The sequence below is a fragment of the Bradyrhizobium sp. PSBB068 genome, assembly GCA_016839165.1.
Classification (GTDB): Bacteria; Pseudomonadota; Alphaproteobacteria; order Rhizobiales; family Xanthobacteraceae; genus Bradyrhizobium.
On the sequence record CP069300.1, the window covers coordinates 1,248,874 to 1,306,041 of the forward strand.

General features: G+C 64.5%; 52 protein-coding genes and 1 pseudogene (2 of these 53 cut by a window edge). 37 read left to right on the forward strand and 16 right to left on the reverse strand.

Features of this window, described 5'->3' with window-relative positions; all coding sequences use genetic code 11:
- Positions 1-334, reverse strand: the 5' portion of a protein-coding gene (locus tag JQ507_05935) for a rhodanese-related sulfurtransferase (GenBank protein QRI71049.1). The gene continues 419 nt to the left of window position 1, outside the view; only the first 334 of its 753 coding nucleotides appear in the window; it begins with the start codon at positions 332-334; its stop codon lies beyond the left edge, outside the window.
- A 171-nt stretch (positions 335-505) separates the two neighbouring features.
- Here JQ507_05935 and ggt point away from each other — a divergent pair, with 171 nt between their 5' ends.
- The 3 genes from ggt to JQ507_05950 are packed head-to-tail and all read left to right on the forward strand — an operon-like array spanning position 506 to position 3,604.
- Positions 506-2,092 carry a gamma-glutamyltransferase gene (ggt, locus tag JQ507_05940; GenBank protein QRI71050.1) on the forward strand — a complete coding sequence of 529 codons (1,587 nt, stop codon included), beginning with the start codon at positions 506-508 and terminating at the stop codon, positions 2,090-2,092.
- A gap of 35 nt (positions 2,093-2,127) precedes the next feature.
- Entirely contained in the window at positions 2,128-2,586 is a 459-nt protein-coding gene (locus JQ507_05945; protein QRI71051.1) for an FKBP-type peptidyl-prolyl cis-trans isomerase, read from the forward strand.
- 28 nt (positions 2,587-2,614) lie between these two features.
- On the forward strand, positions 2,615-3,604 hold the full coding sequence (locus tag JQ507_05950; GenBank protein QRI71052.1) for a D-2-hydroxyacid dehydrogenase family protein: 990 nt from the start codon (positions 2,615-2,617) through the stop codon (positions 3,602-3,604).
- A 67-nt stretch (positions 3,605-3,671) separates the two neighbouring features.
- On the opposite strand, the gene JQ507_05955 is transcribed toward JQ507_05950, so the two are convergent.
- A complete protein-coding gene (locus tag JQ507_05955) occupies positions 3,672-3,887 on the reverse strand; it encodes a CsbD family protein (GenBank protein QRI71053.1) in 216 nt (71 codons plus the stop codon).
- Positions 3,888-4,027: 140 nt separating this feature from the next.
- Between JQ507_05955 and JQ507_05960 the strand changes: the two genes are divergently transcribed.
- Together JQ507_05960 and JQ507_05965 are read left to right on the forward strand one after the other, a co-directional pair.
- Entirely contained in the window at positions 4,028-4,558 is a 531-nt protein-coding gene (locus tag JQ507_05960) for a cupin domain-containing protein (GenBank protein QRI71054.1), read from the forward strand.
- 55 nt (positions 4,559-4,613) lie between these two features.
- Positions 4,614-5,351 carry an enoyl-CoA hydratase/isomerase family protein gene (locus JQ507_05965; GenBank protein QRI71055.1) on the forward strand — a complete coding sequence of 246 codons (738 nt, stop codon included), beginning with the start codon at positions 4,614-4,616 and terminating at the stop codon, positions 5,349-5,351.
- Positions 5,352-5,476: 125 nt separating this feature from the next.
- On the opposite strand, the gene JQ507_05970 is transcribed toward JQ507_05965, so the two are convergent.
- From JQ507_05970 to JQ507_05980, 3 genes and pseudogenes are all read right to left on the reverse strand, one after another.
- Entirely contained in the window at positions 5,477-7,003 is a 1,527-nt protein-coding gene (locus tag JQ507_05970; GenBank protein QRI71056.1) for an amidohydrolase family protein, read from the reverse strand.
- 231 nt (positions 7,004-7,234) lie between these two features.
- Positions 7,235-7,768, reverse strand: a pseudogene (locus tag JQ507_05975) (sensor histidine kinase).
- On the reverse strand, positions 7,768-8,439 hold the full coding sequence (locus JQ507_05980) for a response regulator transcription factor (GenBank protein ID QRI71057.1): 672 nt from the start codon (positions 8,437-8,439) through the stop codon (positions 7,768-7,770). Before JQ507_05980 ends, JQ507_05975 begins: the two are co-directional and overlap by 1 nt.
- 722 nt (positions 8,440-9,161) lie before the next feature.
- On the opposite strand from JQ507_05980, the gene JQ507_05985 reads away from it, so the two are divergent.
- The 5 genes from JQ507_05985 (at position 9,162) to JQ507_06005 (ending at position 13,435) form a co-directional block, all read left to right on the forward strand.
- The gene (locus tag JQ507_05985; GenBank protein QRI71058.1) at positions 9,162-10,811 is read left to right on the forward strand and encodes a glycosyltransferase family 39 protein; all 1,650 of its coding nucleotides are present in this window, start codon (positions 9,162-9,164) and stop codon (positions 10,809-10,811) included.
- A 221-nt stretch (positions 10,812-11,032) separates the two neighbouring features.
- Positions 11,033-11,275: a helix-hairpin-helix domain-containing protein gene (locus JQ507_05990; GenBank protein ID QRI71059.1), complete on the forward strand. Its 243-nt coding sequence runs from the start codon at positions 11,033-11,035 to the stop codon at positions 11,273-11,275.
- 175 nt (positions 11,276-11,450) lie between these two features.
- Positions 11,451-11,780 carry a hypothetical protein gene (locus JQ507_05995; GenBank protein QRI71060.1) on the forward strand — a complete coding sequence of 110 codons (330 nt, stop codon included), beginning with the start codon at positions 11,451-11,453 and terminating at the stop codon, positions 11,778-11,780.
- A 190-nt stretch (positions 11,781-11,970) separates the two neighbouring features.
- Positions 11,971-12,822 carry a carotenoid biosynthesis protein gene (locus JQ507_06000; protein QRI71061.1) on the forward strand — a complete coding sequence of 284 codons (852 nt, stop codon included), beginning with the start codon at positions 11,971-11,973 and terminating at the stop codon, positions 12,820-12,822.
- Between the two features lie 247 nt (positions 12,823-13,069).
- Complete coding sequence (locus tag JQ507_06005; protein ID QRI71062.1) at positions 13,070-13,435, forward strand: chemotaxis protein; 366 nt, start codon at positions 13,070-13,072, stop codon at positions 13,433-13,435.
- Positions 13,436-13,495: 60 nt separating this feature from the next.
- On the opposite strand, the gene JQ507_06010 is transcribed toward JQ507_06005, so the two are convergent.
- Both JQ507_06010 and JQ507_06015 read right to left on the reverse strand, forming a co-directional pair.
- A complete protein-coding gene (locus JQ507_06010; protein QRI71063.1) occupies positions 13,496-14,668 on the reverse strand; it encodes a hypothetical protein in 1,173 nt (390 codons plus the stop codon).
- 2 nt (positions 14,669-14,670) lie between these two features.
- Complete coding sequence (locus JQ507_06015) at positions 14,671-15,369, reverse strand: FecR domain-containing protein (GenBank protein QRI71064.1); 699 nt, start codon at positions 15,367-15,369, stop codon at positions 14,671-14,673.
- 248 nt (positions 15,370-15,617) lie between these two features.
- Here JQ507_06015 and JQ507_06020 point away from each other — a divergent pair, with 248 nt between their 5' ends.
- Complete coding sequence (locus tag JQ507_06020; protein ID QRI71065.1) at positions 15,618-16,922, forward strand: phospholipid carrier-dependent glycosyltransferase; 1,305 nt, start codon at positions 15,618-15,620, stop codon at positions 16,920-16,922.
- 60 nt (positions 16,923-16,982) lie between these two features.
- On the opposite strand, the gene JQ507_06025 is transcribed toward JQ507_06020, so the two are convergent.
- Complete coding sequence (locus JQ507_06025; GenBank protein ID QRI71066.1) at positions 16,983-17,615, reverse strand: OmpA family protein; 633 nt, start codon at positions 17,613-17,615, stop codon at positions 16,983-16,985.
- A gap of 157 nt (positions 17,616-17,772) precedes the next feature.
- Between JQ507_06025 and JQ507_06030 the strand changes: the two genes are divergently transcribed.
- The 3 genes from JQ507_06030 to JQ507_06040 all read left to right on the forward strand — a co-directional run bounded on the left by JQ507_06030 (position 17,773) and on the right by JQ507_06040 (position 20,845).
- Complete coding sequence (locus JQ507_06030; GenBank protein QRI71067.1) at positions 17,773-18,015, forward strand: hypothetical protein; 243 nt, start codon at positions 17,773-17,775, stop codon at positions 18,013-18,015.
- A gap of 96 nt (positions 18,016-18,111) precedes the next feature.
- Positions 18,112-19,275, forward strand: a complete 1,164-nt coding sequence (locus tag JQ507_06035; protein QRI71068.1) for a YcaQ family DNA glycosylase — start codon at positions 18,112-18,114, stop codon at positions 19,273-19,275.
- Between the two features lie 244 nt (positions 19,276-19,519).
- Entirely contained in the window at positions 19,520-20,845 is a 1,326-nt protein-coding gene (locus JQ507_06040; protein ID QRI71069.1) for an MFS transporter, read from the forward strand.
- 120 nt (positions 20,846-20,965) lie between these two features.
- On the opposite strand, the gene JQ507_06045 is transcribed toward JQ507_06040, so the two are convergent.
- Positions 20,966-21,238, reverse strand: a complete 273-nt coding sequence (locus JQ507_06045) for a hypothetical protein (GenBank protein QRI73205.1) — start codon at positions 21,236-21,238, stop codon at positions 20,966-20,968.
- 193 nt (positions 21,239-21,431) lie between these two features.
- Between JQ507_06045 and JQ507_06050 the strand changes: the two genes are divergently transcribed.
- The 20 genes from JQ507_06050 to JQ507_06145 all read left to right on the forward strand — a co-directional run bounded on the left by JQ507_06050 (position 21,432) and on the right by JQ507_06145 (position 46,201).
- The gene (locus JQ507_06050) at positions 21,432-22,538 is read left to right on the forward strand and encodes an efflux RND transporter periplasmic adaptor subunit (GenBank protein ID QRI71070.1); all 1,107 of its coding nucleotides are present in this window, start codon (positions 21,432-21,434) and stop codon (positions 22,536-22,538) included.
- A gap of 57 nt (positions 22,539-22,595) precedes the next feature.
- Positions 22,596-25,733: an efflux RND transporter permease subunit gene (locus JQ507_06055; protein ID QRI71071.1), complete on the forward strand. Its 3,138-nt coding sequence runs from the start codon at positions 22,596-22,598 to the stop codon at positions 25,731-25,733.
- A 24-nt stretch (positions 25,734-25,757) separates the two neighbouring features.
- Positions 25,758-26,366 (forward strand): TetR family transcriptional regulator, encoded by a 609-nt coding sequence (locus tag JQ507_06060; protein ID QRI73206.1) that lies wholly within the window; start codon positions 25,758-25,760, stop codon positions 26,364-26,366.
- 130 nt (positions 26,367-26,496) lie between these two features.
- On the forward strand, positions 26,497-27,120 hold the full coding sequence (locus tag JQ507_06065) for a flavin reductase family protein (GenBank protein ID QRI71072.1): 624 nt from the start codon (positions 26,497-26,499) through the stop codon (positions 27,118-27,120).
- 327 nt (positions 27,121-27,447) lie between these two features.
- A complete protein-coding gene (locus JQ507_06070; GenBank protein QRI71073.1) occupies positions 27,448-28,671 on the forward strand; it encodes an SMP-30/gluconolactonase/LRE family protein in 1,224 nt (407 codons plus the stop codon).
- A 317-nt stretch (positions 28,672-28,988) separates the two neighbouring features.
- The gene (locus tag JQ507_06075) at positions 28,989-31,256 is read left to right on the forward strand and encodes an acyl-CoA dehydrogenase (protein ID QRI71074.1); all 2,268 of its coding nucleotides are present in this window, start codon (positions 28,989-28,991) and stop codon (positions 31,254-31,256) included.
- A complete protein-coding gene (locus JQ507_06080; protein ID QRI71075.1) occupies positions 31,256-32,539 on the forward strand; it encodes an acetyl-CoA C-acetyltransferase in 1,284 nt (427 codons plus the stop codon). The genes JQ507_06075 and JQ507_06080 overlap by 1 nt, the downstream gene beginning before the upstream one ends.
- Before the next feature lie 2 nt (positions 32,540-32,541).
- Entirely contained in the window at positions 32,542-34,638 is a 2,097-nt protein-coding gene (locus JQ507_06085) for an enoyl-CoA hydratase/isomerase family protein (protein QRI71076.1), read from the forward strand.
- Between the two features lie 104 nt (positions 34,639-34,742).
- Entirely contained in the window at positions 34,743-35,096 is a 354-nt protein-coding gene (locus JQ507_06090; protein ID QRI73207.1) for an acyl-CoA thioesterase, read from the forward strand.
- Between the two features lie 164 nt (positions 35,097-35,260).
- Positions 35,261-35,455 carry a hypothetical protein gene (locus tag JQ507_06095; GenBank protein QRI71077.1) on the forward strand — a complete coding sequence of 65 codons (195 nt, stop codon included), beginning with the start codon at positions 35,261-35,263 and terminating at the stop codon, positions 35,453-35,455.
- A gap of 81 nt (positions 35,456-35,536) precedes the next feature.
- Positions 35,537-36,211, forward strand: a complete 675-nt coding sequence (locus tag JQ507_06100; GenBank protein ID QRI71078.1) for an HAD-IA family hydrolase — start codon at positions 35,537-35,539, stop codon at positions 36,209-36,211.
- Positions 36,212-36,369: 158 nt separating this feature from the next.
- A complete protein-coding gene (locus JQ507_06105) occupies positions 36,370-37,203 on the forward strand; it encodes a DeoR/GlpR transcriptional regulator (GenBank protein ID QRI71079.1) in 834 nt (277 codons plus the stop codon).
- Positions 37,204-37,507: 304 nt separating this feature from the next.
- On the forward strand, positions 37,508-39,052 hold the full coding sequence (glpD, locus tag JQ507_06110) for a glycerol-3-phosphate dehydrogenase (GenBank protein ID QRI71080.1): 1,545 nt from the start codon (positions 37,508-37,510) through the stop codon (positions 39,050-39,052).
- Entirely contained in the window at positions 39,049-40,137 is a 1,089-nt protein-coding gene (locus tag JQ507_06115) for an ABC transporter ATP-binding protein (GenBank protein ID QRI71081.1), read from the forward strand. Before glpD ends, JQ507_06115 begins: the two co-directional genes overlap by 4 nt.
- Before the next feature lie 12 nt (positions 40,138-40,149).
- Complete coding sequence (locus tag JQ507_06120) at positions 40,150-41,235, forward strand: ABC transporter ATP-binding protein (protein QRI71082.1); 1,086 nt, start codon at positions 40,150-40,152, stop codon at positions 41,233-41,235.
- A complete protein-coding gene (locus JQ507_06125; GenBank protein ID QRI71083.1) occupies positions 41,235-42,137 on the forward strand; it encodes a sugar ABC transporter permease in 903 nt (300 codons plus the stop codon). Before JQ507_06120 ends, JQ507_06125 begins: the two co-directional genes overlap by 1 nt.
- A complete protein-coding gene (locus JQ507_06130; protein ID QRI71084.1) occupies positions 42,137-42,943 on the forward strand; it encodes a carbohydrate ABC transporter permease in 807 nt (268 codons plus the stop codon). The genes JQ507_06125 and JQ507_06130 overlap by 1 nt, the downstream gene beginning before the upstream one ends.
- Before the next feature lie 184 nt (positions 42,944-43,127).
- Positions 43,128-43,454, forward strand: coding sequence for a DUF2160 domain-containing protein (locus JQ507_06135; protein QRI71085.1), 327 nt, complete (start codon positions 43,128-43,130; stop codon positions 43,452-43,454).
- 109 nt (positions 43,455-43,563) lie between these two features.
- Positions 43,564-45,306 (forward strand): carbohydrate ABC transporter substrate-binding protein, encoded by a 1,743-nt coding sequence (locus JQ507_06140; GenBank protein ID QRI73208.1) that lies wholly within the window; start codon positions 43,564-43,566, stop codon positions 45,304-45,306.
- A gap of 184 nt (positions 45,307-45,490) precedes the next feature.
- Positions 45,491-46,201: a hypothetical protein gene (locus JQ507_06145; protein ID QRI71086.1), complete on the forward strand. Its 711-nt coding sequence runs from the start codon at positions 45,491-45,493 to the stop codon at positions 46,199-46,201.
- Here the strand turns inward: JQ507_06145 and JQ507_06150 are convergent.
- Entirely contained in the window at positions 46,190-47,002 is an 813-nt protein-coding gene (locus JQ507_06150) for a tetratricopeptide repeat protein (protein QRI71087.1), read from the reverse strand. The two genes, JQ507_06145 and JQ507_06150, sit on opposite strands and share 12 nt — an antisense overlap.
- Positions 47,003-47,065: 63 nt before the next feature.
- Complete coding sequence (locus tag JQ507_06155) at positions 47,066-48,235, reverse strand: FAD-dependent monooxygenase (protein ID QRI71088.1); 1,170 nt, start codon at positions 48,233-48,235, stop codon at positions 47,066-47,068.
- Positions 48,236-48,353: 118 nt separating this feature from the next.
- Here JQ507_06155 and JQ507_06160 point away from each other — a divergent pair, with 118 nt between their 5' ends.
- Positions 48,354-48,782 carry a MarR family transcriptional regulator gene (locus tag JQ507_06160; GenBank protein QRI73209.1) on the forward strand — a complete coding sequence of 143 codons (429 nt, stop codon included), beginning with the start codon at positions 48,354-48,356 and terminating at the stop codon, positions 48,780-48,782.
- Positions 48,783-49,010: 228 nt separating this feature from the next.
- Here JQ507_06160 and JQ507_06165 read toward each other — a convergent pair whose 3' ends face one another.
- The 4 genes from JQ507_06165 to JQ507_06180 all read right to left on the reverse strand — a co-directional run bounded on the left by JQ507_06165 (position 49,011) and on the right by JQ507_06180 (position 53,205).
- Positions 49,011-50,114 carry an alkene reductase gene (locus JQ507_06165; GenBank protein QRI71089.1) on the reverse strand — a complete coding sequence of 368 codons (1,104 nt, stop codon included), beginning with the start codon at positions 50,112-50,114 and terminating at the stop codon, positions 49,011-49,013.
- A gap of 75 nt (positions 50,115-50,189) precedes the next feature.
- A complete protein-coding gene (locus JQ507_06170) occupies positions 50,190-51,050 on the reverse strand; it encodes an SDR family oxidoreductase (GenBank protein ID QRI71090.1) in 861 nt (286 codons plus the stop codon).
- An 88-nt stretch (positions 51,051-51,138) separates the two neighbouring features.
- Positions 51,139-51,642 (reverse strand): DUF1993 domain-containing protein, encoded by a 504-nt coding sequence (locus tag JQ507_06175; GenBank protein ID QRI71091.1) that lies wholly within the window; start codon positions 51,640-51,642, stop codon positions 51,139-51,141.
- Between the two features lie 354 nt (positions 51,643-51,996).
- Complete coding sequence (locus JQ507_06180; GenBank protein ID QRI73210.1) at positions 51,997-53,205, reverse strand: lytic murein transglycosylase; 1,209 nt, start codon at positions 53,203-53,205, stop codon at positions 51,997-51,999.
- A 335-nt stretch (positions 53,206-53,540) separates the two neighbouring features.
- Here JQ507_06180 and JQ507_06185 point away from each other — a divergent pair, with 335 nt between their 5' ends.
- A complete protein-coding gene (locus JQ507_06185) occupies positions 53,541-55,196 on the forward strand; it encodes a response regulator (protein ID QRI71092.1) in 1,656 nt (551 codons plus the stop codon).
- A gap of 245 nt (positions 55,197-55,441) precedes the next feature.
- Complete coding sequence (htpX, locus tag JQ507_06190; protein QRI71093.1) at positions 55,442-56,374, forward strand: zinc metalloprotease HtpX; 933 nt, start codon at positions 55,442-55,444, stop codon at positions 56,372-56,374.
- A gap of 116 nt (positions 56,375-56,490) precedes the next feature.
- Here the strand turns inward: htpX and JQ507_06195 are convergent, their stop codons facing one another.
- On the reverse strand, positions 56,491-57,168 hold the 3' portion of the coding sequence (locus tag JQ507_06195) for an aldo/keto reductase (GenBank protein QRI71094.1). It continues 273 nt past the right edge of the window; only the last 678 of its 951 coding nucleotides appear in the window; its start codon lies beyond the right edge, outside the window — the gene reads right to left on this strand; its stop codon occupies positions 56,491-56,493.

Here is a 57,168-nt window from a genome sequence, read left to right on the forward strand (position 1 = left end):
CCTGCCGCGTCGGATCGACGGTGGTGTCGCCGAGCGTGACGATCTCCTTCTTCAACCGCACCTTGAGCCGCTGGAACGGCATTTGCGCGGCTTCGGAGAATTTCAGCTCGAGATTGTCGAGACGGCCGCCGAACAGCGGCCCGTGTGCGAGCTCGGCGACGAAGCCGTCGATGCCCTCGTCGCTGCCGGCGACGGTGCCGTTGATGCCCTCGTGCGCGAGCAGCACGCTGCCCTTGAGCTCGAGCTCCGCGCAGAGCGCACGCAGCGGCTCGCGCAAGGCGCGGAAGTCGGGCAGCGCGGCGAATTGGTAGAAGGCGGCGACCTTGAGGGGCATGGCCGGGGTTTATCAGGCGGGCAGTGTCGGCGAAACCCCGCAAAGCCATGCATTATCGGGATAATCCCTCTGGCATGCCAGGCATTGCCCTGCCCGGGATGAATGTGCCATGTACTCGCACCCATCCGCCGCAGCAGTATCAGACCATCACGATCAAGCGAGCTCTCCGTTATGAGGAATTTCCACTTCGCCGGCCGCTCCACGGTCCATGCTCAGAACGCGATGGTCGCAACATCGCACCCGCAGGCGGCGCTTGCGGCGATCGAGGTGATGCGCGAGGGCGGCACGGCCGCTGACGCTGCGGTCGCCGCCTGCGCGCTGCTCGGCGTCATCGAACCGCAATCGACCGGCATCGGCGGCGACTGCTTTGCGCTGATCCAGCCGAAGGGCGAGGGCAAGATCACGGCCTACAATGGCAGCGGCCGGGCGCCGATGGCGGCGACCGCCGACTGGTACCTCGAACGCAAGATCCATTCGGTGCCGCTGACCTCGGCGCATGCCGTCAGCATTCCCGGCTCGATCGACGCCTGGGATGTGATCCTGAGGGATCACGGCAGGTTCGGCTTCGACCGGCTGCTGCAGCCCGCGATCAAGGCCGCCGAAGAAGGCTATGTCGTCGCTCCGCGCATCGCGTTCGACTGGAAGAACGGCTTCGAGAAGCTGAAGAACGGCACCAACACCGAGCGCTATCTGCTGCCGCACGGCAAGCCGGCGGTGGCCGGCGACGTGATCCGCCAGCCCGAGCTCGGCAAGACGCTGCGCGCGATCGCGCAGAATGGCCGCGACGCGTTCTACAGCGGCGAGATCGCCGCCGACATGGTCGACACGCTGCGCGGCATCGGCGGCCTGCATACGTTGGAGGACTTTGCCGCGCACTCGACCGAGACGACCTCGCCGATCGGCACGATGTACAAGGGCTACGACGTCTGGCAGTGCCCGCCGAACGGCCCGGGCATCACCATGCTGGTGATGCTCAACATCCTGTCGCGCTTCGATCTGACACAGTTCAAGCCGCTCAGCATCGAGCGCTTCCACCTCGAGGCGGAGGCCGCACGCATCGCCTACATGATGCGCGAGCAGTATATCGGCGACCCGCAGCACGCGCATGTCGATGTCGCCGGTATCCTGTCGAAGGAATTCGCCGACGAGCACATCAGGAACATCCGGATGGACCGGCTGCTCGAGCTGCCGAACGTCGCGCCGCCGATGAATCCGTCGACCGTCTACATCACGGTGGTCGACAAGGATCGCAACGTCTGCTCCTTCATCAACTCGATCGCGCATTCGTTCGGCTCGGCGATCGTCACCAACAAGACCGGCATCCTGCTGCAGAACCGCGCCGGCGGCTTCCGCATCCAGCCCGGCCATCCGAACTGTATCGCGCCGGGCAAGCGTCCGCTGCACACCATCATCCCGGCGCTGGCCACCAGGAACGGCCGCGCCGTGATGCCGTACGGCGTGATGGGCGGGCAGTATCAGCCGGTCGGCCAGACCCATGTGTTGACCAACATGCTCGACTATGGCTGCGACATCCAGGAAGCGATCGACATGCCGCGCGGCCTGCATTACGAGGGCGTCTATCAGCTCGAGGACAGCGTGCCGGCGGAGATCGTCGAAGGCCTGAAGAAGATCGGCCACAAGACCACCAGCGTGGTCGGGCCGCTCGGCGGCGGGCAGGGGATCTGGATCGATTGGGACAAGGGCACGCTGACCGGCGGCTCCGATCCGCGCAAGGACGGCTGCGCACTCGGCTATTGATCGCGATCGATATCAATCAAGGAAGGACGTCCCGGATGCAATCTTCACGACGCACGATCATCAAGACTGCGTTCGCCGGCCTTGCGGCGGCAGTCTCCACGTCCGTTGCCGGTGGACCGGCAATGGCCCAAACTGCAGGGAAACCCATGACCACAGCTTCAGGCCTTCAGATCATCGACAGCAAGGTCGGCACCGGCGCCTCGCCGAAGCCCGGCCAGACCTGCGTCATGCACTACACCGGCTGGCTCTACGAGAACGGCCAGAAGGGCAAGAAGTTCGACTCCTCGGTCGACCGCAACGAACCGTTCGAGTTTCCGATCGGCCAGGGGCGCGTGATCAAGGGCTGGGACGAGGGCGTCGCCACCATGAAGGTCGGCGGCAAGCGCACGCTGATCATCCCGCCGGATCTCGGCTATGGTGCACGCGGCGCCGGCGGCGTGATCCCGCCGAATGCCACGCTGATGTTCGACGTCGAACTGCTGGGCGTGAAATAGGCGGTACCCGGGAAGAGGAGGCGCAGCGATGAAGATCTCGATCCTCGATGATTATTTCGACACGCTGCGCACCCTCGATTGCTTCCACAAGCTCGACGGCTACGACGTCACGATCTGGAACGACCATGTCCAGGACGTCGATGCGCTCGCCGAGCGGCTGCGCGACACCGACGCACTCGTGCTGATCCGCGAGCGCACCCAGATCCGCACGCCGCTGCTCGAAAGGCTGCCGAAGCTGAGGCTGATCAGCCAGCGCAGCGTCTATCCGCATATCGATATCGATACCTGCACGCGGCTCGGCATCATCGTGTCGTCGAGCCAGCATGCCGATACGCCGTCCTACGCGACTGCTGAATTCACCTGGGGCCTGATCCTCGCCGCGATGCGCGCGATCCCGCAGCAAATGGCGGCGCTGAAGGCAGGCAAGTGGCAGATCGGTGTCGGCCATACCCTGCGCGGCAAGACGCTCGGCATCTATGGCTACGGCCGCATCGGCGCGGTGGTCGCGGGCTACGGCAAGGCGTTCGGCATGAACGTGCTGGTCTGGGCGCGCGAGGCCGCGCTGGCGAAGGCGCGCGCCGACGGCTATGAGACCGCGGCCAGCAAGGCGGATTTCTTCACCCGCTGCGACGTGCTGTCGCTGCACATGCGGCTGGTCGACGCGACGCGCGGCATCGTCAAGGCGGACGATCTCGCGCGGATGAAACAGACCGCGCTGATCGTCAACACCAGCCGCGCGCCGCTGATCGAACCGGGTGCGCTGGTCAATGCGCTGCGCGCCGGCCGGCCCGGCATGGCCGCGATCGACGTCTATGAGAAGGAGCCGCTGCGTGACACGTCGGACCCCTTGCTCAACATGGACAATGTGGTTTGCACGCCGCATCTCGGCTACGTCTCGCGCGACGAATACGAGATTCAGTTCACCGATATCTTCGACCAGATCGTGGCCTATGCGGCCGGCGCGCCGACCAACGTGGTCAATCCCGATGTGCTAACGCATGCGCGTCCGCGCAGCTAATCAATAAGCGGCACGAAAAAGACCGGCCGAATGGGCCGGTCCGCTCGGTACTCGATCGCGCAAGAGATCAAGGCTTGCGGCCCGCCGCGCCGGTCGCCTTGTCGACTGCATCCCTGGCAAGATCCTTGGCGTCGCCCAGCACCTTTTGGCCCCTGCCCTTCGCCTCCTGCAGCGCGCCTTCACCCTGCATTTTTCGGTCTCCAGTGGCTTCGCCGATCTTCTGCTTGACCTTGCCTATCGCCTCGTTGGCGGTACCCTTGATCTTGTCGGTGGTGCTGCTCATCGGTCTCTCCTCTGACTGTATGGAAGCTTCGAGCAGGCAACGCGCGGCGGCGCCGGAACGTTCCCATTTTCTGCTCGCCTGCGCGCCTGCTTTTGGGTAGCGTTCCACGCACGAAAACTTGAGCACCGAAAGCAAGAACGATGACCGGTTCCCACGATCACACCCATTCCCACGATCACTCCCATGATCACCACCATCACGACGACGAGCGCTGGAAGCATGACGGCGTCCGCGTGATCCCCGGCAACCAGCTCGACCCGAACGTGCCGTCGACCGCCGGTATGGACCGCAAGGCCGCCATCAATTTCGCCCGCGTCGGTGCACAGAAATTGTGGGCAGGGACCGTCAGCATCAAGCCGGATGCCAAGACCGGTGCGCATCATCACGGCCATCTCGAAAGCATCATCTATGTCGTGAAGGGCAAGGCGCGGATGCGCTGGGGCGAGAAGCTGCAGTTCACCGCCGAAGCCGGTCCCGGCGATTTCATCTTCGTGCCGCCCTACGTGCCGCACCAGGAGATCAACGCCAGTCCGGACGAGGTGCTGGAATGCGTGCTGGTGCGCTCCGACGGCGAGGCAGTTGCGATCAATCTCGACATTGAGCCGGTCGAGAAGCCGGAGAACGTGCTGTGGGTCGATCCGGTGCACCGGCATCCCGACGAGAAAAAATAACGTCGCGGCGCGGCCCGAGGCGAACGATAATAACAGCAAGATCAGGGAGGCCAGCATGACGCTCGTCCATTACGAGAGCGCGGATTACGTCGCCACCATCACGATGGCTCGCAGCGAAAAGCACAATGCGCTGAACAACGCGCTGTGCAGCGAGTTGCGTGACGCCTGGCTGCGCTTCCGCGACAGCGACGATCGCGTCGCGGTGCTGGCTTCCGCGGAGGAGACGTATTTCTCGGTCGGCGCCGATGTGGCCGATCTTCCCGCCAACATGTGGCACGCGGTTCCTGGCCTCGGCATCGAGCTGGACAAGCCGGTCATCGCGGCGACCTCAGGCTGGGTCGTCGGCGGGGCCTTCGTGCTGGTCCAGATGGCCGATCTATGCGTGGCGTCCGAGACGACGCGCTTCATTTATCCAGAGGGCAAGATCGGCACCACGGCTGGTGGCGTCTCGTCGGTGATGGCGCGGATGCCGCACAAGATCGCCATGGAATTCCTCCTGGTCGGCGAGGAAATGTCGGCGGAGCGCGCCTTCCAGATCGGCTTCGTCAACAAGGTCGCTCCGAAAGGTCAGCATGTCGCGATGGCGCGGCAGATGGCCGCGAAGATCGCCGGCAACGCGCCGCTCGTGGTCCGCGCGTTGAAGAAGCTCGCTCGTGAAGCCATGCCGAAGGGGCCGCTGGAGACCGTCGCCGACGTGCGGCGGCTGCTCGACGAAGTGCGCGACAGCGACGATCTCAAGGAAGGTGTCAAGGCATTCAGCGAGAAGCGGAAGCCGAGGTTCACGGGGAAGTAGATCAGCGCGCTCTCTCCTCGGGGCTCGCGAAGCGAGAGCCCGGAATCCATCCCGCCAAACGATACGTGGCCAAATGGATTCCGGGCTCGACGCTGCGCGTCGCCCCGGAATGACGTGACGATGGGCTACACAAACACCCGGTGGTCGATCACCCCGTTCGGCACCACATAGCCGTAGCGTGTGTTCGACGGCTCGGGGCCGGCCTTCTCATACTGGGCCTTCATCATCGCGAAGCGGTCGCCCTTGAGGTCGAGCATCGCGCGCTTCGGCTGGATGTTGTAGAGCCGGGCGTTGTTGTCGCCGAAGATGGCGGTCTTCACCGGCCCGTCGGCAGGACCGAGCGGCGCATATCCGAACTTCTTCTGCATCATTTCGGGGATCTCGAGCCGCCGCAGGCCCTCGATCTGCCATTGCGGCGCGCCGGTCCACAGCGCATCCGTGCCCCAGACGACATGATCGGCGCCGAGCCCCTTGATCAGGGTGCCCATCAGCGCAGCGCAGACATTGGGCTCGGCGACCAGCGTGGTCGCGAACAACTGCCCGACATCGCCATAGACATTGTTGACGCCATACTGCGCCGGGATGTCGGCGAGATCGGAGGTCCATGCGATCCGGCCGGTGCGCTCGAACTCGGCGAGCGCGACCCGCGGATCGCCGCCGACATGGCGATAGGCCGAGTGATAGATCACGAAATTGAGCTGCGGCCAGTCCTTGGCCGCCTGGCCGACATCGGCAACGTCGGCGAAGCCGCGCAGGTTCGGATATTGCTTCTCGATCCCGGGCGGGAACAGTCCCTTGTGGACGCAGACATTCTTGATGCCCGCCTTCACCATCTTCTCGTAGCCCTTGTAGGCGACCTTCTCATCGTCGAGCCGCCAGGGATAGCGGCTGATCTCCTTGTGGGTGTTGTCGCCGATCGTGTAGCCCTTGCAGGATTCCGGCTTCAAGGCCAGCGCCGCATCGAGCTTGTCGAGCCAGCCGGGTTGCCCCGGCGTGAAGATCGCGTGACAGAACACGCGCCGCGAGCCGGCCTCGTCGTTGATCTTCTTGCGCGCGTCGGCCATCTGCTCGTTGGTCAGGAACCAGTCCTGCTCGATATCCGACGGCGCCGAGGAGATCAGCGCGATCTTGGTGTCGGAATCGAGAAACATCTCCTTCTTGTAGTTGTTGAACTTGAGATCCTCGATGGTTTGCTCGTGATCGTTGAGCTCCTTGTTCCAGCCGGCCTTGCCGACCGACTTGCGCATTTCAACGAAGCCCATGATGCGGGTGTCGTCGCGCAGGAAATGCGTGTGCATGTCCATGATGAACTGGTCCTTCAACCCGTTGGCGCGCTCCTGCGCCATCGCGGGTGTCGCGGCTTCTGCCGGCGTCACGTCGAACAGCTCGCCGTAGACCTGGTTCATCGCGACAAAGGAGGCGGCCATGCCGGCCGCGGTCTGGAAGAATTTGCGGCGGTCGAGACCTTGCTTGCCGCCGAGATCGTCAGCCATCGCCAGCAACCGCGACTCGACCTGGCGCTGTCGCTCGTTCTGCGGGTCGGGATAGAACTCGTTGCTGGCGACGATCTGGGTCGGGATCGGGGTCTGGTATTGGCACAGTTCGGAGGGCATCAAGGCGGCAAGTTCTTCGTCGGTGAGATTGCTGCTCATTCTTTGCTCCCGCTTCTCGCCGGATTTTTCCGGTCGGACCGCGCCGGAGACTAGGACCAAGTGCGTCGATCGTCCGTGCCGATTGCCGCTATCAGCGTTCACAAAATCGTGCGTCGCATTTGCGATCGTGAACCAGCGGCGTCGCGCATCAAGTCGTGTGCGCTGTTATGCTCGGTCGTACCGGATCGTCAAAGAGTCCGGACGCAATGAGACGGGGAGGCGGTTATGATGCATGATGATGGGAAGCGCAACGATCGTCGCGTCGGTGAGCATTCCGGTCGTCAGTTGGCTTGCCGTATAGGCCACGCCGCCGGTTTCGATCCACACCTCACCCGCAGGCGTATTTCTGACCGCGGCCATCTTCTTCAGCTTCGTGGTTTCGCCATCGAACGCGTAGGCGAGGAAACTCGTCCCGTCACGAGACGCCTGAGTCTTCGGTGGACGCCACTTTGGCACCGGGCCGTAGCTGACCTCACCGCTCTTGTCGGACACCACGTACCAGAATGTCGGGAAATTGCGGGTGATCTCGTCCAGCCTCGACGTCGGCTTGAGGGCCAGCTGCCCGGCCTCGTTGCGTATGACGGCTTCCTTCAATGCATCGGCGACGTCGGCCGCCGCCCAGGTGCCGTCATCGTCACCGCCGAACCGGATGAGCAGAGCGGCTGCGCAGATCAGCATGATGGTCGTCACCGCACCGATGAGCGTCGCCGACAGCACCGCAATCGAGCGATGGATGCGCTTGAGCGTTTGCCACTTGAAAGTCATCATTCGCCACTCAACAGATATCCGAGGCCGCGGACTGGTTTGATGACGATCCTGCAGTTGGCCGCGCGCAGGCGTCGGCGCAGCCGCGAAACATGCGCCTCGATCGCGTTTGACTGTATTTCATCGTCAAAATCATAAGCCGCAACTTCAAGCGTCTCCCGCAGGACGACGCGCCCTATTCGCCGAACCATTGCTTCCAGAATCGCCAATTCACGTCGCGGGACGACAATCGGCTGGTGATCGACGCAGACCTCGCGATTGAGGACGTCGTAGCTCAGATTGCCGATGCGAACGATCGCCCCTCGATCCAGAAAGAGACGCCGGAGCACGGCCTTTGCGCGCGCAACCAGCTCGATCGGTTCGAACGGCTTGGCCACGTAATCATCCGCCCCTTCGTCGAGGGCGCGCGCAATATCGATGGGATCGTCGAGCGCCGTCAGCACGATGGTTGCCGGGCTCGGCTTCTGTTGCTTCAGGTCGCGCAGCAAGGCCAGGCCATCGCCGTCCGGCAGGCCGCGGTCGATCACGACGAGTTCGAAACTGCGGACAGCGACCGCCGCTCGGCCTTCCTCGAGGGTTGTGACCATATCGGACGAGCCGAAGGCCGTTCCCAGAGTATCCCGCAGCCATGGCCCAAGCTGAGGGTCATCCTCCACGACCAGAACTCGCACCGCATTCTCCCAAGCATGAGACACGGCTTCTACCATTACGGACAGATTACAATAAGATTACGTCCGCCCGGGAAAGTGCGATATTTCTTCGCAATACACTGACGTAATTGGTCTTTTCTTGGTGATTCCATCAGCTTTCTCGAATGGCGGGAGGGATGAGATCGCCGCCCGACGGGGGGTGCCTGAGAGGCACGTCGGGGGGCGCCGAAGCTCCATCGACGGTTCGGCTTCCTCGTCAGCGCTGGACTTCAGATGGCTGCCAGGTCGTCTCGTGCCTTGGTCCGTCACCTGTACGCGTGAGCAGCAGCGCTTCGACGCGCTCGACGCGCAAGGCTGGCATCGCGGCCGTATGCTCATCGGCAGGAGCGGGCCGGAATCCCGCAACCGCTGCACCGGCACATGCGCAGCCGATCGCCGAAGCGTCAATGACTGTTGTGGCTACCTTTGCCATGCAATCGGCGTCGGCTCCGGGCACCAAGCGCTCCTAAGCCAATCAGCGTCATGACCATCATGATGGCGAGTCGTCTCATGGATGTCTCCTCGATGGGATTTCTCCGCTAGAGGCATCGATCAACGTTACCGGCAAATGACAGCCACGAGCGTTTGCGGCGGCACCTTGGAGAAATGAGCCGAGCCACGTCAGGCTACCGTAATGCTAGCTGTGAAGAGCATGTCGATGGAAGTCGCCGACACGGCGCTCGCGATATGAAAACGAAGACTGCATGCCGGTAGATTTTGCTTTGTCGGCGATGGCCAAGCGGTCGGATCGCTGCCCGGCGTATTGGCGCCGCCCGTTCAATCGGTGGCTCGAAGGGGTCGAAGCAGGGTGGTCGGTCCCGCTGCTGCTCGCCTGCTTCGTCGGCATCTGGACGGTGTATCTGGCAGTGGCCTATCACGGCGCGGGCCTGCATCCCGACGTGCTGGAGACCTGGACTTATGGCAGGCATTTCGCGTGGGGGTATCCCAAGCACCCACCCTTGATGGGCTGGGTGACCGGTGCGTGGACTGCGGTGTTTCCGCTGACCGACTGGTCGTTACAGTTGATGGCGATGACGAATGCAGCGTTGGCGTTGTGGTTCGTCGATTTGATTGCAAGAAGGTTTGTCAGCGGACACAAGCGCCTGCTCGTGCTGCTCCTGCTCATGCTGACCCCGGCATACCAGTTTCATGCTCAGCGCTTCAATGCGAACGCCGTGTTGCTCGCTGTCTGGCCCCTTGCCACCTACTGTTTCCTCCGCGCCTTCGAAACAAGGGCCCCGCTCTGGGCGGTTGCCGCAGGTCTGACGGCTGCGCTTGCAATGTTGGGCAAGTACTATTCCATCTTTCTGGTGGCGAGCTTCGCGCTGTCGGCAATGATCCACCCGTCGCGGCGTGCCTATTTCACCTCAGGTTCGCCCTGGATCTCGACCGCCGCCGGACTGATTGCGCTGTTTCCGCATCTCCACTGGTTGGCCACGACGGGTGCGGAGCCGGTCTACTACGCAGCGACACATGTGCGGGCCGATTTCCTGACGGCTCTGCAGGATGCCGTCAATTTCCTGATGGGCCTTGCCGCGGCGGTAGGGGTGTCGGCCGCGACCTGGGTGATGATCGCCGGGTATCGAATCAAGCGCCTTGCCCGGGATCTTGCGGCGTCGGATCCGAACCTGAAGCTGATCTGCCATGTCGCGATCGGCACGATCGTGCTTCCGTTCATTACGTCCGTTTTCCTTCGCACCGACTTGCCGTCGTTATGGGCGCTTCAAGGATTGTTCCTGGTTGCCGTGCCCGTTGTCTGCAGCACGCGCCGTCGGATCGAGCGCTTCTACACCGTCAATGCCACGCTCCTCGTCGCCGGAATAGCGATCGTCGCCGCCGTGGTGGCGGCTCCGGTTCACGCGCTCTACCGCAACAGCCACGGCTATGAGGAGGGGCGCAGCTTTTATCACCAGGCGGCAGCCGAACTCACCCGTCTGTGGCACGAGCAGATGGGGACCCCTCTGTCGATCGTCGGAGGCAACGATAGCCTCGGGCTCGCAGTGGCCTTCTACAGCTCCGATCACCCATACTATGGCGACCCGTTCGCCTACCAATATTCATTGGAACTGCCTCGTCACGTGACGCCGGAGCGCGGCTGGGCGGCGCTCTGCTTCGACCATCAAGACGATTGCATCGAATGGACCGAGGCAATGGCGGCCGAGGCCGGCGGTTACGTCAAACGCGAATTTTCCGTTCAATCGAGCCTGTTCGGGATTCCCGGCGCCAGGCGAAGCCTCGTTGCATTCATGGTGGCGCCGCATCGCGAGCCGGATAGCGCGGCGTCACGCCTCGCAGCGACGTTCGCCAGGGCCAAGGCGCGTGTCTCCGCGCGCAGATTCGCCGCTGCGCGCTGAGCCGGATTCCGCGCCTCGAAAGCTGTTTTCCTCGAGATGTGACGCAGACGATCGATCTGCGATCGCGACCGTAAGCTTGCGGTAATCGATGCCCGCTTTATCGGCGACCGGGTCAAGGGCGTCGTATCAAAGGACAATGGTCCATGTTCACTCGATTCGTTTGCATCTGCGTCGGTGTTTGTATCATCGGTGCGACCGCACTCGCGCAGACATCTCCATCCATGACCGGTTCGACCCGCCAGAAACCCGCGACACAGGAGCCGGTCAGCCGGGCTGAAAAGATCAACCTCAACACCGCCCCTGTCAGCGAACTGGTGAAGCTTCCGCACCTCAGCGTTCGCGCCGTGACTGCCATCACCGAAGCGAGAGCGAAGTCGAAGTTCAAGGACTGGAACGACTTCGTGGGCAGACGGGTCGTGCCGCGCTTTGTCAGGAGCGAGCTCAAGGAGCTTGTCACGTTCTAGAGCGTCTGTTGTCCGCGTGCCGACCGTTCGGCGCAGGAGAGCCGACGCAAGAACCCGAAGGGCGCGGCGGAGCGGAGTGCCGATCCCGCGACGATGTCATGCTGCGGTAAGCTCGTCGGTCGATCGCCGCTGCCGGACGGCGCGGTCGTTGAACTCAAATAAGGATATGCTTGCAATGAAACGAGTAGCTGTTCGCACGATCGTAGCGGTCATCGTCGTGGGGTGTCTTGCGTCGACGGAAGCCACCGCGGGTGGCCGGCGGGGCGATGCCGTAGCCGCCGGCATCGTCGGCGGCCTGGCCGTCGGTGCCCTGTTGGGCTCGACCATGACCGCGCGGTCGGCTCCAGCCTATGTCTATGAGAGGGACTATTATTCGCCGGCCCCCGTCGTCCACTATCATCGTCACGTGTACGAATACGGCGACGAGTATCCGGGCGGATATGATCGCGGCTATTCGTATGGGTACCGCGAAGGCTACTCGGACGGCTATTGGGATAACGATTGAACCTGGCCGCGCGTCGCGATCACGAGAGGCTGAGCCTGCGATCGACTTCGGTGCTGTTGGCGCGGGTCGTTTGCCGGGTTCGGCTTGTCGCCGCCGAACCGATTGACTACCGTCGACCGGTGGGCATGGGTGGGGCAGGGTGATGCGCGGCCGGACTGACGGTGCTTCCTTTGGATCGAGGGCGGACGCCGTGATCTGGCCGGCTATCGTGGTCATCCTTGCGGCGGGCATCGGCTTTTCCTGGAATCCGACGCCGATGGCGCAGTTGCTTGCGGCCGTGTTCGTTGTCTGCGGGATCATGCACGCGGTCATCTCCTATGGATCGCGGGCCGCGCTCGTCTTCTTCGCAACCTGCGTCGCGGTCGGATTCGCAATGGAGAATATCGGTGTCGCCACCGGTTTCCCGTTCGGCAGATATCATTTCGAGATCGGTGCCGATCTTCCGAACGTGGGACGTATCCCGTTCATCGTCGGACCGATGTGGTTCGGTGCCGGCTATTTCTCCTGGATCGTTGCCGCGACCCTGCTCGGCGAGGCCGACCGCAAGCTGGATCGCCGGTTCAACCTGATCGCCTTGCCGGTCGTTGCGGCGTTCGTCACTGCGCAGTGGGATCTGGTGGTCGATCCTCCCAGCGCGACGATCGCCAAGGCGTGGATTTGGCACGACGGCGGAGCCGTGTTCGGTGTGCCGCCGTCGAATTTCTTCGGCTGGCTGCTGACCTCATGGCTGTTCTTTCAGGGCTTTGCCTTGTACCTGCACCATCGCAACGATCCGGTCAGGCCCGATCACGCCGCCGATCGCAAGTTGCGCCTCGTCGGCATCCTGTTCTACGTCTCCGGCGGCATTACGCACGTGGTGCCATGGATGCTTGGGCAGTCGGGTGACGTCGTGGACGCCGCGGGCCAGTCCTGGCGCTTGCAGGATCTCCGTGGAGCGACCGTCGTGATCATGGTGTTCACCATGTGCTTCACGTCGCTGCTGGCGCTGATCCGGCTGCTCGACAGCGCGCCGCGAGACGGCAGGCCAGGTCCTGGGGCCTGATCCGGAAATCCTCACCCTACCCCTTTTTATCCGCCGGTCGGCGGGCATGAGTAGACTGGTCAGTTGGCTCAGGGTTTGGATATGATGCCTGGCCGGCCTGCGCACGCTGCATGACAGTTTCAAATTGCTCGAAGAGCAGGGAGGAATGTCCATGTTCCGTAAGCTCATGATTGGCGCGCTGGGCGCCCTGGCCGTCTTGTTCTCGACAACGGCATTCGCGCAAGGGTCTGCGGCGGATGCCAAGGCCATGCTTGAAAAAACGGTTGCGGGCATCAAGGCCGATAGGGCCAGGACGCTCGACCAGATCAACAAGGGCGAAGGCGGCTTCCTCGTTGGTGACCTCTATCCGTTCTGCTTCAATCTGAGCGACGGGCTCCTGGTCGCGGTCGGCAATCCCAACGTCAAGAGCTTGCTCGGCAAGGATGCGAGGACATTCAAGGACCCGACGGGCGACCTGTATGGCCCAAGGCTCTATGACGCGGCCAAAGAGGGCCAGGTCAATGAGGTCGGCTACATGTCTCCCAAGGCCGGCGCTGACAAGACCTGGGTGCCGAAGGCGAGCTTTGTTGCCGCGGTCGCCGGTCTGGGATGTGGCCTCGGTTACTACAAGTAGTTCGGTCTGCTTGCCTTCGTTCAGCCCTCGTCAATAGCTGCGCCTTGACGAGGCCCTATCCTAGTAACTGATCCGCAGCCCGACGCCGCCATGGACCGTGTTGCCGACCGGCTGCGGTCCGGCGGTGCCGTTCAGGAAGATGTCGGCGACCCAGCCCTTGGTGATGCGGAAGCCGACGCGGCCGCCATACTCGAACCAGCCCTGGTTGCCCATCGTCGGCACGATGGTGCCGTCGCCGGTCACCGTGGCGACGATGCCGGAATGGGTGGCGAAGGATTGCACCCAGCCGCCATTGATGTTGGTTTCGATGTTCGATCCGAACAGATGCGTCCACTGGCCGCCGATCTTGACCAGGCTGGTGCGGTCGGTGCCGTCGGCGATGGTGGCATCGAACGGATTGAAGGCGACAGCAGGATCGCTGTAGCCCTTGACCCGTTGCCAAAGCTGCCAGACCTCGACGGATGCCGCGACCTCGTCACGCGCCGACAGCCGGCCGATCCAGCCCGCGCGGCCGTACACGCCGTAATTCTCGCTCGAGGTCTGGCCGGTGACCGACACCGGACCAAGGCTCGTTGCGTAGCTGCGGGTGTAGCGCACCTTCTCGGACGGCGAGAGGATGGTGCCGATGTCGACGAACGGCCGCGACGAGCCCCAGTCGACAAAGTCGTAGCGTAGCGCGAAGGCGCCGATCGGCGCGCTGGTGACGTTGTAGCCGCCTTCGCCATACTGCGTGTAGGCGATGCCGGCGAGCAGCGACAAATTCGGCGTGATGGTCTTGCGGCCATGGATGCCGGCCGAGAACGAGCCGGCGGAGCCGAACGCGCTGATGCAATCGTCGCAATTGATCTGCTCGTTGACGCCGAGCAGCACCGTGCCGAGCACACGGTTGGTGATCATCTGGTTGAAGCGCTGGCCGGCGAGGTTGTTGATCGAACTGCCGCTCGACGGCGCGCCGGTGATCGGCGTCGGTGAGGGGCTCGGTGTTGGTGTCGGCGTGGGGGTGGGCGTCGGCGTCGGCGATGGTACGGTAGTTGGTGTAGGCGTCGGTGTCGGCGTCGGCGTCGGTGTCGACGTGCAGCCTGGCGCGGCCGACAGCGACTCCGACGGAATCGAGGTGCAGCTCGGCGTTGGAGTCTGAGCCTGGGCCGGCGCAACCGGCGCCTGCAGCATCGCAAGCGACAGCGCCATCGTCAGGGCTGCCGGCAGGATCAGCTGATAGATTCGGCGTGCCATGATCACCGTCCGCACAGCATGCCGGCGGGATCGTCGCCGACCGGTGTCGCATCGGCGAACTGGGTCACGGTGCAGAGCCCCGCCGCCTGGCTACAGGTCGCGGCAAAGGTCCAGGGCGGGTTGTTGGTCTTCTGGATCGTGGTGCGGCCGCCGCTCGAGGTGATGATCGCGGTGTCGCCGGGCTGGGTCAGGTCGATGCATTGCCGGCTCGACGTGCAGACCGTCGACGCGCCTTCCTGCAGCACCACAATGGTCTGGCCGCGCTGTGACAGGATATCGAGCACCGTGCCGCGAACGCCGATCGTCGCAAGCGGCGTCGTGATCTTGTAGGCGGCCTTTTCGGAATGGCCGGTGACGAAGCGGAACGCGCCCGAGGTCAGGCGGACCGCGACATCGCGATAGTGATGCTCGTCGTCGAACACGGTGCGGTCGAGCTTGAGCGAGGCATTTGGCCCGAGCGAGAGGTTGGTGCTGTCGGCCATCACCAGTCGCGCGGCGCTCTCGAGGCCGGTGCGCACCGTCTCGTCGCGCAGCAGCGCATCGCCGACATTGATCGGCGTGGTTGCAGCCGCGACGCGGAGAACTTCGTTCTTCACCATCGCCGCTTCGCCGACGCGACTTTGCGCCTGAGCGGGATGGGCCGTCAGTACGACGGCAAGACCGATTGCTGGTAACAAGAAAAAGCGGTGAGGCGAATTCATTGCAATACCGATCGAGTTAATGTCGTCATCGTACCGGATCGTGTACGCATCTGATATTGTATATATGTCACAAGCGGTACCGAGCTGACTGGATGGTGGGTGTCTGTCGATTCGACCACGTTCAACGATGTGGCTGTGAAAGTGAGTTCAGATCACGCACGTCACATAGTCACCCGCGTCACGTGCGACGTATGCACGCGTAGCTCACACTTCGCTCACACTTGTTCCCTTCTCACCGTGCCCGCCCTTTGAGCATCGCAACCAAATCCTCGTCCGCTGACCGCCGCCCTGCCGCCCGTGCGGCGATCGTTGCGGCCATCATCTTCGTTGTTGCCCATGTCTTGCTGCTGCTCGGAATCACGACGCCCGACAAGCTCTATTTCGATGAGGTGCATTACGTGCCGGCGGCGCGGCAGATGCTCCAGCCGGTGGTCGAGGGCCCGATCCTCAACCCGATGCATCCGCCGCTTGCCAAGGAGATCGTCGCGCTGTCGATCAAGGCGTTCGGCGATGGGCCGCTCGGATGGCGCTATCCCGCCGCGCTGTTCGGGGCGCTGGCACTGGTCGGCGTCTATCTCGCCGCGCTCGCGCTGTTCGCATCGCAGGAACGCGCGATCGCGGCCGTGCTGATCGCCTTCTTCAACCAGATGCTCTTCGTGCAGTCGCGGATCGCGATGCTGGATATTTTCGCGCTCGCTTTCTGTCTGTTCGCGATCGCAGCTTTCATCCGCGGCTTCAGGCAAACGCGGCCGCACTCTGCCTTCGCGCTGGCGGGATTGGCCGTGGGGCTGGCGAGCGCCTGCAAATGGAGCGGGCTGTTCGTGCTCGCGACCTGCATCGCGATCGTCGTAGTGATCCGCCTGATGCAGGGCTGGCGCACGCGCTTTGCCGATGCCAATGCGCAGGACTGGTACCAGCCGGACCTGTGGCCGGATTTCCGTCTTCCGCACGTCATCGTCTGTTTCGTTCTGATCCCGTCGGCCGTCTATCTCGCGACCTTCGTGCCGTTGGTCGGCCTCTCGTTCAGCGGCCTCGTCGAGGCGCAGCGCCGCATCTTTGCCGACAACACGACGACCGCGATTGCGGGCCATACCTATATGAGTTCATGGCCGACCTGGCCGTTGCTGGTGCGCCCGGTCTGGTATCTGTTCGAGAAGGCCGGCGATGACAGGTTCGCGGCGGTGGTGTTTCTCGGCAATCCGCTGGTGCTGTGGCCGGCATTGATCGCGCTGATCGTCGCGCTGCGCGACTGGATCGTCGACCGCAGCCGCGATGCGTTTCTCGTGCTTGCGTTCTACCTCGGCCCGTATCTCGCCTGGGCGCTGCTGCCGCGCACGCTTGGCTTCATCTATTACTATCTGCCGGCGGCCACCACAGCGAGCTTCGTGCTGGTCTACGCCTTGACGCGCAAAGGGGCGCCGCGCTGGCTGCTGTGGGCCTTCGTGGCAGTCGGATGCGCAGGGTTCATCGCGATGCTGCCGATCACTGTCGCCGCGATCGGGACCTCGATCGCGACCTTCAATCGGCTGATGCTGTTCCAGAACTGGATTTGAATCTGTTGGGAACAGGCGATCCGCCTGCCGGCTTGGCCGGCGGATCGAAGGTGCGGGAGATTACTGCTGTGCCGTCTTGGTATCCATGTTGACCACCTGCACCCGACGGTTGGTCGGATCCATCGGCGCGTTCGGATCCTTGGGCCGGGTCTTGCCGTAGCCTACGGTCACGAGATCAGAGCCGTTCAGGCCGTAATGCTCGACCAGGTATTTCTTGATGGTGTCGGCACGGCGTTCCGAGAGGTCCTGATTATAAGCTTCGCTGCCGATTGCATCGGTGTGGCCGGCGAGGACGAAGGTCGAGCCCTTCATGCTGGCATCCGACAGCGCCTTGCCGAGCTCCTGCACCGCCTCGGTCGAGCCCTTGGCGATCTCAGCCGAGTTGTAGTCGAAGTGAATCTCCAGATCGATCTTCGGCTTGTTGGCGGCGATATCGGCGATCTCCTGGCGTTCGCCCATTGACAGCGAGCGGGTCTGCCGGTTGCGGACGGTGCTGAGGAAGCTCGCCTCCTTGGCCGAAGCGGCCGGGTCGACCTGCGTGCCGGCGGAGAGGCCGCGGGTGGCCGACTTCGGCTTCAGCGCATTGAGGATCTGGGCGGCCGGAACGGTGTCGCTGCCGGCCAGTGCGACGCCCGCCGTCATCGACAGCGCGGCGCCGATTGTCAAAACAGACAAGAAAAGGGAGCGGGTCATGGTTTTGGTCCTTAAATGTCAGGCCAGCCAATCCGGCTGCTATCGTTTTGATGCCGGGAACCTAGGACGGGTTCAACGTCCGCAATGTGATTTATGTCACATTTGAGTGGGCGGGCCCTGCTGCCATGCAGGGGCGCGCGGCGATGAGGAGGAGGATATGGCCCACGTCAATCGCGTGCTCCGCTCGATCAATGACGAAGATGCCGCGCGCTGCGTCGATATCTTCCTGCGCCCGGACGGCACCCTCGGCTTCGAAGAATATCGGCGTGACGTCGAAGATGGCCGCGGCTGGTTTCCGATCGGCGGTCATGCATCCCGGGTCTTCCCAGAGGAGAGCGCCGCGCTCGCGGCGGCGCTGGCGGACGTTCCCTGGTTGCGGAGAGCCGTTGGATCGCCATAGGCGGCCCGAAGCGCCGCCAGACCTCCGATCATGCACGGCTGATTTCCCTCGCGCGGCTCTCCACAGCGGCGCGAATCTCACTACATTGCCGGAGCAATGCCCCGCGCCGCCGAACCCTTGTCCCTGAACAATGCCGCCGCCCGCCATATCTGGCTACGTGCGCAGCGGCTCGATACGAAGGCACCGTTCGGGGAGGGCGCGTCGGCCGTGGCCGCCGCCGTCGACCATCTCGGCTATGTGCAGATCGATACCATCAACGTGATCGAGCGCTGCCATCACCACATCCTGTTCACCCGGATTCCGGACTACCGCCGCGCCGACCTCAAGCAGGCGCAGAGCCGGGACAAGAGCGTGTTCGAATACTGGACGCACGCGCTGTCCTACGTGCCGTCCAAGGACATCAACATTTTCCTGCCGGCGATGAAGGCGCACAAGCGCGAGGGCCATAAATGGTTCTCGTCGGTAACGCCGGCGGACACCCGCAAGGTGCTGCGGCTGCTGCGCGAGGGTCCGCTGACCATCCGCGACATCGATGACGACGTGCTGACCGAGAAGGAGCATCTCTGGCAGAGCCGGAAACCTTCCAAGCGTGCGCTGCAACTCGCCTTCTATGGCGGCGTGGTAACGATCAGCGAGCGCGCCGGCATGTTGAAGACCTATGAGCTGATGCACAGGCATTTCGGCTGGGACAAGCCGCCGAAGCCGGCGCCGGCCTCGGCTCGGACAGCCTATCTGCTCGATCGCGCGCTGCGCTCACAGGGCGTCGTCAGCCTGGATTCGATTTGTCACCTCGATGCGCCGAGCAAGAAGGCGGTGCGCGGCCTGATCGAGGCGAGGGTGCGCCGCAAGGAGCTGGTCCGGGTTGCGCTCGACGGCGCCGGCAAGCAGGAGCATTGGGCGCGGCCGGAGGTGCTGGAAGCGACCGGCGAGGGCGATCCGTCCCTGGTCCACATCCTCTCTCCGTTCGATCCCCTGATCATCCAGCGCAAGCGCACCGAGCTGTTCTTCGGCTACGGCCACAGGTTCGAGGCCTATGTGCCGAAGGAGAAGCGCCTGTTCGGCTATTTCGCGCTACCGGTGCTGGTCGGCGACGATATCGTGGCGGCCCTCGATCTGAAGACGGACCGGCGGAACAGGAAGCTCCTGATGCAGAAATGGAGCTGGGTCGGCAACGGCAAGAAGCAGGCCTCGCGCAAGGAACTGAAGCGCCGCATCGAGGAGGAGCTCGACCGCTTCGCGCGCTTCCAGCTCGCGGAGTAGGTCCGGGAGCTCTCTATCCGTCATTGCGAACCAAAGCGAAGCAATCCATCGCACCGCAAGATGGTCAGATTGCTTTGTCGCATCAGCGCAAAATTGCCCCGCAATCTTGTCGCGGGCTCCTCGCGATGAGGCCGTGGATAAAGTCCGATCTTCCCGCTTGCACCGCGTGTTGCGACTTTTTGCCATTGCCCAATGCCGGGCCAGCCAATATTCCTCAGGGCAAGCAACAGCCTGGGGGAAACAGATGAGCCAGACCGCAACCGCTGCGCCTGATCGCGGCACCCGCAGCGAGGTCGAGACGTCCACGATCCGCGCGATCTCCTGGCGGCTGATTCCGTTCCTGGTCCTGGCCTACTTCTTCTCCTATCTCGACCGCGTCAATCTCAGCTTCGCGGCGCTCACCATGAATGCCGAGCTGAAGTTCTCGCCCTTGGTATTCTCGTTCGGTGCCGGCATCTTCTTCATCGGCTATTTCGTCTTCGAGGTGCCGAGCAATCTGGCGCTGGAGCGGTTCGGCGCCAGCAAGTGGATCGCCCGCATCATGGTGAGCTGGGGCATCCTCTCGGCGTTGATGGCGGCGGTCTATGACGAGCACAGCTTCTACGCGCTGCGCTTCTTCCTCGGCGTCGCCGAGGCGGGCTTCTTCCCCGGCATCATTCTCTACCTCACCTATTGGTACCCGGCCGAATATCGCGCCCGCTTCCTTGCTGCCTTCGCGATCGCCGTCCCGGTCTCGACCGCGATCGGCGCACCGATCTCCGGCCTGCTGCTCGGGCTCGACGGCGTCATGGGGTTGAAGGGCTGGCAGTGGCTGTTCATCATCGAGGGCGTCCCCTCGGTGCTGCTCGGCATCGTCACCTGGTTCTATCTCACCGACCGGCCCGAGAAGGCCGATTGGCTCTCGGCCGAGCAGAAGGCGTGGCTGAAGGGCAAGCTCGACGCCGAGGTCGCAGCCAAGCAGGCGGCGAAGCACTTCACATTTCTCGAGGCGCTGTCCTCGTCGAAGGTGCTGGCGCTGAGCGCGATCTATTTCGGCTTCGTCGCCTCGCTCTACGGCATGCAGTTCTGGCTGCCGCAGATCGTCAAGGCATTCGGTCTGACCAATGCGCAGACCGGCTTCGTCACCGCGATCCCCTATGCGTTCGGCACCGTCGCGATGATCCTGTGGGCGCGCCGTTCCGACGCCACGCGGGAGCGCGTGTTTCATGTCGGCGCGCCGCTCTTGCTCACCGCACTGGCGCTCGCCGTGTCCAGCTACATCACCGATCCGACCATGACCATGGTCGTGCTGACGGTTGCCGCGATCGGCGTGTTCTGCACCTTTGCGGTGTTCTGGACGCTGCCGACCGCCTGGCTCGCCGGCACCGCGGCCGCCGGCGCGATCGCGCTGATCAACTCGATCGGCAACCTCGCCGGTTTTCTCGGGCCCTACCTGATCGGCTGGGTGAAGGAGACGACCGGCAGCACCTCGACCGGCCTGTTGGTGCTGTCGCTGCTGCCGCTCGCGGCGGGGCTCTTGGTTTTCCTCGGGAGCCACGAGACCAAGACCGAGTTCGTGGAAGCGAAGTAACGGCGCAACGGCTCCTTGGCTGCGTGGGATGGGCAGAGCGAAGCGAAACCCATCAATTATGCGCGGCGAAGATGATGGGTTTCACTGCGTTCTACCTATCCTACAGTCTGTCTCCTGCGCTTAGATCGGATAGCGCCACTTCAGCGCGCGTCGGACGAAGAAGATCGCCACCAGCGTGGCGCCGAGCGCCGCAAGCCACGTCCACTTCAGGGTGCCGCCCTGTGTGAGCGCGTAGTCCTCGGAAAGCGTCAGTGCCACCAGAATGCCGATGAGCCCTACGCCAGACCAATAGAGCGGCGAACGCAGCATTCCAGTCGCGGCATGTTCAGCCGCGCGTTCGCGCGCTCTGCCGACAGACCAGATCAAGAAGCCGGCGTAACCAAGGGCAAAGATCTATGACATCCCCGCAACCTCGCACGCCGGTGCTTCCGGGATCGTGAAGGGCTGAAGCGAAAGTCGCGGTATTGGGCGGAGAAGCCCGATCTCGGCCTTCCACCTCACGAATAGGTTACTACTGACGATTATTGACATTCATCAGTGATAAATCGATACTCTTCATCAGTCGTCAGTCCGATGGAGATTTCAGATGTTCGTTCGTTCCGTTTTGTCGAGCTACTACAGGCTCTTAACCGGAGCGTCGCTGGCTTTCGCGGTGTTCGCGCTGACCGGCTGTAACGAAAAGGCGGCCGAAACCGCCGATCCGGGACGCCCCGTTCTGGTGGCGACCGTCCATTACGAAGCTGAAACCCCTGAGCGCAGCTTTGTCGGCACCATCAAGCCCCGTATCGAAGCCGATATGGGCTTCCGGGTCGCCGGCAAGGTGGCCAAGCGGCTGGTCGAGGTCGGACAGACAGTCGACGTCGACCAGCCCTTGGCCACCCTCGACGAGGTCGACCTGAAGCTGCAGGCGGAGCAGGCGGAGGCCGAATTCCGCGCCGCCACCGGCGTGCTGGCGCAGGCCGCGGCCGCCGAGCAGCGCGCCAAGGACCTGAAGGTCAAGGGCTGGACCACCGATGCGGCGCTCGATTCCGCCAAGGCGGCCGGCGATGAGGCCCGCGCCCGGCTGAACCGCGCCGAGCGTTCGGTCGAGCTGACCAAGAATTCCCTCTCTTATGCAACGCTGGTGGCCGACACCCGGGGTGTCGTCACAGCGACCATGATCGAGCCCGGCCAGGTGGTTGCCGCGGGCCAGGCCTCGATCCGTGTCGCCCGACTTGGCGAGAAGGAAGCCGTCGTCGCGATCCCAGAGACGCTTCTTGCTCGTGCCAGGTCGGGCGTTGCCACGGTGACGCTGTGGTCGGATGCCAAGAAGACCTATGCCGCCAGGCTGCGCGAGGTGGCGCCGCAGGCCGATCCCGCCACCCGCACCTATCTCGCGAAATTCTCCCTGCCCGATGCCGACGAGGCCGTATCGCTCGGCATGACCGCGACACTGACGCTGGCCGACAAGGCGAGCGAGCGGGTGGCCAAGCTGCCGCTGTCGGCGCTGTACAGCCAGGGCGGCGATCCCTCGCTCTACATCGTCGACGACAAGGGCGAGGTCGCGCTGAAGCCGGTCAAGGTGAAGGCCTATGAGAGCAACAACGTCGTGATCTCCGGCGGCGTCGACGACGGCGCCAAGGTGGTCGCCCTCGGTGTGCAGAAACTCGATCCGAGCCAGAAGGTGCGGGTCGTGTCGTCGCTGTCGTTCTGATCCTCGCAATATCAGCAGAAACGGTTCTGGGACCTGGTCTAGAACTTGGAGAGTTCGATGAAGCGCTTCAACCTTTCGGCCTGGGCGGTCAGCCATCCGACGCTGGTGCTGTTCCTGATGATCATCCTCGGCGTCGCCGGCTTCTTCTCCTATGAGAAGCTCGGCCGCGCCGAAGACCCGTTCTTCACCGTCAAGGTGGTGAACGTCTCGGTGATGTGGCCGGGCGCGACCTCGCAGGAAATGCAGATGCAGGTCGCCGATCCGATCGAGAAGAAGCTGCAGGAGCTGCCGTTCTTCGACAAGGTGCAGACCTATTCCAAGCCGGGCTTCACCGCGATGCAGGTCTCCTTCAAGGATTCGACCTCGCCGAAGGACGTGCCCTATCTCTTCTATCTCTTGCGCAAGAAGCTGGTCGACGTGCAGGGCGAACTGCCCTCCGGCATTCTCGGTCCGGTCGTCAACGACGAATTCTCCGACGTCGATTCGATCCTCTATATGATGACCGGCGACGGCGCCGATTATGCGCAGCTCAAGAAGGTCGCGGAAGGTTTTCGCCAGCGCCTGCTGAAGGTGCCTGGTGTCACCAAGATCGATCTCTACGGCGTCCAGGACGAGCGCATCTTCGTCGAGTTCTCGCATGCCAAGCTCGCGACGCTCGGCATCACCCCGCAGGCGCTGTTCGATTCGCTCGCCAAGCAGAACAACGTCACGCCGGCGGGCACCGTCGAGACCTCGTCGCAGCGCGTGCCGCTGCGCGTCACCGGCGCGCTCGACGGCGTCAAGGCGGTGGCCGAGACGCCGGTCGAGAGCAACGGCCGCGTGTTCCGGCTCGGCGATATCGCGACCGTCTCGCACGGCTATGTCGATCCGCCGACCTTCAAGGTCCATCAGGAGGGCAAGCCCGCGCTCGGCATCGGCGTCGTCACCGCCAAGGGCGCCAACATCCTCGAGCTCGGCAAGGAGGTGCAGCAGGCGACCTCCGAGTTCATGAAGGCGGTGCCGCAGGGCATCGACATCCAGCAGATCGCCGATCAGCCCAAGGTGGTCGAGCATGCCGTCGGCGAGTTCGTGCACTCCTTCGTCGAGGCGCTCGCGATCGTGCTGTTCGTCTCCTTTGTCGCGCTCGGCTGGCGCACCGGAATCGTGGTGGCGCTGTCGGTGCCGCTGGTGCTCGGCATCGTCTTCATCGTGATGAACGCGATGTCGCTCGATCTGCACCGCATCACGCTCGGCGCGCTGATCATCGCGCTCGGCCTTCTGGTCGACGACGCCATCATCGCGGTCGAGATGATGGTGGTGAAAATGGAACAGGGCTGGGACCGCATGAAGGCGGCGTCCTTTGCCTGGGAATCTACTGCGTTTCCGATGCTCACGGGAACGCTGGTCACAGCCGCTGGCTTCCTCCCCATCGGCTTTGCCAATTCGGCGGTCGGCGAATATGCCGGCGGCATCTTCTGGATCGTGGCGATCGCGCTGGTGGCATCCTGGTTCGTCGCGGTGATCTTCACGCCCTATATCGGCGTCAAGCTGCTGCCGAACATCAAGGTGCACCAGAACCACGATCCGCACGCGATCTACGAGACGCGGATGTATCGTGGCCTGCGCAGCGTCGTGCAGTGGTGCGTCGATCACCGCATCAAGGTGGTGGCGGCGACCGTCGGCGTGTTCGTTGCCGCGATCATAGGCTTCGGCCACGTCCAGCAGCAGTTCTTCCCGCTGTCGGAGCGGCCCGAGCTGTTCCTGCAGCTCCGCCTGCCCGAGGGCACGGCCTTCAACGTCACCGAGAAGGCGGTGAAGCAGGCCGAGGGGCTCTTGAAGGGCGATGACGACATTGCGACCTACACCGCCTATGTCGGCCAGGGCTCGCCGCGCTTCTGGCTCGGCCTCAACCCGCAGCTGCCGAACGAGGCGTTCGCCGAGATCGTGATCCTCGCCAAGAACGTCGAGGCGCGCGAGCGCATCAAGGCCAAGATCGAGCAGGCCGCCGCCGACGGCGCGCTGAACGAGGCGCGGGTCCGGGTTGACCGCTTCAACTTCGGTCCGCCGGTCGGCTTCCCGGTCCAGTTCCGCGTGATCGGGCCCGACGCCAACAAGGTGCGCGACATCGCCTACCAGGTCCGCGAGGTCATGCGGCAGAACAAGAACGTCAAGGATGTCCAGCTCGACTGGAACGAGCAGTCGCCCTATCTGAAGCTCGCCGTCGACCAGGACCGGGCGCGCGCGCTCGGCCTGACCCCGCAGGACGTCTCGCAGGCGCTGGCGATGCTGATCTCGGGCGCGCCGGTCACCACGATCCGCGACGGCATCGAGAAGGTCGGTGTGGTCGCTCGCGCGGTGCCGTCCGAGCGGCTCGATCTCGGCCGCGTTGGCGATCTCACCATCACGTCACGCAATGGCGTGGCGGTCCCGCTGCAGCAAATCGCAAAGATCGAATATGCGCATGAGGAGCCGATCCTGTGGCGGCGCAACCGCGACATGGCGATCACGGTGCGCTCCGACGTCGTCGACGGCGTGCAGGCGCCTGATGTCACCAACCAGATCGCGCCGAAGCTCAGGGATATCCAGGCTCATCTCGAGCCGGCCTACCGGATCGAGCCGGGCGGGGCGTTCGAGGAATCCGCCAAGGGCAATGCGTCGATCTTCATCCTGTTCCCCGTGATGGTGATGGTGATGCTGACGCTGCTCATGATCCAGCTGCAGAGCTTCTCGCGCCTGACCTTGGTGTTCCTGACCGCGCCGCTCGGCATCGTCGGCGCCTCACTCGGGCTCAACGTCGCCAACCAGCCGTTCGGCTTCGTGGCGCTGCTCGGCCTGATCGCGCTCGCCGGCATGATCATGCGCAACACCGTGATCCTGGTCGATCAGATCGAGAGCGACGTGGCGTCCGGCCTGACCCGCCGCGAGGCGATCGTCGAGGCCACCGTCCGGCGCGCCCGGCCGGTGGTGCTGACCGCGCTGGCCGCGATCCTGGCCATGATCCCGCTGTCGCGCTCGGCGTTCTGGGGCCCGATGGCGATCACCATCATGGGCGGTTTGTTTGTTGCGACTTTCCTGACCTTGCTGTATCTGCCGGGTCTTTACGCCCTCTGGTTCCGCAAGACCCTCGAGGAGAGCGGCCCCGAGCAGATCAATACTGCGCCGCAACATGCCGGCAATGCGCAACACGCATTTCCACTTGCTGAAGCGGCTGAATAATTGAAGATTGAGCAGCAGGCCAACATGACGCTGATCCAGGAACATAGCGAAACCGACACCCGCGAGCGGATTCTCGTGGTGGCGGAGCGCTTGTTCCGGCAGATCGGCTACCAGAAGACCACGGTCGCCGACATTGCCAAAGAGCTGCGGATGAGCCCCGCCAACGTGTATCGGTTCTTCGATTCGAAGAAATCGATCCACGAGGGCGTGGCGCGCGGCCTGATGGGCGAGGTCGAGGTCGAGGCGCAGCGCATCGCGCGCTCGGAAGGTCCGGCGGCGATGCGCCTGCGCCAGATGATGACGACCATCAATCGGATGAACACCGAGCGCTATGTCGGCGATTCCAAACTGCACGAGATGGTCGAGATCGCGATGCAGGAGGACTGGGAGGTCTGCGTCGCCCATATGGAGCTGATCGGCCAGATCATCGGCGAGGTGATCGCGCAAGGCGTGGCCTCGGGCGAATTCGAGGTCGAGGACCTCGAGGTCGCCGCGCTGTGCGCCTGCACGGCGATGATGCGGTTCTTCCACCCGCAGATGATCGCCCAATGCGCCACCAAGCCGGGCCCGACCATCGACCAGATGATCGATTTCGTCGTCGCCGGCCTGTCGCCGCGCGCCCGCGCCCATTGAGCGCCAGGGCTGACGTTTTCGTCAGTTGACTTCCTTGTCATTCCGGGGCGATGCGTAAGCATCGAACCCGGAATCTCGAGATTCCGGGTCTGGTGCTCGCGCACCATCCCGGAATGACGAGGGCGCACCCGTGACCGAGAAAGACCTGCATTTCTACGAGCCGAAGAACGGCCACGGCCTGAAGCACGATCCGTTCAACGCCATCGTGGCGCCGCGGCCGATCGGCTGGATCTCCTCGCGCGACAAGGGCGGCAACGTCAATCTCGCGCCCTACAGCTTCTTCAACGCCTTCTGCTATGCGCCGCCGATCATCGGCTTCTCCTCCACCAACTGGAAGGACAGCGTCGCCAACATCCAGGACACCGGCGAGTTCGTCTGGAACCTGGCGACGATGGATCTCGCCAAGCACATGAACGCGACCGCGGCGCATGTCGCGCGCGATGTCGACGAGTTCAAGCTCGCCGGCCTGACGCAGGTACCCGGCAAGCTCGTCAACGTCCCGCGCGTCGCCGAAAGCCCGGTGTCGTTCGAATGCAAGGTCAGCCAGATCATCCAGCTCCAGGGCGCCGACGGCAAGAAGGCCGAGGCCTGGCTGACGCTCGGCGAGGTCGTCGCCGTCCACATCGACAAGGCCTTCATCAAGGACGGCGTCTACCAGACCGGTCTCGCGCACCCGATCGTCCGCGCCGGCCGGCGAGGCGACTATTTCGAGATCAAACCGGAAAACATGTTCGAGATGATCCGGCCGGATTAGCTCTTTTTTCTCCCTCGCCCCGCTCTTGCGGGGAGAGGGTTGGGGTGAGGGGCCGTCTCCGCGAGTTGTGATCGTCGTGAGACCTGTACCCCCTCACCCGAAATTCAAGCTGCGCTCGAATTTCGACCTCTCCCCGCAAGCGGGGCGAGGTGAAGGACGCCGCGCTGCTGCGCGTTCACGCGCGCCGCGATAACGACCTTCACCACAACAATGTGAAATTTCCGCGCGCTGCGATGAAAAACCGTCACTCGCAACCTCGGCGCGAGCAGTCTAACCTTCCGCGCGCCAGGCCGGATCAACGGCCGGCCAACAGAGTGGGAGGATGCGATGACACGTCAAGAGCGGCGCGATCCGAACGTTTCACGACGAGCACTTGTCCAGGGATTGGCGGTGGGGGCGGCCGCTGCCGCAACCGGCGTCGGTGGCGCGCTGGCCCAGAACGCGCCCGCGCCGGTGGGGCCACCGACAACCATCACCAGCCCGCCGCGCGACTTCAGTCCGCGCGGCGCGCCGACCACCTATTTCTGGGACCCCGACATCATCGCGGTCGATCCGTCCTTCAACGACCTGGCCCAGCCCAACACCTCGATCAAGCGGCTTTACACCGGTCTGTTGTGGGCGGAAGGCCCGGCCTGGAGCTCGCAGGGCCGCTATCTCTTGTGGAGCGACATCCCCAACAACCGGCAGATGCGCTGGTCGGAGGATGATGGCCATGTCAGTGTGTTCCGCATGCCGTCGAACTACTCGAACGGCAATTCGTTCGACTTCCAGGGCCGCCAGCTGTCCTGCGAGCATCTCACCCGCCGCGTGACGCGCTACGAGAATGACGGCACTGCGACCGTGCTTGCCGATTCCTACAACGGCAAACGGCTGAACTCGCCGAACGACATCGTCGCGCATCCGGACGGCAGCTACTGGTTCACCGATCCGCCCTATGGCGGCCAGCTCTATGAGGGCGAGCCCGACGCGGCCGGCGGACCGAGCAACTCCGCCGGCAAGCTCAATCCCCGGATCGGCCAGCCGGCGGGCTTCGTGCCGGCCAAGCGCGAGCTGCCGACCAATTGCTATCGTATCGACCCATCCGGACGCGTCGATCTCGTGGTGAGCGAGGATCAGGTGCCGGATCCGAACGGAATCTGCTTTTCGCCTGATTACAAGAAGCTCTATGTGGTCTCGACCGGCAAGGGACCGGGCGACACCGGGGCGGGCGGCAAGGGTGACGTGTTCGTGTTCGACGTCGGCGCCGACAACAAGCTGTCCAACGGCAAGCGGTTCAGCGATTTCACGATCGACGGCGTAAAGTGCGGGCCGGACGGCATCCGCTGCGACGTCAACGGCAATGTCTGGTGCTCGAGCAATGCCGGCCGCGCCGTCGGCTACAATGGCGTGACGTGCTGGTCGCCGGAAGGCAAGCTGCTCGGCCGCATCCGGCTGCCGGAGGTCTGCGGCAACATCACCTTCGGCGGCCCCAAGCGCAACCGCCTGTTCATGGCCGCAAGCCAGTCGCTCTACGCGGTCTACACCGCGACCCAAGGCGCCGGGCCGGCGTGATCTAACTACACCTCTCCCCAGCGGGGGGAGGTCGATTTGCGAAGCGAATCGGGTGAGGGGGCGCTGCTCCAACGAGAGACCGTAACTCCTCACCCGGCGCTGCGCGCCGACCTCTCCCAAGGGAGAGGTGAATTCGCCATCCCCCGCTACCTGATTGTCGCACCTCAACTTTCGGAACTGAACGCGCGACCTGCCGTTAACAGACGGCGGCCTGGCCGCGTCAATTTCGCTTTATTTGAACAGCGAAGTGTTCACCGGGGACCGGCACTTTCCGATAGGATTATGCATCCGCGCCGCCGATCCATGAGGACCCCACCATGAGCTTCCGTCGCGATTACCTTTCCAAGCCGATCTTCTCCTGGGCGCGTGGTGTGCTGCCGACCATGTCGGACACCGAGCGCGAGGCGCTGGAAGCCGGCGACGTCTGGTGGGACGCCGACCTCTTCACCGGCAATCCCGACTGGTCGAAATTACTGGCCTTCGCGCCGGCCAGACTGACCGACGAGGAGAGCGCCTTCCTGCACGGTCCGGTCGACGAGCTCTGCGCGATGCTCGACGAGTGGAAGATCAATTGGGAATGGCGCGATCTGCCGCCCGAGGTCTGGGCCTTCATCAAGGCCAAGAAGTTCTTCGGCATGATCATTCCGAAGGAGTTTGGCGGCCTCGGCTTCTCGCCCTATGCGCATTCCGAAGTGGTGCGCAAGATCTCGTCGCGCTCGCTGACCGCGGCCGTCACCGTGATGGTGCCGAACTCGCTCGGGCCGGGCGAACTCCTGATGCGCTTCGGCACCAAAGAGCAGCAGGACCAATGGCTGCCGCGCCTCGCCGCCGGCCAGGACATTCCCTGCTTCGGGCTGACCAGTCCCGAGGCCGGCTCGGACGCCGCCTCGATGATCGACACCGGGATCATCTGCAAGGGCAATTTCGAAGGCCGTGAGGTGCTGGGCCTGAGGCTGAACTGGCACAAGCGCTACATCACGCTGGGGCCGGTCGCGACACTGCTCGGCCTCGCCTTCAAGGCCTATGATCCCGATCACCTCGTCGGCAATCAGGAAGAGCTCGGCATCACGGTCGCGCTGATCCCGACCCATCTGCCCGGCGTCTCGATCGGCCACCGCCATCTGCCGGCGATGCAGGTGTTTCAGAACGGCCCGAACTGGGGCCGCGACGTCTTCATCCCGCTCGACTACATCATCGGCGGCCAGGAGAGACTCGGCCAGGGCTGGAAGATGCTGATGACGGCGCTCGCCGCCGGCCGCGGCATCTCACTGCCGTCGCTGTCGGCCGCCGGCGCTGCCTATGCCGCGCGCACCACCGGCGCCTATGCCCGCATCCGCGAGCAGTTCGGCATTTCCATTTCCAAGTTCGAGGGCATCGAGGAGCCGCTGGCGCGCATCGCCGGCACCGCCTATCTGCTTGACGCCGCGCGGCGGCTAACTTGTGCTGCGCTGAACGAGGGGCACCACCCCGCCGTGATCTCCGGGATCATGAAGCTGCACGCCACCGAGCGGATGCGGATCGCGATCGACGACGCCATGGACATCCATGGCGGCAAGGCCGTGATCGACGGGCCGCAGAACTATCTCGGCGGGCTCTACCGCTCGGTGCCGGTCGGCATCACGGTCGAGGGCGCCAACATCCTGACCCGCAATCTGATCGTGTTCGGGCAGGGCGCGATCCGCGCGCATCCCTATCTGTTGCAGGAGATGAACGCGCTCAGCGAGACCGATCGCGACAAGGGCCTGACGACGTTCGACACCGCGTTCTGGAAGCATGTCGGCCACAGCTTCGCGACCATGTTCCGCGCCTGGGGCCGCAGCTGGAGCTTCGGCCTGTTCGCGCCGGCGCCGGATGCCGGCGATGCGACAGGGTTCTATCGCCAGCTCTCGCGCTATTCGTCGGCGTTCGCGCTGTGCGCCGACATAGCGCTGCTTACGCTCGGTGGTGCATTGAAGCGCAAGGAGATGCTGTCCGCGCGCTTCGGCGACATCCTGTCTGAACTTTACCTGCTGTCCGCCGCGTTGAAGCGCTGGCAGGACGAGGGCCGGCAGAAGGAGGATCTGCCTGCGCTCGAATGGTGCATGGCGTCCGGCTTCAAGACCATTGAGAACCGCTTTGCCGAAATCCTCGCCAACCTGCCGAACCGTCCGGTGGCATGGCTGCTGAAATTCCTGATCCAGCCGTTCGGCGCCCGCGTCACCGGCCCGTCTGATCGCGTCGTGCATCTGTGCGCGCAGCTCGTGTTGTCGCCATCGGCGGCGCGCGACCGTCTGACGCCGGACCTCGCCTTTGTCGAGGATGACGGCGGCATCGCGCGACTGGAGAAGGCCTTCCGCCTCGTCACTGCGGCCGAGGATGCCGCCAAGCAGCTGCGCGCGGCGCGGCTGCATGACTGGAACGAGGGCGTCAAGAAGGGCGTCATCACCCAGGATGACGGCGAGAAGCTCGCCGCCGCTCACGAGGCCATCGCCAAGGTCATCGAGGTCGATGATTTTGCGCCGGAGGCGCTGTCCCCGATTTACAAGAAATCCGCCGACGTGCATCAGTTCTTCCAGGAGCTTGGTGAGCAGAGGGCGGCGAGCTGATGGCGCGACCAGTCTTTATCGTCGACGGCAGCCGGACGCCGTTCCTGAAGGCGCGCTCCGGTCCCGGCCCGTTCACCCCGGTCGATCTCGCCGTGCAATGCGGCCGGCCGCTGCTGGCCCGGCAGCCTTTCGCGCCTGATGCATTCGACCAGGTCATCCTCGGCTGCGTCAATGTCATCGCCGACGAGATGAACCCGGCGCGGGTCGCGGCGCTGCGGCTCGGCATGGGCGAGCAGATGGTCGCCTTCACCGTGCAGATCAATTGCGGCTCCGGGATGCAGTCGATCGACACCGGCTATCGCTATATCCGTGAAGGCATCTCCGACCTGATCCTCGCCGGCGGCGCCGAGGCGTTGAGCCACGCGCCGCTGGTCTGGCCGAATTCCGGCGTGCGCTGGTTCGCTGGCTTTGCCGGCGCCAAGGGGCTGGGCGCCAAGATCGCCGCCGCGCTGAAAGTGAAGCCGAGCTACTTCAAGCCGATCATCGGCCTCGAGCGCGGGCTGACCGACCCGATCACCGAGCTCAATATGGGGCAGACCGCCGAGAAGGTCGGCCATCTCTTCGGCATCACCCGCGCGCAATCCGATGCGTACGCCGCCGAAAGCCATCAGCGGCTGGCGAAGGCGCAGAAAGAAGGCTTCCTCAAGGGCGAGGTCGAGACCGCGTTCTCGCGCGACGGCAAGTTCTACGACCATGACGACGGCGTCCGCCCGGATTCGACGTCGGACACGCTGGCGAAGCTGAAGCCGGTGTTCGAGCGCCCCTGGGGCCAGGTCACCGCCGGCAATTCCTCGCAGATCACCGACGGCGCATCCTGGGTGATCCTGGCGTCGGAGAAGGCGATGGCCAAGCACGGCCTGACGCCGAAGGCCGTCATCCTCGACAGCCAGTGGTCGGCGCTCGATCCCTCGATCATGGGCCTCGGCCCGGTGTTGTCGGCGAGTGCGCTTCTGAAGCGCAACGGGATGACCTTGCAGGACGTCGAGACCTGGGAGCTGAACGAGGCCTTCGCCACCCAGGTGCTGGGCTGCCTCGCAGCATGGGCTGACGACAAATTCTGCCGCGAGATTTTGGGACTTGACGGCGCGGCGGGCGAGATCGACCGCGCCAGGTTGAACGTCGACGGCGGCGCGATCAGCCTCGGCCATCCCGTAGGCTGCAGCGGCAACCGGATCGTGCTGCATCTTGTCAATGCGATGAAGCGGCTCGGCACCAGGCGCGGCGTCGCCACCGAATGCATCGGTGGCGGGCAGGGCGGCGCGATGTTGATAGAGACGGTGTGATCATGGATTCACGGATCATGGACCTTCTCGCCGACCGCGTGCTCGAGCTCGGGCCGAAGCCCGCTGCGGACAGCCCGTACAGGAATTTCAAGCTGACGCGTGACGAGGACGGCATCGCCTGGCTGCTGTTCGACCGCGCCGACACCAGCGCCAACACGCTGTCCGCCGACCTGCTCGAAGAGCTCGATGCCATCGTCACGGCGCTGGAGAGCCAGCGGCCGACCGGGCTCGTGGTGCGCTCGGCCAAAAAGAGCGGCTTCATCGCCGGGGCCGACGTCAACGAGTTTCGCGGCGTCACCGATCCCGGCGCGGTCGAGACCCAGATCGGCCGGGCGCATGCGGTGATCGACCGGCTGGAGGCGCTGCGCGTGCCGTCGGTCGCCGTGATCCACGGCTTCTGCCTCGGTGGCGGCCTCGAGGTCGCGCTCGCCTGCCAGATGCGGATCGCGATCGACGACGCGCGGTTCGGTTTCCCTGAGGTGATGCTCGGCCTGCATCCCGGCCTCGGCGGCACCGTGCGCTTCACCGAGCTGGTGAACCCGATGCAGGCGATGACCTTGATGCTGACCGGCAAGACGATCGACGCGCGCCGCGCCAAGTCGCTCGGCCTGGTCGATGCCGTCACCCAGGAGCGCCATGTCCGCAATGCGGTGAAGGACGCGGTGTTCGGCCGGCTGAAGCGCGCCAAGCCGGGTGCGCTCAATTCGCTGCTCAATTTGGGCCCGGTCAGGGGCTTCCTCGCCTCGCGGATGCGTAGCGAGGCCGAGAAGGCGGCGCCGCGCAAGCATTATCCGGCGCCCTACGCACTGATCGATCTCTGGGAGAAGCATGCCGGCAACCGTTCGGCGATGCTGAATGCGGAGAAGGCCTCGTTCGCCAATCTGATGGTGACGCCGACCGCGCAAAACCTGATCCGGGTGTTCTTCCTGCGCGAGCAGATGAAGAAGCTGGCGGGCTCCGGCAACAAGGTTGCGCACGTCCATGTCATCGGCGCCGGCGCGATGGGTGGCGACATCGCGGCCTGGTGCGCCAACCAGGACATGCGGGTGACCTTGGCCGACATGAAGGCCGAGCCGATTGCGGGGGCGATGAAGCGCGCCTCTGACCTGTTCGGCAAGATCATGCGCAAGAAGATCGATCAGCGCGACGCGCTCGACCGGCTGATCCCCGACATGGACGGCGAGGGCGTCCGCAACGCCGATCTGATCATCGAGGCGGTGCCGGAAAAGCTCGAGCTGAAGCAGAAGGTCTATGCCGGCCTCGAGCCGAAGATGAAGCAGGGTGCGATCCTCGCCACCAACACGTCGAGCATCCCGCTGCAGGATCTGCGCACCACGCTGGCGCGGCCGGAGCGGTTGCTCGGCCTGCATTTCTTCAATCCGGTGTCGCGGCTGCAACTCGTCGAGGTCGTCAGCCATGACGGCACTGATGCCGCCATGCTCAAGGAGGCGCTCGCCTTCGTCGGCGCCATCGACCGGCTGCCGCTGCCGGTGAAGAGCTCGCCGGGCTTCCTCGTCAACCGCGCGCTGACGCCGTACATGCTGGAAGCGATGATGATGCTGGATGAGAAGACCGACCAGCGCCTCATCGACGCGGCCGCGATCGAGTTCGGCATGCCGATGGGGCCGATCGAGCTTGCCGACCAGGTCGGGCTCGATATCTGCCTCGATGTCGGCGACATGCTGCGCTCGAAGTTCGGCGACACCTTGCCGCCGACGCCGGCGTGGTTGCGTGAAAAGGTCGCCAGGGGCGAACTCGGTCGCAAGACCGGCAAGGGCTTCTACATCTGGAAGGATGGCAAGGCGGAGAAGGCGCCGCTGCCGGACACCGGCCCCAAGGTAAGCGATGAAATGATCGACCGCTTGGTGCTGCCGATCTCGAATGTCTGCGTCGCCGCCTTGCGTGAAGGCATCGTCGACGATCCCGACATGGTCGACGGCGCGATGATCTTCGGCACCGGCTATGCCCCGTTCCGCGGCGGCCCGCTGAATTACGCGCGCAGTCGCGGCGTTGATAATGTTGTGTCGGCCATGCAATCGCTGATGCGCAAGTTCGGCGGACGATTTGCGCCGGACACCGGCTGGGAGGGCTTCAAGTGACCGACACCCAAGCGCCTGAGACCCAAACGCCTGAAACCCACGTTCACGCCCCGTCGATCAGCGGCAACGAACCGCAGGGAGATCTCTGCATCCGCACGCTGGCGATGCCGGCCGACACCAACGCCAATGGCGATATCTTCGGTGGCTGGCTGCTCAGCCAGATGGACGTCGGCGGCGGCGTGTTCGCCTCCAAGCTGGCGAAGTCCCGCACGGTGACGGTTGCGATCGAGGCGATGAACTTCCGCAAGGCGGTCTATGTCGGCGATCTCGTCTCGGTGCACGCCAATCTCGTGCGCGTCGGGCGTACCTCGATCACGGTGCACCTCGAAGCCTGGGTGCTGCGCCGCCGTGAGCAGCAGTCGATCCTGGTCACCGACGGCAATTTCACCTACGTCTCGATCGACGAGCAGGGCCATCCGCAACCGATTCAGCGTGACGGCGCGACGATTTCGACCTGAATGCTTTCGCGCCAAGCATGCTGCTGATTCGGCGCGGGGGGAACGCGTCGAAACTGAGACCGGAGCGCGGCCTGATTGCAAAAACGGCGCTTCGGTTCTCAAATAAACCGAGGAACAAACGTTCAGCGATCCCGTTGTCGGCCCGGAATAAACCGAGGCCGATAATGTCAGACTGCTACGTCATCGAGGTAAGTTCAGAGATCGCGGGTATCGTGGTGCGCGATACCAAGGGTTACGAGTTTTTTGCAGCCGCGCACCGCTTCCGCGCCCTCGAAGGCCAGATTTTTCGCAATGCACGTGAGGCCGAGCGCGCCGCGCGACGGCTTGTCACCGGGCAAGATCTGCAGCTGGCCTCCTGACGCGGCCGGTGCGGTGCGTCATTTGCGTGCGCCGCGAGAGTCTGTATTGATGCATCCGAACTCATGGAAACGTTTTTTCGGATGTCGCAGACACAAGGTAAAGCACTGCTGTTCGATATCGACGGCACGCTCGCCGACACCGACCCGCTGCATCTGGCAGCGTTCAACCGGGTGCTCGGCCCGCATGGACACTCCTTCGATCACGCGCGCTTCGGCAGGGAGCTGCAAGGCTTCTCCAACGCATCGATCGGCGAGCGCTTTCTCGCCCACGTGCCGCCTGAACGCCGCGCCGGCATTCTCAGCGAGAAGGAGCGGATCTTCCGCGAGCTGGTCAGCGGCCAGATCGTGCCGGTGCCGGGATTGATGGCGCTGCTCGACCGGGCGGATCGCGCCGGCGTGCCGATGGTGGCGGTGACCAATGCGCCGCGCGCGAACGCCGAATTGCTGCTCTCAGGACTCGGCGTCGCGCACCGTTTCAAGGCCCTCGTGATCGGCGACGAGCTGGAGCATGGCAAGCCGCACCCCTTGCCGTATCTCGAGGGGCTGCGCCTCGCCGGCGCGGCCGCATCCGCGTCGCTGGCGTTCGAGGACTCGCGCTCCGGCATTCAGTCCGCGACGGCGGCGGGCATCGCGACGATCGGGATGCGAACCGGGCTCAGCCATGCCGATCTGCTGGCGGCCGGCGCCGTCGCCAGCGCGCGGGCGTTCGATGATCCGGAATTGATCCGCCTGGTTGCGTCGGCCATGACTTGGTAAACCGGCATGCTGCAACGCAGTTCTTAACCCCGGCGATGCTTGCTCGTTGACCTCGGTGCCGAACGGCCGCACCATGGGCGAGAGCATGATCCGGAAAAGTGGCAACCGGTTTTCCGAAATGATCATGCTCCAACCAATTGCCGTTCAAGGGGGCCGCCGTGGCCGGACTCTCTCATCGCCAGACTGAAATCCTCAATATCGCACGCGCATTCGGCCGGGTCATGGTCGAGGACCTTGCCAAGCGCTTCGAGGTGTCGGCGCAGACCATCCGCAAGGACCTCAACGATCTCTGCGATGAGCGGTCGCTGACCCGCATCCATGGCGGTGCGATCATCGCCTCGGGCGTCGAGAACCTCGCCTACGAGGCGCGCCGCTTCGTCGCCGCCGAGGAGAAGAAGGCGATCGGCGCCGCCGCGGCCGCGCGGATTCCGAACGGCTGCTCGCTATTCATCAATATCGGCACCACCACCGAAGAAGTCGCCAGCGCACTGACCTCGCACGAGGATCTGCTGGTCATCACCAACAACCTCAACGTCGCGATGCTGCTGTACCGTCATCCGCGCATCGAGGTGGTGGTGGCAGGCGGCACGGTGCGCCGCGCCGACGGTGCGGTGGTCGGCTCGACCGCGACGCAGTTGATCGGCCAGTTCAAGGTCGATTACGCCATCATCGGCGCGTCCGCAATCGACGAGGAGGGCGCACTGCTCGACTTCGACTATCGCGAGGTGCAGGTCGCGCAGGCGATCATCGCCAATGCACGCAACGTGATGCTGGTGTCGGATGCGACAAAACTCCGCCGCAGCGCGCCGGTGCGGATCGCGCATATGAGCCAGATCCAGACCTTCGTGACCGACTCGCCCTTGCCTGCGGGCCTCGCCAACATCTGTCACAGCAGAGGGATCGAGGTCGTCGTTGCGATGGACAAGCCGCAAGCCGATATCGACGACAACGCCGACCCGGCACCGGCACCGGCGACGCTGCGCAGCGCGTAGCGCTTCAATCCTACGCGCCTTTGCGCGCGTCTCGAAGGATCGACGGCCACCAGCCGGGCCGTGCACCCTTCGAGGCTTGCCCAGCGGCGCAATTGCGTCGCAAGGCTCACGCCTCAGGGTGACGGTCCAAACCGCGGCTTGCGACGGTGGCTCGTGGACCGCCTGCCCCCGCAGCGGTCATCCCGCCCAAAAAATCCCCAACCAAAGTTCCCCATTTTCGCTTTGCTTTCGTTTTTGGTTGTGATCTACTCTAATTCGAAAGTAAAACCGTCAAAGCGAAGGCGGTTGCCGGGGGAAGCGTTCTTTGGATCGAATTTACGACCTCGCCATCATTGGAGGCGGCGTTAATGGCTGCGGCATCGCGCGCGATGCGGCGGGCCGGGGCAATTCTGTTTTCCTCTGTGAAATGAATGACTTGGCCAGCGGAACGTCGTCCTGGTCGACCAAGCTCGTGCATGGCGGCCTGCGCTATCTCGAATATTATGAGTTTCGTTTGGTGCGCGAGGCGCTGATCGAGCGCGAGATCCTCTGGCAGATCGCGCCGCACATCATTCGTCCGCTGCGTTTCGTTCTGCCGCATCACGCCGGCCTGCGCCCGGCCTGGCTGCTGCGGCTCGGCCTCTTCCTCTACGACCATATCGGCGGCCGGCACCTGCTGCCGGCGACGCGCTCGCTCGATCTGACCCGCGATGTGGTCGGCAAGCCGCTGATCCCGGGCCGCTACACCAAGGGCTTTGAATATTCCGACTGCTTCGTCGACGACGCGCGGCTGGTGGCGCTGACCGCGCGCGACGCCGCCGATCGCGGCGCCGAGATCCGCACCCGCACCCGCGCAGTCGAGACCCGGCAGGTCGACGGCGTCTGGCATGTCACCGTCGAGGACAGCGTCAGCGGCGCCCGTGAGACGATCCAAGCGCGCGTGCTGGTCAATGCCGGCGGTCCCTGGGTCGAGCAGGTGCTGGCGTCCGGCGCCGGCGTCAACGCGCGGGCCAAGGTGCGCCTGGTGCAGGGCTCGCACATCGTGGTGCCCAAGCTCTATGACCACGACCGCGCCTACATCTTCCAGAATGCCGACGGCCGCATCATCTTCGTGATTCCCTATCAGAACGAATTTTCGCTGATCGGCACCACCGATCGCGACTATGACGGCGATCCGGCCAAGGTGAAGGCGACGCAGGAGGAGATCGAGTATCTCTGCGCCTCCGCGAGCGAATACCTCGCAAAGCCGGTGAAACCTCAGGACGTGGTCTGGGATTATTCCGGCGTGCGTCCGCTCTATGACGACGGGGCGAGCGAAGCCAAGGCCGCGACCCGCGACTACGTGTTCGAGCTCGATACGCCCGGCGGTGCGCCGCTGCTGTCGATCTATGGCGGCAAGATCACGACCTATCGCCGGCTGTCCGAGGAGGCGCTGGAGCGGCTCGCGCCTTATCTCAAGGGCGCGAAAGCGCAGGAGGGCTGGACCGGCAAGGCGCCGCTGCCCGGCGGCGACATGGATGTCTCCGCGGTCGCAGCGCTCGCCGCCGAGCTGGTTCGCAACCATCCGTTCCTCGCGCAATCCCATGCCAACCGTCTCGCGCATGCCTACGGCACGCGCGCCGCAAAGGTGCTCGGCGATGCAGCATCGGCTGAAGATCTCGGCCGCGCCTTCGGCGCCACCTTGACGGAAAGTGAAGTCCGGTACCTGATGGCGAACGAATGGGCTCGGACTGCGGAAGATGTCGTCTGGCGACGATCCAAGCTGGGCTTGCGGATGACGGCGGGTGAAATCGCCGCGCTCGACGAGTGGATGGCCGCCAACCGCGTGTCCGGTGAACGTCCCCTCCGCGAAGCGGGAGGACGGGCATGAGCGTTACACTGCAGAACGTCACGCGAACCGTGGATGGCGTTCCGACCATCCGCGATGTTTCGCTGACGCTGGAGCGTGGCACGCTCAGCGTGCTGCTCGGGCCGACGCTGTCGGGCAAGACCTCGATCATGCGGCTGCTTGCCGGGCTCGACAAGCCGGCCACCGGCCGTGTGCTGGTCGACGGCAAGGACGTCACCGGCGCCGACGTGCGGCAGCGCTCGGTGGCGATGGTCTATCAGCAGTTCATCAATTATCCCTCGCTGACGGTCTACGAGAACATCGCTTCGCCCTTGCGGGTGCAGGGCAAGCCGAAGGCCGAGATCGAGAAGCGGGTGGCGGAGGCGGCCGCGTTGTTGCGGCTCGAGCCTTTCCTCAAGCGTACCCCACTGCAGCTCTCCGGCGGCCAGCAGCAGCGCACCGCGATCGCGCGCGCGCTGGTCAAGGGCGCCGACCTCGTGCTGCTCGACGAGCCGCTCGCCAACCTCGACTACAAGCTGCGCGAGGAGCTGCGTGCCGAACTGCCGCGCATCTTCGAGGCCTCCGGCGCCATCTTCGTCTACGCCACCACCGAGCCGTCGGAAGCGCTGCTGCTCGGCGGCGACACGGTGTGCATGTGGGAAGGCCAGGCGCTGCAGACCGGCGCAACGCCGAAGGTCTACCGTCATCCCGACACGTTGCGCGTCGCGCAGGTGTTCTCGGATCCGCCGCTCAACATCATCGGCATCGAGAAGAAGGGTGACCGGGTGACCTATGCCGGCGGCGAACAGGCGGCCGCGGCCGGCCTCTATGCCAACCTCCCGGACGGCGCCTACCGGATCGGCTTCCGCGCGCACCAACTCGACGTCGGCAACGTCGCGGCCGGGCGCCACAAGTTCTCCGCCACGGTGACGGTGACCGAGATCACCGGCTCGGAAAGCTTCGTGCACGTCCATGTCCACGACTCCAACTGGGTCGCGGTGCTGCACGGCGTGCACGAATACGAACCCGGGCAGGTGCTCGACGCCGCGCTCGATCCCGACAACATCTTCGTATTCGACGCGGCCGATCGCCTCGTCGCTTCACCCGCAACAAGTTTCTCGAAGTGAGGGAGATGCTTGATGGCCCGCATTGACCTCGTCGATCTCGCCCAGTCCTACAACGGCAATGACGCGCCGCTGGAATCCTTTGCGCTGAAGCCGGTCACCATGACCTGGCGGCAGGGCGGAGCCTATGCGCTGCTCGGGCCGTCCGGCTGCGGCAAGACCACGCTGCTCAATCTGATTTCCGGCATCGTGACGCCGTCGCGCGGACAGATTCTGTTCGACGGCCGTGACATCACGCCGCTGTCCACGCAGAAGCGCAACATCGCGCAGGTGTTCCAGTTCCCGGTGATCTACGACACCATGACGGTGGGTGAGAACCTGGCGTTCCCGCTGAAGAACCGCGGCGTCGCCAGGGCCGAAGTCGATGCGCGGGTCAGGCAGATCGCCGACCTGCTCGACCTCACGCCTTACCTGAACCGCAAGGCGACGCGCCTCACCGCCGACGCCAAGCAGAAGATCTCGCTCGGCCGCGGCCTGGTGCGTTCCGACGTCGCGGCCGTGCTGTTCGATGAGCCGCTCACCGTCATCGATCCCGAGCTGAAGTGGCAATTGCGCTCCAAGCTGAAGGCGTTGCATCGCGAGCTCGACCTCACGATGATCTACGTCACCCACGACCAGACCGAGGCGCTGACATTCGCCGACACCGTCGTTGTCATGCATGACGGCCGCGTGGTGCAGAGCGGCACGCCGGCCGAATTGTTCGACAAGCCGGCGCATACCTTCGTCGGCTATTTCATCGGCTCGCCCGGCATGAACATCGTGCCCGCCGAGGTCAGTGGCCACGAGGCGCGGATCGACGGCCATGTCATCGGCCTGCATCGAAATTATGGTGTGCTGCCGGCCGGCAAGAAGATCGAGATCGGCGTGCGGCCCGAATTCGTGGACGTCGCTCCGCCGGCGTCCGGGCTGCTCTCGGCCACGATCGAGCGGATCGACGATCTCGGCCGGATCCAGTTCGCCCGCGTGCGCGTCGGCAACACCAAGCTTGCGGCGCGCGTGCCGCCGGGCTTCTCGGTCTCCGGCGACACCGCCGGTCTCGTTTTCAATCCCGCCTATGTCCACGTCTATGCCGACAGCCATTTGGTGGAAGGGGTCGCCTGATGGACAAGACGATCAACCAAAAAGCCTGGTTCCTGGTGCTGCCGGTGTTCCTGGTGGTGGCGTTCTCGGCAGTGCTGCCGCTGATGACGGTCGTGAACTATTCGATGCAGGACACCTTCGGTAACAACCAGTTCTTCTGGAACGGCGTCGGCTGGTTCAAGGAGCTGCTCGATCCCTCGACCGATCTCGGCGGTCGCTTCCTGGCCTCGCTCGGCCGCAATTTGTTCTTCTCCGCCGTGATCCTCGCGATCGAGGTGCCGCTCGGCATCGTCGTCGCGCTGTCGATGCCGCGCGAGGGCTGGAGCGTCGCGGCCTGCCTCGTCATCCTCGCGCTGCCGCTGCTGATTCCGTGGAACGTAGTCGGGACGATCTGGCAGATCTTCGGCCGGCCCGATATCGGCCTGCTCGGCTATGTGCTGAATCACCTCGGCTTCAACTACAACTACGTCGCCAACGATATCGATGCCTGGGTCACCGTCATCGTGATGGACGTCTGGCACTGGACCAGCCTCGTCGCGCTGCTGTGCTACGCCGGCCTGAAGTCGATCCCCGACGCCTATTACCAGGCGGCGCAGATCGACGGCGCCTCGCGCTGGGCGGTATTCAAGGCGATCCAGCTGCCGAAGATGAACCGCGTGCTGCTGATCGCGGTGCTGCTGCGCTTCATGGACAGCTTCATGATCTACACCGAGCCGTTCGTGGTCACCGGCGGCGGTCCCGGCAACTCGACGACCTTCGTCTCGATCGAGCTCGTCAAGATCGCGCTCGGCCAGTTCGACCTCGGCAAGGCTGCGGCGCTGTCGCTGGTCTACAATCTGATCATCCTGATCGTTTGCTGGGTGTTCTACACCGTGATGACCAATGCCGGCACCGAGCGGCCGGTCAAGGAAGGAGCGGCGTGATGCACTCGATCCCCGGCCGCCGCCTGATCATGGCGCTGTTCCTGATCTTCCTGCTGTTGCCGATCTATTGGCTCGTCAACATGAGCTTCAAGACCAACGCCGAGATCGTCTCGACGATGACGCTGTGGCCGCACACGCCGACGCTGCAGCACTACCGGCGCATCTTCACCGACGAGAGCTGGTATTCCGGCTACATCAATTCGCTGGAATATGTCGTCATCAACACCGTGATCTCGATCGCGGTGGCGCTGCCGGCGGCCTATGCGTTCTCGCGCTACCGCTTCCTCGGCGACAAGCATTTGTTCTTCTGGCTGCTGTCGAACCGCATGGCGCCGGCGGCGGTCTATGCGCTGCCGTTCTTCAACCTCTATTCGGCGATCGGCCTGTTCGATACGCCTTGGGCGGTCGCGCTCGCGCACTGCATCTTCAACGTGCCGCTCGCGGTATGGATCCTCGAAGGCTTCGTTTCCGGCGTGCCGCGCGAGATCGACGAGACCGCGTTCCTCGACGGCTATTCGTTCCCGCGCTTCTTCATCAAGATCCTGGTGCCGCTGATCGCGAGCGGGATCGGCGTCGCCGCGTTCTTCTGCTTCATGTTCTCCTGGGTCGAGTTGCTGTTGGCGCGCACGCTGACCTCGGTGCAGGCCAAGCCGATCGCGGCGATCATGACGCGCACGGTGTCGGCCGCCGGCATGGACTGGGGCCTGCTTGCCGCGGCCGGTGTGCTCACCATCATCCCCGGCGCGCTCGTGATCTGGTTCGTCCGCAACTACATCGCGCGCGGTTTCGCGCTCGGCCGGGTCTAGCGTCATGATGAAGCAATCAGGCACCATCTCGCGCTTCACCTCTCCCAAGGGGAGAGGTCGGATTTGGCGCGAAGCGGCAAATCCGGGTGAGGGGTTTGTCTCGATCGATGGACCGTACCCCCTCACCCCAGCCCTCTCCCCATGGGAGAGGGGGCGCACCGTATCGCGTGGGAGGACTTGAGCTATGGAATCCATCGCATGGATGGCCTGGACGCTGCCGACCGCGGTCTTCTTCGTGCTGCTGGCCTCGACGCTCGGCGTCATGACCTGGCTCGCGGCTGCCTATCCCGAAGCGGAGCGGGTCGGCGTGCTGCGGATTCCGACCACGCGCGGCGATCGCCTGTTCGTCTCGCTGGTGCTGGCGGCGGTGATCCACTTGCTGTGGATCGCCCTCGTCGGCACCGATCCGATTTTCACCTTGCCGATCGGCGAGGGCGTCGAGATTTCGAGCCTGTGGCTCGGAACGGTAATTTCGCTTCTTTCAGCCGTGGTGATCTTTCGCACCGTCTGAAGAACGCGAAAAAGAGCAGATCCGGGGTCTACCCGGGCCTGGATTTAGTCGCTGCAACCGGAGGAATCACATGCGACATTTACCAATGACTAAAGATAGACTTTTGACGATGACCAGCGCGATCGCGCTCGTCGCAGCATCGGTCACGCTTGCCGCGCCGGCCCGCGCCGACGAGGCCGCCGCCAAGAAGTGGATCGACAGCGAATTCCAGCCGTCGACCCTCTCCAAGGACGACCAGATGAAGGAGATGCAGTGGTTCATCAAAGCCGCTGCCCCCTTCAAGGGCATGGAGATCAACATCGTCTCCGAAACGCTGACCGTGCACGAATACGAATCCCGCACGCTCGCCAAGGCGTTCGAGGAGATCACCGGCATCAAGGTCAAGCACGACATCATCCAGGAAGGTGACGTCGTCGAGAAGATCCAGACCCAGATGCAGTCCGGCAAGAACGTCTATGACGGCTGGATCAACGACTCCGACTTCATCGGCACCCACTTCCGTTACGGCCAGGCGGTCGACCTGACGGAATGGATGAAGGGTGAGGCGAAGGACGTCACCGATCCGATGCTCGACATCGACGACTTCATCGGCAAGTCGTTCACCACGGCACCGAACGGTCACCTCTATCAGCTGCCCGACCAGCAGTTCGCGAACCTCTATTGGTTCCGCTATGACTGGTTCACCAACCCGGAATACAAGGCCAAGTTCAAGGCCAAGTATGGCTACGATCTCGGCGTGCCCGTGAACTGGTCGGCCTATGAAGATATCGCCGAGTTCTTCACCAACGACGTCAAGGAGATCAACGGCGTCAAGGTCTACGGCCATATGGACTATGGCAAGAAGGATCCCTCGCTCGGCTGGCGTTTCACCGACGCCTGGCTGTCGATGGCCGGCAACGGCGACAAGGGTCTCCCGAACGGCCTGCCGGTCGACGAATGGGGCATCCGCATGGAAGGCTGCCGTCCGGTCGGCTCGTCGGTCGAGCGTGGCGGCGATGTCAACGGCCCGGCGTCGGTCTATTCGATCGTCAAGTACCTCGACTGGATGAAGAAGTATGCTCCGCCGCAGGCACAGGGCATGACCTTCTCCGAGTCGGGCCCGGTGCCTTCGCAGGGCAACATCGCCCAGCAGATCTTCTGGTACACCGCCTTCACCGCCGACATGGTGAAGCCGGGCATTGCCGTGATGAACGCGGACGGTACGCCGAAGTGGCGTATGGCCCCGTCGCCGCACGGCTCGTACTGGAAGGACGGCATGAAGCTCGGCTACCAGGACGTGGGTTCGCTCACGCTCTTGAAGTCGACCCCGGTCGATCGCCGCAAGGCGGCCTGGCTCTATCAGCAGTTCATCGTCTCCAAGACGACAAGCCTGAAGAAGAGCCATGTCGGTCTCACCTTCATCCGTGAATCCGACATCTGGGACAAGTCGTTCACCGAGCGTGCGCCGAAGCTCGGCGGCCTGATCGAGTTCTACCGCTCGCCCGCGCGCGTGCAGTGGACCCCGACCGGCAACAACGTGCCTGACTATCCGAAGCTCGCTCAGCTGTGGTGGCAGAACATCGGCGATGCGTCGTCCGGTGCGAAGACGCCGCAAGCCGCGATGGACGCGCTGGCCGCGGCCCAGGATTCGGTGATGGAACGTCTTGAGAAGTCCGGTGTGCAGGGCGCCTGCGGACCGAAGCTGAACAAGAAGGAAACCGCCGAGTACTGGTACAAGAAGGCCGAGAAGGACGGCACCATCGCTCCGCAGCGCAAGCTCGCGAACGAGAAGCCGAAGGGCGAAACGATCGACTACGACACCCTGATCAAGTCGTGGCCGGCGAGCCCGCCCAAGCGCGCCGAAGCGAAGTAAGGCGATAGGGCGTACCAGCCCACGCGATACGAAACCTGCGAAGGCCGGGAGCGATCCCGGCCTTTTTGCATCATCGGCGCCTCTATCCGGAAGAGTGGAGCGCCCTTCGGGATTGTGCTCAAATGACGCGACGAAGCTCATCATGCGTCTCCTCGTCGTCGCATCATGATCCCGGAGTTTCACCATGCGCATGATTTTCCGCTGCGATCCGCGGCTTGCCGAGCATCTGCCGCGGCCGTTCCCGGCCCGTACTGCGTTGCCCGATTGGCTGCGCGCGATGCCGGCAAAGGCACATTCCGACATCCACGACCGCGACATCCGCACGGTCAAGCAATGTCCGCCCTTCGTCGATGCGATGGCCCACGGGGTCATGATCCCGCTGCCTTGCGATGTCAGGGTCGAGCGCGGTGCATTCGCCTGGGACTGGGACATTCCGGAGCCTGCGACGCAGGGCCATCCGCGCGCGCCGCTCAGCTTCCATCCCGTTGCGCAGTTCGCCGGCGCACCGTTCGCCAACGGGCAGGCCGCGCTGAAGTTCAACAGCTTCTGGACCATCGAGCTCGAACCGGGCTGGTCGCTGTTCGCGACACATCCGGTCAATCGCGACGACTTGCCGTTCCGGTCGATCTCGGGGCTCGTCGACGCCGACCGGTTTCACGACGGCGGGATCAATTTCCCCGCGGTCTGGACGGAGTCTGATTTTGCCGGTGTGCTGCCGAAGGGGACGCCGGTCGTGCAATGCTTTGCGGTACCGCGCGAGGCTCCCGAACTGGTGTTTGAGCCCTTCGACGACGCGCATCGCGAAGCCTATGCGAAAGTCGTCGGCGAGGTGTTGGCTGCGCCCAATGTCTACCGCAAGCATTTCCGCGCCATGCGCGGGCGGTTAACCAGCTAGCGCGTTCCGCAGGGCCCTCTCATCGAGCCACAGGCGTCCGTGCGAGGCCGAGGTCAGCGCCATCGCGATCGATCCGAACAATTGCGGACGCAGGCCGTAGGCGCGTGCGAAGGCCTGCATCGCGGCGTCGGGCTTGCCGTCCTCCTGCAGCGCGATACCGAGATTGAGCGCCGCCTCGGCGTAATCCGGCTTGATCTCGAGCGCCTTGCGATAGGCGTTCGCAGCGCCGTCATGGTCGCGCATATCCTGCCGTGCCACGCCGAGATCGAACCACACCGAGGCCGGTGCCGGGCTCGCGGTAGCGCACGCAAGCAGGCTTGTGGCCTTGGCCAATTCGCCATCCTCCCAGGCCAGCCGCCCGAGCCGCGCGTTGGCCTCCTGATGCTCCGGGATGACTTTCAGGATCGCCTCCCAGGCCTCGCGCGCCTGCGCCTTGCGGCCGGCCAGCTCCAGCGTGCGGGCCTTCTCGACGAATGCATCGCGCTGCGGCTTCAGCGCGATGGCGCGGTCGAGATGCGCCAGTGCCGCGTCGAATTCGCCACCGGTGCGGGCGAGGCGGGCGGCGAGCAACTGCGCCGCGGCATTGTCGGGGCGCCGCGCCAGGCTGGCTTCGATATGGCTGCGGGCCGGCGCGATCTCGCCCTTCGCAAACAGCACGGCTGCCAGCAGGTGGCTCAGCATCGGCTCGCCGGGTTGGCGTGCAAGGCCGCGCTCGCAGAGCACGATCGCCTCGCCATGCCGGCCGGCATTGAAGGCCGTGGTGGCGCGTCGAACGATATCCTCGGCGTTGTCTTTGCTCATTTCCGTACGTGACCATCTTCAGGCCGGACCATGCTATGCGGCGTCGGAAGGCATGGCCAGCGTCTATCGCGCCGTGGATTGTCCGGCCGCCGCGCGCACCTGCATGTGGGCATGGTGCTGTGCCAGTGTCAGTTCCTGGCTGATATGCGACAGCTCGGTCGCGGCGGCTTCGGCGGCCTCACCGGCGGGCCCGGCGACGCGCGCGAACATCTCGGCCTCATAGGTGCGCACCGCCTCGCGCCAATCCGGCGAACCCACCAGATGCCGTGCCAACTCCACCGCATCCAGCATCGCAGCGTTGACGCCTTCGCCGCCGAACGGCGACATCAGATGCGCGGCGTCGCCGAGCAAGGTGACACCGGGCCGATTGGTCCAATGATGCCCGACTGGCAACGCATGGATCGGCCGGAGCGCGAACTGATCGCTGCTGGCACGGAACAGGTCGAGCAGGGCGGCGGCCCAGCCGGCGAATTCGCCGAGCAGCGCCTGGCGCATGCCGGATGGCGAAGTGACGTCGAAGCGCCGTTCCGCCCATTCGAGCGGCACGCGGAAGATCGCGTAACCGCGCAGATGGGCGTTGCCGTTGCGCTGGACGATCACGCTGCGGCCGGCGCCCTCCGCGCCCATCTTGCCGCGGCCGACCAGCTGCGACAGCGCCGGGTAGCGTTGATCGACGTCGTCGATGCCGAACTCGATGAAGGTCAGCCCGCTATATTGTGGCTGATAGCGCGACACCAGCGGGCGCACCCGCGACGACGCGCCGTCGGCGCCAATCACGAGATCGAACGGCCCCTCGCGCGCGCTGTCGAAGACGAGATCGTAACGTCCGTCATGGCGTGGCGTGACCTCGCGCAGGCCATGACCCCAGCGGACGGCGTCCGGCGGCAATGATTGCAGCAGGAGATCGCGGAGCGCGGTGCGGTCGACCTCGGGACGATCACCGGTCATGTCGTCGTCCGCGAGCAGCAGCCGGCCGTCGCTGTCGTAAAGCCGGCTGCCCTGGTCCTCGTAACGGGCGACGCGCAGGAAGGCGTCGGTGAGCCCGGCGCGCGCCAGCGCTAGCTGGCCGCTCTCGGTGTGCAGGTCCAGCGTGCCGCCTTGCGGACGTTCGGTCGCCGATGTCTCCCGCTCGAACACTGTCGTCGTGACGCCAGCGATACGCAGCAGGCGGGCGAGCGTCAGGCCTCCGGGGCCGGCACCGACGACGGCAATGCGAATTGGCTTCGAACTCATGGACACCACGCTCACATCAGGATACATAGGTACCTATTTACTATAAATAGGGACCTATGTAAATGGTGGCATCGTGACCGATTGGGACCTGTTCGATCGTCCCGCGCCGCTGGTGAACATGGCTTCGCGCAGCTTCCTGCGGCTCGGCGAGCGGCGGGTGAAGCCGCACGGCTTCAGCATCGGCCAGTTGCCGGTGCTCTATCTGTTGCGCGACGGCAAGGCGATGTCACAGCGCGACCTCGCCCGCGCCGCGAAAGTCGAGCAGCCGTCGATGGCGCAGATTCTGGCGCGCATGGAGCGCGACGGACTGGTTCAGCGTACGCCGATGCCGGGCGATGGTCGCAGCCAGCTGGTTTCGTTGACGAAGGCCGCCAGGGCCAAGTTGCCGGCCGCGCGCAAGGCGCTCCACCGCAACCAGAATCAGGCGCTGGCCGGGTTCAGCACGGTCGAGGCGGCAACGCTGCTCGATCTGCTGCGGCGGCTCAACCGCAACCTCGACCGGATGGTGGCGGAGGAGGTGGAGAGTGGTGAGGCTGTCGATGCGTAGGAAGTCGGATGTGCGGGCGCGCAACGAAAAGGCCGGGAGCGATCCCAGCCCTTTTCAATCGCAATTGCAGCAATCTCTTTCGTCATTCCGGGGCCTGCGAAGCGCGAGCCCGGAATCCATCCCAACGCGCATGATGCGGATCAATGGATTCCGGGTCTGCACCTGGCGCCGCATCCTCAGGTGCGCAATTGCGCACCGGGGAAATGACGAGGTAGACCAAGCCCGATCTTACTCCGCCGCTTCGGTTGCCTTCAGCGTCGGGTAATCCGTGTAGCCCTTGGCGCCGCCGCCGTAGAAGGTCGCCTTGTCCCATTCGTTCAGCGGAGCGCCGGCCTTGAGCCGCTCGACGAGATCAGGATTGGAGATGAACGGCTTGCCGAACGCGATCAGGTCGGCAGCGCCGGCCTCCAGCACCTTCTCCGCCAGCGCGAAGTCGTAGCCGTTGTTGGCGATGTAGGCTTGCTTGAAGCGCTTGCGCAGCGAGGCGTAGTCGAACGGCGCGTTGTCGCGCGGGCCGCCGGTCGCGCCTTCGATGACGTGGATATAGGTCAGCTTCAGCGCATTGAGATGATCGACGATATAGTCGAACAACGGCTGCGGATTGCTGTCGGAAACATCGTTGGCTGGGGTCACCGGCGAGATGCGGATGCCGGTGCGGTCTCCGCCAGCTTCGCCCACCACTGCCTTGGACACTTCAAGCATCAGCTTCGCGCGGTTCTCGATCGAGCCGCCATAGGCGTCGGTACGCTTGTTGGTGCCATCCTTGGCGAACTGGTCGAGCAGATAGCCGTTGGCGCCGTGGATTTCGACGCCGTCGAAGCCGGCGGCAATCGCGTTTGCGGTGGCGCGCTTGAAATCGTCGATGATGCCGGGGATCTCCGACAGCTCCAGCGCGCGCGGCTCGGAGACATCGGCGAAGGTGCCGTTGACGAAGGTCTTGGTCTTGGCGCGGATCGCGCTCGGCGCCACCGGTGCGCCGCCGTTCGGCTGTAGCGCCACATGCGAGATGCGGCCGACATGCCAGAGCTGGATGAAGATGCGGCCGCCGCGCTCATGCACGCGATCGGTGACCTTGCGCCAGCCCTCGACTTGCTCCTTGGAATAGATGCCGGGCGTGTCCTGATAGCCCTGGCCCTGCTGCGAGACCTGGCTGGCTTCGGTGATCAGGAGGCCGGCCGACGCGCGCTGGCCGTAATACTCCACCGCGAGCGGGCCCGGCGCGAAGTTCGGCGCCGGCGCGCGGTTGCGCGTCAGCGGCGCCATTACCAGGCGGTTCGACAGGGTCAGCGCGCCAAGCTTGTAGGGCTCGAGGAGTTTGGTCGATTGGCTCATGTGAAATGTTCCAGATAATGATGGATGACGGACAGTTGTGCATTGCGGCGACGAGCGCAATGGCCCGTCCGCAGATCAGCCACGCACGATTCCGCCCATGTGACCGGCATCGAGGAACAGGGTGTGCGCGTTCACGTAGGAGGATTCGTTCGAAATCAGGAACAATGCAGTATACGCGACCTCCCAGCCGGTGCCCTGGCGGCCGAACGGTACTGTCACGGCGCGGTCCGACCGCCTTCGGCTGGCATCGCGGCCCATCGGCGTATCCATGAAGCCAGGCGCGATCACATTGCAGCGAATGCCCTTGTCCTCGCCGGCCCGCGCGATCGCCCGGCCCAGCGCGATCTGCGCTGCCTTGGAGGATTCATAGGCCGGATTGCGGCCGCCGGCGCGCTGGCTTGCCATCGACGAAATCAAGATGATCGCACCCCCCGGTGCCATCAGCTCCAGCGCCTTCTGCGCGAACAGCATGTGGCTGCGCACGTTGACGGCGTAGTCGCGGTCCCAGGCTTCCGCCGTCATCTTGGGCAGCGACAGGCCGGAGGAGATGCCGACATTCAGCGCCAGCCCGTCGAGCCCGCCGAGCTTTTGCGCGCAGCGTTCGACCGCGGGCGCGATCGCCGCGACGTCGGAGACATCGACCACGTCGGTGAAGGCCTTGCCGCCCTCTCTGGTGATCTGTGCGACTGTGTCGTCAGCCGCTTCCTTGTTGACGTCGAGGCAGGCTACGGAAGCGCCCTCGCGCGCAAACAGCACGCTCATGGCACGGCCGTTGCCGATCGGCGGTGCTTCATCGACCGTTGTGCGTTGTCCGGCACCGACCACGATGATGCGCCGGCCCGCGAGGCGGCGGTGGTTTTCCGCCAGCCCCAGCGCTTCGGCGTGCAGTGATGCTGACGGATCGATGGCTCTCGGCGCGTGGGTTGTGGTCGACATGGCGTGCTCCCTGAAGTCTTGTTGTTGTCAGGGAGCAGTAGCACGGCTGGGAGCGTGAGGCTAAAATCCCGCGGCGGGGAATATCGCGTCAGCTGACGCCGAGGAAATCGCGCTTGCCGACCTCGACGCCGTTGTGGCGCAGGATGCCGTGCGCGGTGACGGCGTGGAAATAGAAGTTCGGGAACGAGAATGCGCTGAGGAATTGCTGGCCCTTCAGGGTCATGGTGCGCTCGGCGCCGATCGGGAAGGTGACGTCCCTTGCGTCCGCGCCATCGAACTGCTCCGGTTTGAACGACTTCACGTAGTCGATCGTCTTGGCCAGCCGCTGCTTCAGTTCACTGATGCTCTTCTCGGTGTCGGGCGTCGACGGCACATCGCTGTGGGTCAGCCGGGCGCAGCCGCGTGCAGCGTGGTCGCAGACTAGCTGAATCTGCTTGGTCAGCGGCAGCATATCGGGATAGAGCCGCGATCCCAGCAGCACCTCGGGCGCGATCTTCTTCGTCTCGCAATGCGCCTCGGCCTTGGTCAACTCGCCGGTGAGGCTGTTGAGAATCTGCAAATATGCGGGGACGATGGCGTCATAAAAGGACATGGGATGCTCCCTGGTGCTGATAAAAGTCCGGATGTTACCGAACGGCGATGCTGCAAATGGGGCCGCAGTTGGAAGAATACAACTGCGGAGGGCTGTAACAGGCGGTCAAATATTCTTTGTTTTCCCGTCATCCCAGCGCAATGGCGTAGCCATTGTCGCTGGAGGAGCGCCAGCGGGGCCGCGCGAAGCGCGGCCCCGCTGACAGGCTCCGCGCGTCTCGAAGGATGCACGGCCCGGCCGGTGGCCGATTCATCCTACGAGGCTCGCCCAGCGGCGCAATTGCGCCGCAAGGCTCGCACCTCAGCGATGATGGGCTGAGAGCTAGACTAGCGATTCCGGACGATATGCCGACGTCTACCGCGCCCCCGGCACTGCGGCATCCGCAGCCGGCTGCGTGCGGCCGCCGCCACGCATCCGCGCCAGCAGCTCCGCGGTCGGCCAGGAATCCGCCGGCAGGCCGTATTTCATCTGCATCGCCTTCACCGCGCTGCGGCTCGCCTGGCCGAGCACACCGTCGATCTTGCCGACGTCGTAGCCGGCGCGCGCCAGCAGCGATTGCAGCTCCTTGATCTCGCCGAACGGCAACTGCGCGACCGGCGCGTGCGGCCGTTGCATCGGCGGCGCGCCCGCGATGCGGCTGGCGAGATAGCCCGCAGTGGTCGAATAGATCAGCGAGTTGTTCCACTCGGTATAGGCGGCGAAGTTCGGATAGGCCAGGAATGCCGGACCCATCCGGCCCATCGGCAGCAGAAGCGAGGCCGGCAATTCGTCGCTCGGTAGCGGCTTGCCGTCGGTCGAGGTGACGCCGAGCGCAACCCATTTCGAGCGCGGCAGCTTGATCGTAAGGTCGGCCTGATCCCACGGGAAATTGGCGGCCTGCGGCACGCGCACCTCCTGCAGCCACGGCTCGCCGCGCCGCCACTTCAATCCATTGGCGATATAGTTTGCCGTCGAGCCGATCACGTCGGGGCCGCTGGCGAGCAGATTGCGGTGGCCGTCGCCGTCATAGTCGACCGCGTAGTTGAAGTAATGCGTCGGCAGGAATTGCGTCTGGCCGAGTTCGCCGGCCCACGAGCCGATCATCTCGTCGGGCGTCAGATCGCCGCGCTCGATGATCTTGAGCGCCGCGATGGTCTCGCCCTGGAACATCTCGGAGCGCCGGCAATCATAGGCCAGCGACACCAGCGATTTCAGCGTCGGCAGATTGCCCATCTGGACGCCGAAATCGCTCTCCAGTCCCCAGAACGCGGCGATGACAGCCGGCGGCACGCCATACTCCTTCTCGGCGCGGGCGAACGCGGCCGCATAGGTCCGGATGTATTGCTGGCCCTGCTGCATGCGGTAGTTCGCGGCCATGCGGCCGGCGAACTGGGTGAATATCTGGCCGAACACGCGCTGGCCGCGGTCGCGGTTGACGATGCCCTGGTCGTAAACCAGATAGGGCGCGGCCTCGGCGATCGTGCGCTGCGAGACGCCGGCGGCGACCGCCTTCTGCTTCAGTTCGGTGAGGAAGCGATCGAAGCTCTGCCCATTGTGGCAGGACGCAGCGCGGGGCTGCGCCACGGTGGCCGGGCGCGCCCTGGACGGGCCCGGACCCGCGGGGTTGGACAGCGGCTGCTGCGCCGAGGCAAGGGACGAGACGAGTGAGGAGAGTGCCAGCGCTCCCGCGATCGCTGCGATCCTGATCGGGGCGCGGAGTGGGCATGCTGGCATCGATGTCACCGGCTGAAAAAGGGGGAAGTGGCCCAAACTGCATACACCAGGGCAACACCAGGCAACAACGGGGAGGCCGCTCCCGGGCCATTTGGGCTTCGGCAGCCTGGACGGTCGCCGCTATGATTGGGCGAAGTGATTCGCGGGCAGGGGTGTCGGCGGATCGATCACGCCCGGAGGGACCCATGTGGAGTTTTCTCGAGCGTCTGTTGGATTCGTCGACGTTTTCGCCACACGGCATCTGCCTGTTGTGGGAACCGGAGCTGATCTGGCTCCACGTGATTTCAGACGCCATCATTGCCGCTTCGTATTTCTCGATCCCGTTTGCGCTCGCGATCCTCGTCTCCAAGCGGCGCGACATCCAGTTTGGCTGGATGGCCTGGCCGTTCGCCGCCTTCATCCTCGCCTGCGGCCTCACGCATGTATTCTCGATCTATACGTTGTGGGTGCCGATCTACGGCCTCGAAGGCCTGGTCAAGGCGCTGACCGCGATCGCCTCGATCGTCACCGCGGTACTGCTGTGGCCGCTGATCCCGCGGATCCTGGCGATCCCGACCGAGGCGCAGCTGCGCGAGGCGCATGTCGCGCTCGCGGAGGAAGGACGCCAGCGCCAGCGCTCGGAATTCCTTCTCGAGCGTTTCCGCGAGGCGGAGGCCAACGAGAGCACGATCCGCCAGGCACAGAAGATGGAAGCCGTCGGCCAGCTCACCGGCGGCATCGCGCACGACTTCAACAACATCCTCACCGTCATCACCGGCACCATCGACATCCTCGCCGAGGCGGTCACCCACAACCGCCAGCTCACCGAGATCACCGGATTGATCCGCGACGCCGCCGAGCGCGGCGCATCGCTGACGCGACACCTGCTGGCGTTTGCGCGCAAGCAGCCGCTGCAGCCGAGCGACGTCGACGTCAACGCGCTGATGGTCGACACCATCGAGCTGCTGCGACCGACCATCGGCGACCATGTCGATATCGATTTCCGCCCGATGCCCGATCTGCCGCACGCGCTGGTCGATGCCAACCAGCTCGTCACCGCGATCATCAATCTCGCGCTGAACGCGCGCGACGCGATGCCGAAGGGCGGACGGCTCACGATCGAGACCCGCACCGCCGAGCTCAAGCCGTCCGACGTGCACGGCCATGACGGGCTTGCCGCCGGCGTCTATGTCGTGATCGCGTTGATCGACAACGGTCAGGGCATCGCGGAAGCCGATCTGGCAAAAGTGTTCGAGCCGTTCTTCACCACCAAGGACGTCGGCAAGGGCACCGGCCTGGGCTTGAGCATGGTCTACGGCTTCGTCAAGCAATCCAACGGCCACATCGTGCTCGACAGCGAGCTCGGCCGCGGCACCAAGGTCATGCTGTTCCTGCCGCGTGCGGCGGCGGTCGCGGCGGCCGCGGCGCCGCCCGAGCGGCGGCAGCCGGAGATGCGCGGCGCGCAGGAGATCGTGCTGGTGGTCGAGGACGACAAGCTGGTGCGCTCCTACGTGCTGACCCAGATCGAGAGCCTCGGTTACACCACGCTGTCGGCAAAGAATGGCCCGGAAGCGTTGGCCGTGCTCGACAGCGGCGCGCCGGTCGACCTCCTGTTCACCGACGTCATCATGCCCGGTGCGATGAACGGGCGCGACCTCGCCACCGAGGCCGAGAAGCGGCGGCCCGGCCTGCGCGTGCTGTTCACGTCGGGCTACACTGAGAACGCCATCGACCAGGACGGCAAGCTCGAGCAGGGCATCCTGTTCCTCGGAAAGCCCTACAGCCGGGCCCAGCTCGCCCGCATGCTGCGGGTCGCGCTGCGCGAGAAGGAGGCGCGGCACGCGCAGGAGCCGGCAGAGTAGGCGTGAGATTCGCAGCAGGCGTGAAGCCCGGCTGAAGCGAAGCGTAATCCGGCGCAATCTGTCCGCTGTGAGATAGTCCCGGATTGTGCTGCGCGTCATTCGGGTCACGGATCGCCGCACATGACCAATCGTTAATCCGCGCCGCGTCGCTGCGACGCACGACGTCCCCTTGCGGTTTCAGCGGTAAAATCCCTACCTGAGCGGCGTCGGTTGTGGCAGCATTCCGCTGCCGCCCGGGAACCACGATGAACTATTTTCGCACCGCGCTTCTGCTTGCCGGCCTCACCGCGCTGTTCATGGGCGTCGGCTATCTGATCGGCGGCGGCACCGGCGCCGTGATCGCGCTGGTCGTCGCGGCTGCGACAAATCTGTTCACCTACTGGAATTCCGATCGCATGGTGCTGTCGATGTACGGCGCCCATCAGGTCGATGCGCGCAGTGCGCCCGATCTCCACAATCTGGTCGCCGAGCTGGCGCAGCGCGCGAGCCTGCCGATGCCGCGGGTGTTCGTGATGGACGAGGCACAGCCCAATGCGTTTGCGACCGGCCGCAATCCGGAGAACGCGGCGGTTGCCGTCACGACGGGGTTGATGCAGCAACTCAGCCGCGAGGAGCTCGCCGGCGTGATCGCGCACGAGCTCGCGCATATCAAGCATCACGACACGCTGACCATGACGATCACGGCGACGATCGCCGGCGCGATCTCGATGCTGGCGCAGTTCGGCATGTTCTTCGGCGGCAACCGCAACAACAACGGCCCCGGCATCATAGGCTCGATCGCGATGATGATCCTGGCGCCGCTCGGCGCCATGCTGGTGCAGATGGCGATCAGCCGCACCCGCGAATACGCCGCTGACAATTATGGCGCGCGCATCGTCGGGCAGCCGATGTGGCTGGCGTCCGCGCTCGCCAAGATCGAGAATTCGGCGCATCACGTGCCGAACATGGAAGCGGAGCGCAATCCGGCCACCGCGCACATGTTCATCATCAACCCGCTGTCGGGCCATGGCGTCGACAATCTGTTCGCGACCCATCCTTCGACGGCCAACCGTATCGCCGCGCTGCAGCAGCTCGCCGCCGAGCTCGGCACCCAGACCGCACCGCGTCCGGCCGGCGCGACCTATCCGCCGCGCAGCCCGTGGGGCGGTGCCTCAGGCCAGCGCGGGCCGTGGGGTTAGAGCAACATAGGATCAGGTTGAACAGCGGCCGCGAAGGCGGTGCGTCCCTCTCCCGCTTGCGGGGGAGGCGCAGCGAGTTCGTCGCCAGAGCGATTCAACTAAAATTCATCCCGCCGTTACGCGCTCGCGGCATCCAGCCGTGAGACCTGGTCCTTGCTCAGCTCGAGCTTCGCCGCCGCGACCAGCGTTGCGACCTGCTCGGGCTTGGTGGCGCTGGCGATCGGCGCGGTGATGCCGGGCTTCGCCATCAGCCAGGCGAGCGCGACCGCGGCCGGCTCGGCGCGCTGTTCCGCGGCGACCTCGTCGAGAGTGGCGAGGATGCGCATGCCACGCGGGTTCATGTACCTTGGAACGCTGCGCGCGCCGCGCGGGCTCTTGGCGAAGTCGGCCTCCGAGCGATATTTGCCGGTCAGGAATCCCGCGGCCAGCGAGAAGAACGTGATCACGCCGACGTCGTTCTCCACGCAGACGCGTTGCAGCGCGCCTTCATAGCTCGATCGTTCCGCCAGGCTGTATTCGGGCTGCATGCTCTCATAGCGGGGCAGCCCGTTCGCTTTGGCAATATCCAGCGCGCTCTTGAGCCGCTCTGCCGAAAAGTTCGAGGCGCCGATCGCCCTGATCTTGCCGGCCTTGATCAGTTTGTCATAGGCCGCGAGCGTCTCCTCCTGCGGCGTGGTCTCGTCGTCCTTGTGCGACTGGTAGAGATCGATGATGTCGGTCTGCAGCCGCCGCAGCGAGTCCTCGACCGCGCGGGCGATGTAATCCGGCTTCAGCCCGACATTGCCGCCTCCCAT

What these genes read in the sequence shown, in the direction of transcription:
- JQ507_05950 (QRI71052.1), top strand. Translation starts at nt 2,615, where the DNA reads ATGAAGATCTCGATCCTCGATGATTATTTCGACACGCTGCGCACCCTC.
- JQ507_05955 (QRI71053.1), bottom strand. Translation starts at nt 3,887, where the DNA reads ATGAGCAGCACCACCGACAAGATCAAGGGTACCGCCAACGAGGCGATA.
- JQ507_06070 (QRI71073.1), top strand. Translation starts at nt 27,448, where the DNA reads ATGACACGTCAAGAGCGGCGCGATCCGAACGTTTCACGACGAGCACTT.
- JQ507_06005 (QRI71062.1), top strand. Translation starts at nt 13,070, where the DNA reads ATGCTTGAAAAAACGGTTGCGGGCATCAAGGCCGATAGGGCCAGGACG.
- JQ507_06050 (QRI71070.1), top strand. Translation starts at nt 21,432, where the DNA reads ATGTTCGTTCGTTCCGTTTTGTCGAGCTACTACAGGCTCTTAACCGGA.
- JQ507_06150 (QRI71087.1), bottom strand. Translation starts at nt 47,002, where the DNA reads ATGAGCAAAGACAACGCCGAGGATATCGTTCGACGCGCCACCACGGCC.
- JQ507_06185 (QRI71092.1), top strand. Translation starts at nt 53,541, where the DNA reads ATGTGGAGTTTTCTCGAGCGTCTGTTGGATTCGTCGACGTTTTCGCCA.
- JQ507_05990 (QRI71059.1), top strand. Translation starts at nt 11,033, where the DNA reads ATGACCGGTTCGACCCGCCAGAAACCCGCGACACAGGAGCCGGTCAGC.
- JQ507_06175 (QRI71091.1), bottom strand. Translation starts at nt 51,642, where the DNA reads ATGTCCTTTTATGACGCCATCGTCCCCGCATATTTGCAGATTCTCAAC.
- JQ507_05960 (QRI71054.1), top strand. Translation starts at nt 4,028, where the DNA reads ATGACCGGTTCCCACGATCACACCCATTCCCACGATCACTCCCATGAT.
- JQ507_06025 (QRI71066.1), bottom strand. Translation starts at nt 17,615, where the DNA reads ATGACCCGCTCCCTTTTCTTGTCTGTTTTGACAATCGGCGCCGCGCTG.
- JQ507_06035 (QRI71068.1), top strand. Translation starts at nt 18,112, where the DNA reads ATGCCCCGCGCCGCCGAACCCTTGTCCCTGAACAATGCCGCCGCCCGC.
- JQ507_06095 (QRI71077.1), top strand. Translation starts at nt 35,261, where the DNA reads ATGTCAGACTGCTACGTCATCGAGGTAAGTTCAGAGATCGCGGGTATC.
- JQ507_05945 (QRI71051.1), top strand. Translation starts at nt 2,128, where the DNA reads ATGCAATCTTCACGACGCACGATCATCAAGACTGCGTTCGCCGGCCTT.
- JQ507_06075 (QRI71074.1), top strand. Translation starts at nt 28,989, where the DNA reads ATGAGCTTCCGTCGCGATTACCTTTCCAAGCCGATCTTCTCCTGGGCG.
- ggt (QRI71050.1), top strand. Translation starts at nt 506, where the DNA reads ATGAGGAATTTCCACTTCGCCGGCCGCTCCACGGTCCATGCTCAGAAC.
- JQ507_05965 (QRI71055.1), top strand. Translation starts at nt 4,614, where the DNA reads ATGACGCTCGTCCATTACGAGAGCGCGGATTACGTCGCCACCATCACG.
- JQ507_06170 (QRI71090.1), bottom strand. Translation starts at nt 51,050, where the DNA reads ATGTCGACCACAACCCACGCGCCGAGAGCCATCGATCCGTCAGCATCA.
- JQ507_06115 (QRI71081.1), top strand. Translation starts at nt 39,049, where the DNA reads ATGAGCGTTACACTGCAGAACGTCACGCGAACCGTGGATGGCGTTCCG.
- JQ507_06100 (QRI71078.1), top strand. Translation starts at nt 35,537, where the DNA reads ATGTCGCAGACACAAGGTAAAGCACTGCTGTTCGATATCGACGGCACG.
- JQ507_06080 (QRI71075.1), top strand. Translation starts at nt 31,256, where the DNA reads ATGGCGCGACCAGTCTTTATCGTCGACGGCAGCCGGACGCCGTTCCTG.
- JQ507_05995 (QRI71060.1), top strand. Translation starts at nt 11,451, where the DNA reads ATGAAACGAGTAGCTGTTCGCACGATCGTAGCGGTCATCGTCGTGGGG.
- JQ507_05985 (QRI71058.1), top strand. Translation starts at nt 9,162, where the DNA reads ATGCCGGTAGATTTTGCTTTGTCGGCGATGGCCAAGCGGTCGGATCGC.
- JQ507_06145 (QRI71086.1), top strand. Translation starts at nt 45,491, where the DNA reads ATGCGCATGATTTTCCGCTGCGATCCGCGGCTTGCCGAGCATCTGCCG.
- JQ507_06140 (QRI73208.1), top strand. Translation starts at nt 43,564, where the DNA reads ATGACCAGCGCGATCGCGCTCGTCGCAGCATCGGTCACGCTTGCCGCG.
- JQ507_06085 (QRI71076.1), top strand. Translation starts at nt 32,542, where the DNA reads ATGGATTCACGGATCATGGACCTTCTCGCCGACCGCGTGCTCGAGCTC.
- JQ507_06135 (QRI71085.1), top strand. Translation starts at nt 43,128, where the DNA reads ATGGAATCCATCGCATGGATGGCCTGGACGCTGCCGACCGCGGTCTTC.
- JQ507_06030 (QRI71067.1), top strand. Translation starts at nt 17,773, where the DNA reads ATGGCCCACGTCAATCGCGTGCTCCGCTCGATCAATGACGAAGATGCC.
- JQ507_06060 (QRI73206.1), top strand. Translation starts at nt 25,758, where the DNA reads ATGACGCTGATCCAGGAACATAGCGAAACCGACACCCGCGAGCGGATT.
- JQ507_06120 (QRI71082.1), top strand. Translation starts at nt 40,150, where the DNA reads ATGGCCCGCATTGACCTCGTCGATCTCGCCCAGTCCTACAACGGCAAT.
- JQ507_06130 (QRI71084.1), top strand. Translation starts at nt 42,137, where the DNA reads ATGCACTCGATCCCCGGCCGCCGCCTGATCATGGCGCTGTTCCTGATC.
- JQ507_05970 (QRI71056.1), bottom strand. Translation starts at nt 7,003, where the DNA reads ATGAGCAGCAATCTCACCGACGAAGAACTTGCCGCCTTGATGCCCTCC.
- JQ507_06160 (QRI73209.1), top strand. Translation starts at nt 48,354, where the DNA reads ATGGCTTCGCGCAGCTTCCTGCGGCTCGGCGAGCGGCGGGTGAAGCCG.
- JQ507_06015 (QRI71064.1), bottom strand. Translation starts at nt 15,369, where the DNA reads ATGAATTCGCCTCACCGCTTTTTCTTGTTACCAGCAATCGGTCTTGCC.
- JQ507_06125 (QRI71083.1), top strand. Translation starts at nt 41,235, where the DNA reads ATGGACAAGACGATCAACCAAAAAGCCTGGTTCCTGGTGCTGCCGGTG.
- JQ507_06040 (QRI71069.1), top strand. Translation starts at nt 19,520, where the DNA reads ATGAGCCAGACCGCAACCGCTGCGCCTGATCGCGGCACCCGCAGCGAG.
- JQ507_06055 (QRI71071.1), top strand. Translation starts at nt 22,596, where the DNA reads ATGAAGCGCTTCAACCTTTCGGCCTGGGCGGTCAGCCATCCGACGCTG.
- JQ507_06155 (QRI71088.1), bottom strand. Translation starts at nt 48,235, where the DNA reads ATGAGTTCGAAGCCAATTCGCATTGCCGTCGTCGGTGCCGGCCCCGGA.
- htpX (QRI71093.1), top strand. Translation starts at nt 55,442, where the DNA reads ATGAACTATTTTCGCACCGCGCTTCTGCTTGCCGGCCTCACCGCGCTG.
- JQ507_06165 (QRI71089.1), bottom strand. Translation starts at nt 50,114, where the DNA reads ATGAGCCAATCGACCAAACTCCTCGAGCCCTACAAGCTTGGCGCGCTG.
- JQ507_06090 (QRI73207.1), top strand. Translation starts at nt 34,743, where the DNA reads ATGCCGGCCGACACCAACGCCAATGGCGATATCTTCGGTGGCTGGCTG.
- JQ507_06010 (QRI71063.1), bottom strand. Translation starts at nt 14,668, where the DNA reads ATGGCACGCCGAATCTATCAGCTGATCCTGCCGGCAGCCCTGACGATG.